The following is a 55,563-nucleotide window of genomic DNA, read 5'->3' on the forward strand; positions in this document are numbered from 1 at the left end:
GGCGCCGGTGGTGACGGCGGCACAGCACCTCGTAGCCGACCTCGCCCGGTGACTGGTTGACGTCGCCGACGACCACCTGGGCGCCCTCGACCACCATCTCGCCGCCTATCGTGCGGGCGTTGTGCGTGGCGCGGGCGCCGCACCAGCACAGCGCCTCCACCTGGAGCACCTCGATGCGGTCGGCCAGCTCCACCAGCCGCTGCGAGCCGGGGAAGAGCTTGGAGCGGAAGTCGGTGGTGATCCCGAAGGCGTACACGTCGAGCCCGAGGTCGTCCACGACGCGCGCGAGCTGGTCGATCTGCCCGGGCGCGAGGAACTGCGCCTCGTCGGCGATCACATAGTCCGCGCGGCCACCCTGGGAGAGGTGCTCGACGATGTAGGCGTAGAGGTCCTGGCCGTCCTCGACCTCCACCGCGTCGGTGACGAGGCCCAGCCGTGAGGACAGCTTGCCCTCACCCGCCCGGTCGTCCCGGGTGAAGATCATTCCGACGAGGCCCCGGGCGGACCGGTTGTGCTCGATCTGCAGAGCCAGCGTCGACTTCCCGCAGTCCATCGTTCCGGAGAAGAACACCAGCTCGGGCATGAGGAGTTGAGCACCTTTCGGTGAGTCGTCCGGCGAGTCGTCGCGCGGGAGGAGGGTCAGGAGCGTACTTCGAGCAGCGGGACCAGCTGCTCGGCGGGGGTCATCGAACCGTGGTTGCCGACCAGCGCCGACTCCTTGGGCTCCCGCTCGGAGGCGGTGATCAGGACGTCGTCGTGCGCGGCCGCGACCACATCCCCGAGCCGCGCGTACACCCGCTCCTCGATGCGCGGACCGAACCAGCCCGCCGCGATCGCCTCGTCCCGCGACGCCACCCAGAACTGCTCGCCGAGCACCTCGCGCCAGACGGTCAGTACGTCGTTCTCGGCGCCCGGCACCGCGTACACGTGCCGTGCCCGCCCCTCGCCTCCCAGCAGGGCGACGCCGGCGCGCAGCTCCCAGTCCGCGTCGAAGTCGATGCGGTGCTCCTCGTCGAACGGGATGTCGACCATGCCGTGGTCGGCGGTGACGTAGAGCGCGCTGCGCGGCGGCAGTTGCTCGGCGAGGCGCTGGGCGAGCCGGTCGACGTACATGAGCTGGCCGCGCCAGGTGTCTGAGGCGACGCCGTAGCGGTGCCCGGCGCCGTCCAGTTCGGCGTAGTACGTGTACACCAGCGAGCGGTCCCCGGCGGCCAGTTGCTCGGCCGCGAGGTCCATGCGCTCCTCGCCGGTCAGCCGGCCGTGGAAGGTGCCACCGCTGAGCGCGACCTTGGTGAGCGGGGTCTGCGCGAAGGCGGGCGAGGACACCTGGGCGGCATGCACCCCGGCCTCGTGGGCCAGCTGGAAGACGGTGGGATACGGCTGCCAGGGGCGCGGTGCGGTCCACGGCTGCCAGCGGAGCTGGTTCATCAGCTCGCCGGTGGCCGGATTACGGACGGCGTACCCGGGCAGGCCGTGGGCACCCGGCGGCAAACCGGTGCCGACGGAGGCCAGGGAGGTCGCGGTGGTCGCGGGGTAGCCGGCGGTGAGCGGGCGCCCGGTGCCGCCACGGGAGCTGCCGAGCAGCGAGGCCAGGAACGGCGCCTCGTCGGGGTGCGCCCGCAGCTGCTCCCAGCCGAGCCCGTCGACCAGGAAGACACAGACCCGGTCGGCCGCGGAGAGTTCCTCGATCGTGGCGGTCAGGCCCGGGACGCCCATCCCGGCGGCCAGGGTGGGCAGCAGGTCGGCGAGGGAGCCGGTGCCGTACTCGGGCAGCGGCGCGGTGTCCAGGGCGAGCGGTTCCGGGTGGTCCCAGGCGGAGAGCTGGGACATCAGCGCGTGGTGTCCGCGGTCGCCTCCGAAACGGCCTGCGCGAAGGCGAGCGCCTGGCGCACCGTCTCCGGGCCGTCCCCGGCCTCGCTGACGCGCAGGCTCAGGTCGTCCGCCGTGGAGCTGCCCGTGTAGCCGTGGTCCGCGTCACAGTTGGGGTCGCCACAGGCGGCGGGCTCCAGGTCGATGCGGCTGACCGCGCCCCAGCCGATGGTCAGCACGACCTCGCGGGGCAGCGTGCCCGGCGCGTACTGCTCCGGGTTCGCGACCACACGGCTGACCACGACCGAGGAGATCCGGCCGAGCTTCACGGACTCCGTGGACGTCGTGGCGTACGGCGTCGGCGAGGTGCTGTCGGCGGCCTGCTCGTCGGTGTGGCTCACGATGAAGCGGTTGCCGGTGAGGACCAGGACGGTGACGTGCCGGCGCACCTCGTTCTGGTCGAACGTGGTCTCCTGGTGGACCAGGTACGACCGGATGGGCTCGCCGCCCACAGCGGCCTCCACCGCCTCGGCCACGAGGGCCGGGTAGTAGCCGCTGCGCTCGATCGCCGCGCGCAGCCCCTGGGTCGTCGTACTGGTCTTGGCCATGGCGTCCATCCTAATCCGTGGGCAAGGGCGGTCCGGGCCAGTCGCGGTGACCCGGGGCGGCCTGCGTCCGCGCACGGTGCCTCCGTACGAGACCCGGGCGGATGTCCAGCCGCTCGGCGGCGATCAGACCGGAGACGGGATCACGGCCGCCGGCGTCCGCTTCGAACGCGACGACGAGGGGTGCTTCCTCACCCGGCGCCCGCACGAGGCGTGCCGTCTCCCGGGCCGGGGGCAGGCGGAAGACCGGGTCCTGGAAGCTCGGCGGGCAGGAGACGAAGACGGCTTCGTCGAAGACCAGCTCCAGACCGTGGTGGCAGGTGAGGTCGTACCCGGCTGCCAGGCGCAGCTGCCCCGCGTCCCGGGCGATGACCCCCAGTCCCACCAGCCGCCCTCGGGCAGCTCGCATCCGGCGATCTCCATGCGGCCCCCTCCCCCGCTCAGTAGGCCGGCAGCGTGCGCGGGCCGAGGTCGTCGCGTGCGGGCGGCGGCGCGAGGCGTACGGTGGCGCCGAGGACGCTCACGCCGTGCGGGGCGACGACGACCGGCTCCAGGGTGACGGCGACCACCTCGGGGTGATCGTCCACGAGCCGGGAGACGCGCAGCAGCAGTTCCTCCAGCGCGGGGGTGTCGACGGGCGTGGAGCCGCGCCAGCCGAACAGCAGCGGTGCCGTGCGGATCGACCGCACCAGCGAGGTCGCCTCCCGGTCGGTGACCGGGACCAGCCGGTGCGCCATGTCCCCGAGCAGTTGCGAGGCGGCCCCGGCGAGCCCGAAGGACAGCACGGCACCGGCCGCCGGGTCGATCACCGCGCGGACGACCGTGTCGACCCCACGCGGTGCCATGCCCTGCACCACCGGCCGCAGCTCCTCCGGCTTCCCGAACAGTTCGGTCAACTCGGCGTAGGCCCGGCGCAGTTGGTCCTCGTCGGCGAGGTCCAGCCGTACGCCGCCCAGGTCGGCCCGGTGCCTGAGGTGCGGGGCGGTCGCCTTGAGGGCCACCGGATATCCGAGGGCGCGGGCGGCCTCGGCGGCGGCGTCCGGGGTGGGCGCGGGGAACGCCCGGCGGACGTGGACGCCGTACTTCACGAGCAGCTCGCAGGTCTCCGCGGCGGGGATCGTGAGTCCCTCCCCGCGCGCGAGCAGCTCGCCGATCAGCCGGGCTGCGCCCTTCTCGTCGATGTCGTCGTACTCCGGCACCTTCCCCGGGTCCGTGGCCTCCCGCCGCCACTGCCCGTACCTGACGGCTTCGGCCAGGGCACGGACGGCGCGTTCGGCAGCGGGGTAGGCGGGGATCAGCCGGGTGCCTTCGGGGGGAGGGTCCTTCAGGCCGGCTTCCGCGGTGGGCAGTCGCTCCGCGGGGCCGGACGGGTGGGCACCGTCCGCAGCGCCGGGTGCCTTGCCGGCGGCCTGCGGTGCGGTGCTGGCCGCAGCCGACAACGCCTCCGCAAGCCCTCCGAGTTCCACATGCACCACCAGCACCGGCTTGCCCGGCACCGCGGCCGCGGCCGACCGCAACGCCTGTGCCAGCTGCGCATCCCCGGGCGAACCCTCACCGATGGCAGGGATGGCGGTGACCACGACGGAGTCGCACGTGTCGTCGGCCAGCGCCCGCGCCAACGCCCGGTGGAAGTCCTCCGCCGTCGCCCCGGTCGTCAGGTCCAGCGGGCGCGACGGCCGCAGCCCCTCGGCGAGGCAGCGGTCGTACGTCAGCACGCCCAGGGACTCGGAGTTGCCGAGGATCGCCACGCGCGGCCCGGCGGGCAGCGGCTGCCGGGCGAGCAGCAGGCCCGCGTCGACCAGTTCGGTGATCGTGTCGACCCGGATCACCCCGGCCTGCCGGAGCAGCGCGGAGACGGTCGCGTGCGGCAGCCGTGTGGCGCGCACCGCGTGGCCCTGCGGTGCGGCCCCCGTCCCCTGCACCACGACCAGCGGCTTGGCCGCCGCCGTCCGCCGGGCGAGCCGGGTGAACTTGCGGGGATTGCCGATGGACTCCAGGTACATGAGGACGACGTCGGTCTCGGGGTCGTCGTACCAGTACTGGAGGACGTCGTTGCCGGAGACGTCGGCGCGGTTGCCGGCGGAGACGAAGGTGGACACGCCTGTGACGCCGGTGACCCCTCCCCCGCGCCGGTGCAGCCGGGACAGCAGGGCGATGCCGATGGCGCCGGACTGGGCGAACAGCCCTATGCGGCCGGGGCGGGGCATCTCCGGGGCGAGGGACGCGTTCAGTCGGACGTCCGGGGCGGTGTTGATGATCCCGAAGGCGTTCGGACCGACGATCCGCATGCCGTACGCGCGCGCGTGCCGGACGAGGGCCCGCTGCCGTTCGCGCCCCTCGGCGCCGCTCTCGGCGTATCCGGCGGAGAGCACGACGAGCCCCTGGACTCCGTGCTCGCCGCACTCGGCGACCACCGCGGGCACGTGCTCGGCGGGTACGGCGACGACGGCGAGGTCCACAGGTCCCTGGATGTCCCGCACCGAGCGGTACGCCGGCACCCCGTCGACCTCCTTGAGGTCCTCGGGGAAGACCCTGTTCACGGCGTGCAGACTGCCGGCGTAGCCGGCGTCCCGGATGTTGCCGAGGATGCTGCGGCCCACCCCTCCGGGGGTGCGGCCGACGCCGACGACCGCCACGGAGCCGGGCACGAGGAGCCGTCGTACCGAGCGGGCCTCGGCGCGCTGCTCCCGCGCGCGTTGCACGGCGAGGGAGCGGTCGGTGGGTTCGAGGTCGAACTCCAGGCGTACGACACCGTCCTCGAAGCTGCGCTTCTGGGTGTAGCCCGCGTCCGTGAACACCTTGATCATCTTGTTGTTGGCGGGCAGCACCTCGGCGGCGAAGCGGCGGATGCCCCGCTCGCGGGCGACGGCCGCGATGTGCTCCAGCAGGGCGGAGGCGACTCCGCGGCCCTGGTGGGCGTCCTGCACGAGGAAGGCGACCTCGGCCTCGTCGGCCGGCGCGGAGGCGGGCATCCCGTCGGCGCCGATACGGTCATAGCGTACGGTGGCGATGAACTCGCCGCCGATGGTGGCCGCGAGTCCCACCCGGTCCACGAAGTCGTGGTGCGTGAAGCGGTGGACGTCCTTGGCGGACAGCCGGGGGTACGGCGCGAAGAAGCGGTAGTACTTCGACTCGTCCGAGACCTGCTCGTAGAAGCTGACCAAGCGGCCGGCGTCATCAACGGTGATGGGCCGTATGCGCGCGGTACCGCCGTCGCGCAGCACCACGTCAGCCTCCCAGTGGGCGGGGTACTGGTGCCGGTCCTGCCGGTCCGCCGAGGTCTGCATGGGCCCCAGAGTACGGCTCGCGTACGACAACGGCGCGAGGCAGTCTGTGGAGGACGGACGCCGGACCGAGGCCGCGGTCCGGCGGCACACCGGAGGGGACGAAGGTCCGCTCCGGGCACGCTTCGCGATATGGGAAACTGGTCTAGACAACCCTGAAGACTGAAGGGCAGCAACACATGGCTGAGCGCCGCGTCAACGTCGGCTGGGCCGAGGGCCTCCACGCCCGTCCCGCCTCCATCTTCGTCCGAGCCGCCACGGCCGCAGGCGTCCCGGTGACGATCGCCAAGGCCGGGGGCAACCCCGTCAACGCGGCCTCCATGCTGGCCGTCCTGGGCCTGGGCGCCCAGGGCGGCGAGGAGATCGTCCTGGCCTCAGACGCCGAGGGCGCGGACGCCGCCCTGGACCGTCTGGCCAAGCTGGTCGCCGAGGGCCTGGAAGAGCTGCCCGAGACCGTCTGAGCGCCTCGCGCGCTCACGCCCAAGCCGCGTCGGCCCTTCGGGGCGGCGCGGCTTCGGCATATGCGCCGCACGCTCCGCTTCCATTCGCCGCTGATTTACGGCGTCCGCGTGCGGCGGCACTCACGAATTACGGCACAGCAGAATGAAGGCAGCGGAAAATACCCCGCCCCCGAATAACCCTTCTTTGTATACGGCGCCCGTGTTAATGCCGCTGGCCCGAGATGTTTACGGCATGTTGCGAAGTCCTCACACGCTCCGCGGCACCGGAAAAGCGAAGGCGGTGCGCGGCCGCCGCGCGCTCGGTGTGCAGCGCCGTGACCGCCCGCGCGCGATCGCCGTCGCCGCGCGCCACCGCGTCCACGATCGCGCCGTGCTCCACCCAGGACTCCAGCGGGCTCGGTGGCGCCTCCACCGCGTACATCCAGGCGATCTTGTGGCGCAGCTGGGTGAGCATCGAGGTCAGCGAGGGGCTGCCGGAGGCCTGGGCGAGCGTCTCGTGGAACCAGGCGCCGAGCGAGCGCAGATCCTCGCTGTTACCCCTCCTGGCCCGCTCCTGGCCCAGCCGTACCAGGCCCCGCAGCACCTTGAGATGGGCCTCCGTGCGCCGCTGTGCGGCCCGCGCGGCCCCGAGCGGTTCCAGGAGCATGCGCATCTCCAGCAGGTCGGCGGCCTCCTGCTCGGTGGGCTCGGCCACGCACGCGCCCGCGTGCCGGCGGGTCACCACGAAGCCCTCCGCCTCCAGGGTGCGCAGGGCCTCGCGGACGGGGACGCGCGAGACGCCGTAGCGGCGGGCCAGGACTTCCTCGGTGAGGCGGCTGCCGCGCCCGTAGACACCCGCGACGATGTCGTCCCGGATGGCCGTGCACACCGAGTGCGCCGGAATACGCATGACCGACCTCCGCCTTAATCCCCGTGAAACGTCGACGATGGACGTGTGTTCCGTGACTCTATTGCAATGAGCGGGAATTTCCGACGGCGGGCCGGAATCCATGGATATTTTTTGGACAGCGGATCCGGCGGACACTGCGAAAAACGGCGAAAGCCCCGGCTCGGTGAGCCGGGGCTTCGCATGCCGTGCGCGGGGGCGTCAGACGTTCACGCCGTGCTCGCGGAGGTAGGCGACGGGATCGATGTCGGAGCCGTAGTCGGGAGTCGTACGGGCCTCGAAGTGGAGGTGCGGGCCGGTGACGTTGCCGGTGGCGCCGGACAGGCCGATCTGCTGGCCCGGGGTGACCTTCTGGCCCACGGTGACACCGATGGACGACAGGTGGCCGTACTGGGTGTACATGCCGTCGGCCATCCGGATCACGATCTGGTTGCCGTACGCGCCGCCCCAGCCGGTGGAGACCACGGTGCCGGAGCCGACCGCGTGGACGGACGTGCCGCTGGCCGCGTGGAAGTCGATGCCGGTGTGCGACCCGGAGGACCACAGGGAGCTGCTGGCCCGGTAGGCGGTGGAGACGAAGGAGTGCGCGATCGGGCCGACGAAGGCGTTCAGGCGCTTGCGTTCGGCCTCGCGGGCTGCGCGGGCCTGGGCCTCACGCTCCTGCTTGACCTTCTCCGCGGCCGCCTTGGCCGCGGCCTCCTCGGCCGCCTTCTGCTGGGCGGCCTGCTTCTGGGCGGCGGCCTGCGCGTCGATCTGCTCGGCCACGTCGTCGCTCACGGTGAGGACGGGCGTGAGACCGGTCTGCTCCGCGGGGTTCTCGGCGGCGAGCGCCGGAGAGGCGGCGAGGGTGCCGATGACACCGGTGGTGGTGAGGGCCGCGATACCGGCCGCCTGAGCGGTGGTCCGCTTGACCCGGCCGGGCTTGCGGTGCTTCCCGGTGGCGCACATGAACGCCATGAAGTGGCTGGTCCTTTCCTTCCCTCTCGCCTACCGGGTTAGCTGACGGGTTCGGAGCAGGAAGGTCTCCTACGGGCCCCCTCGCGCTCGCGCGGGCGCCCGATTCACCCCAGGGACGATGGGTCCCCGGCTCCCCTGGCTCGCGCCGTACGGGGACTCGGCGATGACTGTCCGGTGCCGCGGGTGCGGCGCACTGCCTGACGAACAGCCCGGATGACGCTACGAAAGCCTGCCTTCAATCCTCAAACGAATCCGGGATTTTGTAGCGCATCCCACAGGGCAGACAGGCAACCTCCGCCCCAAATCGGGCATCTGTGGGAGCGAGTGGAACAGCAGAGGGCCCTGACGACCCATAGGTCGTCAGGGCCCCACGCGCGCGTGCCGCTACTCCGCGGCGACGACGGTGACTTCGCCGATGCCCAGCGCCTCGACCGACGCCTTGATCTGGGCCGCGTCACCGACGAGGACGGTCACCAGCCGGTCCACCGGGAAGGCGTTGACGGCGGCCGCGGTGGCCTCCACCGTGCCCGTCGCGGCCAGCTGCTGGTACAGCGTCGCCTGGAAGTCGTCGGGCAGATGCTGCTCCACCTGGTCGGCAAGGGTGCTCGCGACGGCCGCCGCCGTCTCGTACTTCAGCGGCGCCACCCCGACCAGGTTCTGCACGGCGACGTCCCGCTCGGCGTCGGTCAGGCCCTCGGCCGCGAGGGTGCGCAGCACCTTCCACAGGTCGCCCAGCGCCGGGCCGGTGTTGGGGGTGTCCACGGAGCCGCTGATGGCGAGCATCGAGGCGCCGGTGCCGTCCGGGGCGGACCTCAGGACCTGCCCGAAGGCGCGCACGCCGTAGGTGTAGCCCTTCTCCTCGCGCAGGACGCGGTCCAGGCGGGAGGTGAGGGTGCCGCCGAGGCAATAGGTGCCGAGCACCTGGGCGGGCCACACGCGGTCGTGCCGGTCCGGGCCGACCCGGCCGATGAGCAGCTGCGTCTGGACGGCGCCGGGCCGGTCCACGATGACCACGCGCCCGGTGTCGTCGGCGGTCACCGGCGGCACGGGCCGGGGCTCGCCCGGGGTGCCGTTCCACGCGCCCAGGGTGTCGCCGAGCAGCGCGTCCAGGTCGACCCCGGTGAGGTCGCCGACCACGACCGCGGTGGCCGTGGCCGGGCGCACGTACCGGTCGTAGAAGGCGCGTACGGCCCCCGCGTCGATCTTCTCGACGGTCTCCTCGGTGCCCTGGCGCGGGCGGGACATACGGGAGGTCGCCGGGAACAGCTCCTTGGAGAGTTCCTTGGCCGCCCGGCGGGCGGGGCTGGCCAGCTCGTGCGGGATCTCGTCCAGGCGGTTGCGGACCAGTCGCTCGATCTCGCTCTCGGCGAAGGCCGGCGCGCGCAGGGCGTCGGCGAGCAGGCCGAGGCCCTTGGGCAGGCGGGAGGCGGGCACCTCGAGGCTCAGGCGCACACCGGGGTGGTCGGCGTGCGCGTCCAGCGTGGCCCCCGCGCGCTCCAGCTCGGCGGCGAACTCCTCGGCGGAGTGCTTGTCCGTGCCCTCGGAGAAGGCGCGCGCCATGATCGTGGCGACGCCGTCCCGGCCGGCCGGCTCGGCGTCCAGGGGCGCGTCCAGCAGCACCTCGACGGCGACGACCTGCTGGCCGGGGCGGTGGCAGCGCAGCACCGTCAGGCCGTTGTCGAGCGTGCCGCGCTCAGGGGCCGGGAACGCCCACGGCCTGGCCTCGCCCGGCTGCGGCTGGGGGTGGAAGTCCATTGCGGCGAGCTCGGTCACTTGGCCGTCTCCTCGTTCTCGTTACCGGCCTCTACGGTCGCTTCCTGCTCCGGATCCTCCGGGATCTCGGCGTCCTCGACGGCCTCCGGGGACTTCGGCTCGTAGACGAGGACAGCGCGGTTGTCGGGGCGCAGGCGGGCCTTGGCGACCTCCTGCACCTCCTCGGGGGTCACCTCCAGGACGCGCTGGACGGCGGTGAGGGCGAGCTGCGGGTCGCCGAACAGGACGGCGTAGCGGCACAATTCGTCGGCGCGGCCGGCGACCGTGCCGAGCCGGTCCAGCCACTCGCGCTCCAACTGGGCCTGGGCGCGCTCCATCTCCTCCGGCGTAGGGCCCTCCGCGGCGAACCGGGCCAGCTCCTCGTCGATGGCGGCCTCGATGACCGGCACCTCGACGTCACCGGAGGTCTTCACGTCCAGCCAGCCCATCGAGGGCGCGCCGGCCAGGCGCAGCAGACCGAAACCGGCCGCGACGGCCGTACGGTCGCGGCGCACCAGCCGGTTGTACAGGCGGGAGGACTCGCCGCCGCCGAGGACGGTCAGGGCGAGGTCGGCCGCGTCCGCCTCGCGCGTGCCGTCGTGCGGCAGCCGGTAGGCGGCCATCAGGGCGCGTGCGGGGACCTCCTCGACGACGACCTCGCGCAGCTGCTCGCCGATGATCTCCGGCAGGGAGCCGTCGCGGGGCTGGGGCTTGCCGTCGTGGGACGGGATCGACCCGAAGTACCTCTCGATCCAGGCGAGGGTCTGCGCGGGGTCGATGTCGCCGACCACGGAGAGCACCGCGTTGTTCGGCGCGTAGTAGGTGCGGAAGAACTGGCGCGCGTCCTCCAGGGTGGCCGCGTCCAGGTCCGCCATCGAGCCGATGGGCGTGTGATGGTAGGGGTGGCCCTCCGGGTACGAGAGGGCGGTCAGCTTCTCGAAGGCGGTGCCGTAGGGCACGTTGTCGTAGCGCTGGCGGCGTTCGTTCTTGACGACGTCCCGCTGGTTCTCCATGGACTCGTCGTCGAGGGCGGTGAGCAGCGAGCCCATGCGGTCGGCCTCCAGCCAGAGGGCGAGCTCCAGCTGGTGGGCGGGCATGGTCTCGAAGTAGTTGGTCCGCTCGAAGCTGGTGGTGCCGTTGAGCGAGCCACCGGCGCCCTGCACCAGCTCGAAGTGGCCGTTTCCCCTGACCTGCGCCGACCCCTGGAACATCAGGTGCTCGAAAAGGTGAGCCAGGCCGGTACGGCCCTTGACTTCGTGGCGGGAACCGACGTCGTACCAGAGGCAGACCGCCGCCACCGGGGTCAGGTGGTCCTCGGAGAGCACCACGCGCAGACCGTTGGCCAGGCGGTGCTCGGTCGCTGTCAGGCCCCCGGAGCCTGCCTCGGCTGTGGTCGTGTGACCCATGGGCATGTACGTCCCTTCGCGAGCGGAGGCGGTCGTCGAAACCGCGGTTTTCCTGCCGTTCCTGCCACTGTATGCAAAGCGTGCGGGGCCTCGGTGAAGTTCCCGCGGGACGTACGCCCAGAGCGGATCGCGTAGCCTGCGTCAGGCGTGCCGTGGGGCGGCTCTCCGGCACCGGGCGGACACCTCTCCGGCACCGGCCGGGCCGGCGGAGACCGGGTCGTGGCCCGGGCTGTCAGTGCCGCGGTCCACAATGGTCCGCGTCAGATCCGTCAATCGCTTCAGCAAGGAGCCGGCAGCGATGGCCCGCCGCAGCACGAAGACCCCGCCGCCCGACGACTCGTTCGAGGAGAGGATCCTCGACATCGACGTCGTGGACGAGATGCGTGGCTCCTACCTCGAGTACGCGTACTCGGTCATCTACTCGCGTGCCCTGCCGGACGCCCGTGACGGCCTCAAACCGGTGCACCGCCGGATCGTCTACCAGATGAACGAGATGGGCCTGCGCCCCGAGCGCGGCTATGTGAAGTGCGCGCGCGTCGTCGGCGAGGTCATGGGCAAGCTGCACCCGCACGGCGACGCGTCGATCTACGACGCCCTGGTGCGCATGGCGCAGCCCTTCTCCATGCGCGTGCCGCTGGTCGACGGCCACGGCAACTTCGGCTCGCTGGGCAACGACGACCCGCCGGCCGCCATGCGGTACACCGAGTGCCGGATGGCCGAGGCGACGAGCCTGATGACCGAGTCGATCGACGAGGACACGGTCGACTTCACGCCCAACTACGACGGCCAGGAGCGGGAGCCGGTCGCGCTGCCGGCCGCCTTCCCCAACCTGCTGGTCAACGGCTCCTCGGGCATCGCGGTCGGCATGGCGACGAACATGGCCCCGCACAACCTGCGCGAGGTCATCGCCGCCGCCCGGCACCTGATCAAGTACCCGAACGCCGACCTGGACGCGCTGATGAAGCACGTCCCGGGCCCGGACCTGCCCACCGGCGGCCGGATCGTCGGCCTGGACGGCATCCGGGACGCGTACGCGACCGGCCGCGGCACCTTCAAGATGCGCGCGACGGTGTCGGTGGAGACCGTGACCGCCCGCCGCAAGGGCCTGGTGGTCACCGAGCTGCCGTTCACGGTCGGCCCCGAGAAGGTCATCGCGAAGATCAAGGACCTGGTCAACGCGAAGAAGATCCAGGGCATCGCCGACGTCAAGGACCTCACCGACCGCGAGCACGGTCTGCGCCTGGTCATCGAGATCAAGAACGGCTTCGTGCCCGAGGCGGTTCTGGAGCAGCTGTACAAGCTGACGCCGATGGAGGAGTCCTTCGGCATCAACAACGTGGCCCTGGTCGACGGCCAGCCGCTCACCCTGGGCCTGAAGGAGCTGCTGGAGGTCTACCTCGACCACCGCTTCGACGTGGTCCGGCGCCGCAGCGAGTTCCGCCGCGGCAAGAAGCGGGACCGGCTGCACCTGGTCGAGGGTCTGCTGACCGCGCTGGTCGACATCGACGAGGTCATCCGGCTGATCCGGTCCAGCGAGAACTCCGCGCAGGCCAAGGAGCGCCTGATGGAGCGCTTCTCGCTGAGCGAGGTGCAGACGCAGTACATCCTCGACACGCCGCTGCGCCGGCTCACCAAGTACGACCGCATCGAGCTGGAGGCGGAGAAGGACAAGCTCACCGCGGAGATCGAGGAGCTGACCCGGATCCTGGACTCGGACGCGGAGCTGCGCAAGCTGGTCTCGGCCGAACTGGCCGCGGTGGCCAAGAAGTTCGGCACCGACCGGCGTACGGTCCTGCTGGAGTCCGCGGGCGCCCCGGTGGCCGCCGTGCCGCTGCAGGTGGCCGACGACCCGTGCCGGGTGCTGCTGTCCTCGACGGGCCTGCTGGCCCGTACGGCGACCGACGAGCCGTTCCCGGAGGCGGCCGGCGCGAAGCGCGTCAAGCACGACGTGATCGTCTCGGCGGTCCCGGCGACCGCGCGCGGCGAGATCGGCGCGGTGACCTCGGCGGGCCGCCTGCTGCGGATCAACGTGGTCGACCTGCCGCAGCTGCCCGAGTCGGCGGCCACGCCGAACCTCTCGGGAGGGGCGCCGCTGGCGGAGTTCGTCTCCCTGGAGGACGACGAGACCGTGGTCTGCCTGACCACGCTAGACGAGTCGTCCCCGGGCCTGGCGCTCGGCACGGAGCAGGGTGTCGTCAAGCGTGTGGTGCCCGACTATCCGTCCAACAAGGGCGAGTTGGAGGTCATCACACTCAGGGAGGGCGACCGGATCGTCGGCGCGGTGGAGCTGCGTACCGGCGAGGAGGACCTGGTGTTCATCGCGGACGACGCGCAGCTGCTGCGTTTCCAGGCCTCGATCGTCCGCCCGCAGGGCCGCCCGGCGGGCGGTATGGCGGGCATCAAGCTCACCGAGGGCGCGAAGGTCATCTCCTTCACGGCGGTCGACCCGGCCGCCGACGCGGTGGTGTTCACGGTGGCGGGCTCGCGCGGCACACTGGACGACTCCGTGCAGACGACGGCCAAGCTGACGCCGTTCGACCAGTACCCGCGCAAGGGCCGGGCCACCGGCGGGGTGCGCTGCCAGCGGTTCCTGAAGGGCGAGGACTGCCTGGCGCTGGCCTGGGCGGGCCCCGCTCCCGCGCGCGCGGCGCAGAAGAACGGCACCCCGGCGGAGCTGCCGGAGCCGGACCCGCGCCGGGACGGCTCGGGCACCTCGCTGCCCAAGACGGTGGCGGTGGTCGCGGGGCCGGTGTTCTAGGCGGTGTCCTGGCCGGTGATCCAGGCGGGCGGATCCTCGAGATCCGCCCCGTCCGGGTCGGCCGCCTTCCCGGGGTCCGTTTCCCGCGGTCCCTGTACGTAGCGCAGGACGCCCCACATGCCGTGCTCGTCGGCGTGCGGGGCGTCGTTCCCGCACGCCTTCAGTTCCTGGCCGAGGGCGTCGGCGTCGATGCCGGAGCCGATCAGCACGAGCTGGGTGCGGCGGGCGTCGGCGGACGTCCAGGACTCGGGGTAGAAACGGAGGAACCGGCCGACGGCGTGCACGGCGTACCGGCCGTTCGGGTCGTACGGCCCGAAGTCGACGTACCCCTTGATCCGGTACAGCCCCTCGGGCCGGCTGTCCAGGAACCGCATGAGCCGCCGGGGCTCCATCGGCACGTCGGAGGTGAAGGACACGCTTTCGTAGCCGGCGTGCAGGTGCTCCGTGTGGTCGTGGGCGCCGCGGTCATGCAGGTCGTCGAAGGACAGCTGTCCGATGCGCTCCTCGCCCGGCCTGCAGTCGAAGAGGAACTCGGGGTCGATGCGGCCGTACGTGGCGGGGACGACGGCGGCGCGGTCGGTGAGTGAGCGGACGAGCCCCAGGACCCGGTCGGCGTCGTCCGCGCGGTCGAGCTTGTTGACGACGACCAGGTCGGCGAGGGCGAGGTGCCGGTCGATCTCGGGGTGCTTCGCGCGCGTGCCGTCGAACTCGGCGGCGTCGACGACTTCGACGAGACCGCCGTAGACGATGCCGGGATGCTCGCTGGCGAGCACCATCCGCACCAGTTCCTGCGGCTCGGCCAGCCCGCTCGCCTCGATGACGATGACGTCGATGCCGGCGGCGGGGGCGGCGAGCCGGTCCAGGTAGGCGTCCAGTTCGCTCGCGTCGACGGCACAGCACAGGCAGCCGTTGCCGAGTGAGACGGTCGAGTCGCCGAGAGCGCCGGCCACGGCCATCGCGTCGATCTCGATGGCCCCGAAGTCGTTGACGATCGCCCCGATGCGGCTGCCCCCGCTGCGGTGCAGCAGATGGTTGAGGAGCGTGGTCTTCCCGGAGCCCAGGAAACCGGCGAGTACGACGACCGGGATCTGCTGCGGACTGCGGCTGCTGCCCAGGCTGTTCCCCAACGGGCGACCTCTCTCACGCGGAAGCGCACACCGGCTCACGGCCCGGCGCGCGGACGGGTTTCGACTGCGCGACCAGCATACGAGCGGGGAGAATCGCGGCGAAGTGAACGACTGTCAGCCCTCCGTGCAGGGCAGACGTGGGACAGGACAGGGAGGCCGCGACCCTCCCGCCTTCGCTCCGTGCGCCTCGGGCCGGCCGCCTCCCCGCCGATCAGAGCCGCTCGGCACTCCGGGGGCGGCGAGCGCCACCGTCCACTCGCCGGCCCCCTGCCGTCGCCCCGCGATCACGGCCGCTCTCGTGCGGTCGGCCGCCGGCTCCTCCGCGCCCCTCCCCGCGTATCGCCGCACCGCGGGACACTGCCGCACATCGACATGGGTGTTCCGGACGTCGGGAACGGCCGTCGGTCCGGTGCCACGGGGCACCGGACCGACGCCGTCCGCGCTCGGCTCAGGCCGGTGCGGGGACCGAGAGCTGCGGCTCCGGTCCGACGTAGCGGGCCACCGGCCGGATGATCTTCGGGTCGGCCGCCTGTTCCATGATGTTGGCGCTCCAGCCCACCACCCGCGCGGCCGCGAAGGTGGGAGTGAACATCTCGCGGGGCAGACCGCACAGTTCCATGACCACACCGGCGTAGAACTCGACGTTCGTGTGGAGTTCGCGGCCGGGCTTGAGCTCGGTGAGGATCGCCTCGACCCGGCGCTCGACCTCCACCGCGAATTCCACGCGCGGGCCGCCGAAGGACAGGGCTATCTCCCGCAGCATCCGGGAGCGGGGGTCCTCGGTGCGGTAGATGGCGTGCCCGAAGCCCATGATCCGGTCACCGGCGAGCACCCGCTCCCGGATCCAGGTGTCGATCCGGTCCGGCGTGCCGATCGCGTCCAGCGTGTCCAGGGCCCGGCTGGGCGCACCTCCGTGCAGCGGTCCGGACAGCGCACCGACCGCACCGGTCAAGCAGGCCGCGACGTCGGCGCCCGTGGACGCGATGACCCGCGCGGTGAAGGTGGACGCGTTGAATCCGTGGTCAATGGTTGAGATCAGGTACTGCTCGACCGCACGCGCCCGGCGGGGGTCGGGTTCCGAACCCGTCAGCATGTACAGGTAGTTGGCCGCGTACGGGAGGTCCTCGCGAGGCTCGACCGGATCGAGGCCCCGCCCGAGCCGGTACAGCGCGGTGAGCAGTGTGGGTACGACGGCGCAGACGGCCACGGTGTCGGCCCGGCGCCGCTCGGCGCCGATGTCGTACACCGGCCGGAGTCCTTGTGCCGCGCCCAGCAGCGACAGGGCCGTGCGCAGCCCGGCCAGCGGGCCGGAGAGACGGCTCGCCGCGGCGATCGCCGGCAGCGCCGCGCGCACGTCCCCGGGCAGCCGCCGCAGCGCCGCGGTCTCGGCGGCGAAGGCGGCGCGGCGCTCCGCGTCCGGGAGCTCCCCGTGGACCAGGAGGTGCCAGACGTCCTCGAAGCCGCGCGTCTGCGCGAGTTCGGTGGCCGAGTACTGGCGGTAGTGGTAGAAGCCCTCCCGCCCCCGGACGTCGCCGAGCCGGGTCTCGGTGACGACGACGCCCGCGAGACCGCGCGGAGCGTCGATGAGCGGGGTGGCGGTCCTGGCGATGGCCATGGTTTCTCCTCACTGGACTTGATTCGACTGTCCATGCTTGACTCTTTGCTTGTCAATGTTGATTCAATCAATGCGTCGCTATCAAGGTGTGCAGAGACGGCTACGGTGACCCCATGCGCGATCACGACCCCGCTCCCAGCCGCCCCGGGGGAAGGCTGACCACCAAGGAGACCGCCGAGGTGCTCGGCGTGAAGCCCGAGACGGTGTACGCGTACGTGAGTCGCGGCCTGCTCAGCAGCAGACGCGAACCCGGCGGCCGCGCCAGCACCTTCGAGGCGAAGGAGGTGGAAGCCCTCGCCCGCCGCAACCGGCGCGAGGCGGCCGGGAGTCCGGGCTCCGGGAGCGACCTGTCGGTCCGCACCCGCATCACGCTGATCGAGAAGGACCGCTACTTCTTCCGGGGCGTGGACGCCGTCGAGCTGGCCACCCGGCACTCCTACGAGGAGGTCGCGGAGTGGCTGTGGACGGGCCGGCTGACCCCGGGCATCACCTTCTCCGCGCCCGATACCACCGTCGAGGTCGCCGGCCGCGCGGTGGCCGCCCTGTCCGAGCACGCCTCCCCCGTCGACCGGCTGCGGGTGGCGGCGATCGCAGCGGCGGCAGAGGACCCGCTGCGCTTCGACCTCTCCGAAGAGGCCGTGCTGAACACCGCCCGCCACCTCATCCCCACGCTCGTCGCGGCGCTCCCGCCGGCCCTGCACGGTCACCGGGACGACGGCCCGCTGGCCCACCGCCTGTGGGGCCGGCTGACCGGCCGTCCCGCCGACGAGCCGTCCCTGCGCGTCCTGGACACCGCGCTGGCCCTGCTCGCCGACCACGACCTGGCCGCCTCCACCCTCGCGGTCCGGGTCGCCGCCTCGGCGCGCGCGCACGCCTACGCGGCCGTCTCGGCCGGGCTCGGTGTCCTGGAGGGCCCGCTGCACGGCGCCGCCAGCGGCCTGGCCCACCGCATGCTGCTCGACGTGCTCGACCAGGGCACGGCGGTCCCGGTGATCGCCGACGAACTGCGCGCGGGCCGCCGTATCCCCGGTCTCGGCCACCGGCTCTACCCTGGTGAGGACCCCCGCGCGCGCGTGCTCCTCGGCCTCCTGGAACAGGTCCCGCGCGCGGAGCCCGCGCTGCTGGCGGCCCGCGACATCGTCGCCACGACAGCCCGGCACACCCCCCTGCACGCCAACGTCGACCTGGCCCTGGCGGTGTTCACCGCCTCCTGCGGCATGCCGGCCACGGCCGGTGAGACGATCTTCGGCGTCGCCCGCACGGCGGGCTGGATCGCGCACGCCCTGGAGGAGTACGGCGAGCGCCCGCTGCGCATGCGACCCAGCGGTCATTACGTGGGTCCGCGGCCGCCGCGGCCCCTGCCGGAGTAGGACACGGGCCCGGCAGGAAGTCGCCCTGCGGCGAGCCAGGTTAGGCTCACCTCTGTGAGTAGGTGCGCGACCGTCTCCCGGAGCCTCGACGAGCCCGTTTCCGGCACGGCTGCCACGGCGACGACGTGGCTGCTGCTGGAACAGCCCGGCCCCTGGGGCGCCAAGGCGCTCACTTCGAGCCACCTGGACCCCGCGCTGGGCCGGGCGCTGGAGGCCGCCGCCGCGGAAACCGGCGTCCGCATCGCGCTCATCCGGCGCCCCGGTCGCCATGCCGACCCCGGGACACCCGCGATCCGGCACGTGTACGTCGCCCACACCGTTCCGGGGCGTGTGTGGCTGCACAGCGCCACCACCCGCGATCCGCGGCGGCTGCTCGAGCTCGACTTCGCCGCCCTCGGGGCGGGCGACCACCGTTCCTTCGGTGCGGCGCTCGGCGGCCGCCCGCACCGCGGTGGCCCGCTCGCGCTCGTGTGCACCAACGGCAAGCGCGACCGCTGCTGCGCCCTCCTCGGCCGTCCCCTCGCCGCCGAGCTGGCGGCCTCGGAGGTGCGCGGGGTCTGGGAGGTCACCCATCTGGGTGGACATCGCTTCTCACCGACGGTGCTCGTCCTGCCGTACGGCTACGCCTACGGCCGCGTCGAGGCGCACACCGTCCAGGAGGCCTTGCGCGGCGTCCAGGAGGGGCGCGTGGTGGTCGAGGGCTGCCGCGGGTGCTCCGCCTGGGAACGGCCCGGCCAGGCGGCCGAGCTGGCCGTCCGGTCGGCTGCGGGCGAGTACCGGGCGGGCGTGCTGAGTGTCCTGCGGACCGACGGCGCGGCCCCGCGCTGGGAGGTCACCGTCGGCCACGCCGACGGCCGCCGCTGGCGGGTCACCGTGGCGCAGGGGGCGTCGCTGCCGCCCCGCCCGGAGAGCTGCGGTGCGGCGGTCCTGGGGACGCCCGTGCGGATGGACGTGGTGGCGGTGCGCGAGCTGCGGCCGACGGCACTGGCGAGCTGAGCGGCGCCCCCTCGTCAAGCTCATCAAGGTGAGCCGCCAGTCCGCTCAAGGGTTGATCGGAAGATCAAGCACGGGTCAGGAGATCCACACCACACCCCTGGGGCGCTTCGGCCCGGGACACGTACGGTCGTGGGTATGAGCCCCACTCCCCCCGCACGCCGTCTGCGCCTCGGTCTGCCCCGGCGGGTGTTCTCGCAGGTGCTGCTGATGCAGGTGGCGATCGCCGCGGGAGTCGCGGTGCTCGCGACCGGGCTGTTCCTCGCGCCGCTGAGCAAGCAGCTGGACCAGGAGGCGATGCGGCGGGCACTGGCCATCGCCGAGACCACCGCCCAGGACCCGCAGATCGCCGAGGGTGTCCGCACCACCCCGCCGACCAGGAACGGCCCGGTGCAGCAGGAGGCGGAGCGGATCCGCCGGGCCACCCGCGCCGAGTACATCGTGGTGCTGGACCGGAACTGGGTGCGCTGGTCGCATCCCACGGCCTCGGAGGTCGGCCGGCGCGTCTCCACCGACCCCACCGACGCCCTGGCCGGCCGGGAGGTCATGGGGATCGACAAGGGCACCCTGGGGCGCTCGGCGCGCGGCAAGGTACCGCTCTACGACGCCGACCACCGCATCGTCGGGGCGGTCTCGGTCGGCATCGCCTACGACAGTGTGCGGGCACGGCTGATCAGCGCGATCCCGGGACTGTTCGCGTATGCCGGCGGCGCCCTCGCGGTGGGCGCGCTGGCCGCCTGGCTGATCTCCCGCAGGGTTCAGCGGCAGACCCGGGACCTGGCCTTCTCCGACATCTCCGCGCTGCTCGCGGAGCGCGAGGCGATGCTGCACGGCATCCGGGAGGGTGTGGTCGCCCTCGACCGCGGCGGCCGCATCCGCCTGCTCAACGACGAGGCGCGGCGGCTGCTCGGCATCGGTGACGAGGCGGTCGGGCAGACCCCCGACGAGGCGCTCGGCGAGGGCCGTACGACGGACGTGCTGGCCGGCCGGGTGCCCGGCACCGATCTGCTCACCGTGCGCGGCCAGCGCGTCCTGGTCGCCAACCGCATGCCCACCGACGACGGCGGCGCCGTGGCCACCCTGCGCGACCGCACCGAACTGGAGCAGCTGGGGCGGGAACTGGACTCCACACGCGGGCTGATCGACGCGCTGCGCGCCCAGGACCACGAGCACGCCAACCGCATGCACACGCTGCTCGGGCTGCTGGAACTGGAGATGTACGACGACGCGGTGGAGTTCGTCGGCGAGGTGGTCGGCGACCACCGGGTCACCGCCGAGCAGGTCACCGAGAGGATCCAGGACCCGCTGCTGGCCGCGCTGCTGGTCGGCAAGGCGACCGTGGCGGCCGAGCGCGGGGTCGCCCTGTGGGTGTCGGAGGACACCCGGCTCCCGCACCGGCTGATCGATCCGCGGGGTCTGGTCACGGTCGTCGGCAACCTCGTGGACAACGCCCTCGACGCGGTCGCGGGCACTCCGCACGCGCGCGTGGAGGTCGAGTTGCGCACGAAGGGCCGTGCGGTCGTCCTCAGGGTGCGTGACACAGGACCCGGTATCCCGGCGGACCAGCGGGAGTTGATCTTCACCGAGGGATGGTCCACCAAGAAGCCGCCCGCGCACGGCAAGCGGGGCATCGGGCTGTCCCTGGTGCGCCGGCTCGCCGAACGGCAGGGCGGTAGCGCGGCCGTGGGCGCGGCGGACGGCGGCGGTGCAGAGTTCACCGTGGTCCTGCCCGAGGCGCTGACCGAGCCGGAGCTGCGACCGGCCCTCACCGGGGCCGCGGATTCCGGTACGGCCCCTGCGAACGTCCCGGCCACCGCCGGGGAGGAGACGCGATGATCGAGGTCCTGGTAGTGGACGACGACACCCGGGTGGCCCGGGTCAACGCCGCCTACGTCGAGAAGGTGCCCGGGTTCCACGTGGCAGGCGAGGCGCACAACGCGGCGGAGGCGCTGCGTCAGGTGGAGGCCCTGCCGCAGCTCGATCTGGTGCTCTTGGACCACTATCTGCCCGACGACACGGGGCTCGCGGTCGTACGGGAGATGCGCCGGCGCGGCCACCAGACCGACGTGATCATGGTGACGGCGGCGCGGGACGTGTCCACCGTCCAGGCCGCCATGCGGCACGGAGCGCTGCAGTACCTGGTGAAACCGTTCGCCTTCGCAGGTCTGCGGACCAAGCTGGAGGCGTACGCCGAGCTGCGGCGCACCCTGGACGGCGGTGGCGAGGCCGAACAGGCGCAGGTGGACCGCATCTTCGGCGCCCTGTCCGCCGCCTCGGAGCCGGACCTGCCGAAGGGGCACTCCCCCACCACGGCCGAGCTGGTGCGGCAGGCGCTGATGAACGCCGTAGGCCCACTGTCCGCCCAGGAGATCGCCGAGCGGACGGGGGTGAGCCGGCAGACCGCCCAGCGCTATCTGAAGCTGCTGGAGCGCACCGGACGGGCCCGGCTGACCCTCAAGTACGGCGACGCGGGCCGCCCGGAGCACCGGTACGCGTGGGTGGCGCCGTAGTGAACCGTGTGGCCCGCTACACCGCCCCGGCGCCGGTCAGCGACCGTACCTCCGTCTCGGCGTACTTGGCCTCGTCCGCGACGTCGTCCGAGGTGACCGTGCCCAGCCAGCCGGCGAGGAAGCCGAGCGGGATGGAGACGATGCCCGGGTTCTGCAACGGGAAGTACTGGAAGTCGACCTCCGGGAACAGCGAGACCGGGCTGCCGGACACCACCGGGGACAGCAGCACGAGCACGAGCGCCGGGATCAGCCCGCCGTACACGGCCCACACCGCGCCGCGGGTGGTGAAACCGCGCCAGAACAGCGAGTAGAGCAGCACCGGGAGGTTCGCCGACGCGGCGACCGCGAAGGCGAGACCGACGAGGAAGGCGACGTTCAGGTCACGGGCCAGCAGACCGAGCGCGATCGCGACGACACCGATGCCGACCGCCGCGAACCGCGCCACCGCCACCTCGCTGCGCGCCTTGCCGTGCGATCGCCGTAGCGACGCGTACAGGTCATGGGCCACCGAGGCGGAGGAGGCGAGCGTGATGCCGGCGACGACCGCGAGGATCGTGGCGAAGGCGACGGCGGCGACGACAGCGAACAGAACCGTTCCCCCGGTGGAGCCCACGCCGCCGCCCAGATCGAGGGCGAGCAGAGGCACGGCCGTGTTCCCGGCCGCGTTCGAACCGCGCACGGCATCCGGCCCCACGACGGCCGCCGCCCCGAATCCCAGGACGATCGTCATCAGGTAGAAACCGCCGATCAGGCCGATGGACCACACCGTGGAGCGCCGGGCGGCCCGGGCTGTGGGCACGGTGTAGAAGCGGGACAGGATGTGCGGCAGTCCCGCCGTGCCCAGCACCAGCGCGAGTCCGAGGCTGATGAAGTCGAGGCGGGCGGTCCAGTTCCCGCCGTATTTGAGGCCCGGCGCCAGGAACGCCTTCCCGTGCCCGCTGCGCTCCGCGGCGGTGATCAGCAGCTGGTCGAAGTCCCCGTGGAAGCGGACCAGGACGAGCACGGTCAGCGCGACCGTCCCACCGAGCAGCAGAACCGCCTTCACGATCTGGATCCAGGTGGTGGCCCGCATCCCTCCCAACGACACATAGATCACCATGAGCGCGCCGACCCCGATGACCGTCCAGGCCTGGGCCGCGCCGCTCGTCCGCCCCAGCAGCAGCGCCACCAGGCTGCCCGCGCCGACCATTTGGGCCACCAGATACAGAACGGAGACGGTGACGGAGGAAGTTCCCGCGGCGATCCGCACCGGCCGCTCGCTCATCCGCGCCGCCACCACGTCGGCCAGGGTGAACCGCCCGCAGTTGCGGACCAGTTCGGCCACCAGGAACAACACGACCAGCCACGCCACGAGGAAGCCCACCACATACAGCAACCCGTCGTAGCCGTACAGCGCGATGAGCCCCCCGATCCCGAGGAAGGAGGCCGCCGACATGTAGTCGCCCGCGATGGCAAAACCATTTTCCATCGGGGAGAACAACCGTCCGCCGGCGTAGAACTCCTCCGCCGAACCGTGCCGCCTGCGGCTCACCCAGGTCGTGATCCCGAGGGTGACGGCCACGAACCCGCTGAACAGCAGCAGCGCCAGAGTCTGATGGCCGCCTGTCACGAGGTACCTCCCTGCACACCGCGGGTCAGTTCCTGGGTCTCCCAGCGCAGTTCCAGCGCTGCCCGGTCCCGGCGCAGCCGAGCGTGCCGGGAGTAGGCCCAGGTGAGCAGGAACGTGCTGAGGAACTGCCCGAGCCCCGCGAGCATGCCCACGTTCACCGCCCCCGCCACGGGCCGCGCCATGAGTCCGGGCATGGTCGTAGCCATGACCACGTATCCCACGTACCAGAGGAGGAAGCCGATGACCCCCGGCACCACGAAGCGCCGGTACCTGTCGCGCACCTCCTGGAAGGCCGCGCTGCGCTGCACCGCGACGTACACGTCGCGGGCGTGAACCGCTGTTCCGCTCCGCTCCCGGCGAGCGGGCGGCACGGTCGGCGCCCGCCTGCCCGTGCCGTCCAGTTCGCCCCAGCCGGAGGCCAGCGCGTCGTACCAAGGGTCTTCGTACGTCACGTCGCGGGCGGGCGGGTTGTGATCTTCCGGATGCTCGGACGCCCTCTCGGGACCATCCCCGGCTCCGCGGGAACGACCGTTGCTTGACTGCATGCCCAAGGATGGACAGATCGGGAAGATCCATGACTCTTCTTCCCTCGGCACTTCACCCCATCAGGTGATCCATCCCGCGGGCGGTCGCACCAGCCCGTTGCCGTAGGCGTAACGCACCGCCTGTGCCCGGTCCTTGAGGCCTGTCTTGGCGAAGAGGTTGTTGATGTGCGTCTTCACGGTCGCGGTGGAGACATGCAGCTTGCGAGCGATCTGCTGGTTGGTGAGGCCTTCGGCGATGAGCACCAGGACCTCGGTCTCGCGCGCGGTCAGCCCGTCGGGCGCCTCGGCGGCCGCCGGTTCGGGTTCGGGCTGCGAGAGCCGCTCCAGCAAGCGGCGCTGGATGCTCGGGGACAGCCCCGCGTCCCCCGACAGCACGCTTTCCACGGCGCGCACGATCTCGTCGCCGCCCGCGTCCTTGGTCAGGTAACCCCGGGCACCGGCCCGCAGCGCGGGGAACAGCGACTCGTCGTCCGCGTAGGTGGTGAGCACCACGACCTGCGTCCCGGGGTACTGCGCCCGAATACGCCGGGTGGCCTCCACACCGTCGCAGCGGGGCATCCTGAGATCCATCAGGACGACGTCCGGGGCTAGTTCTCCGACCAGCCGCACCGCCTCCTCGCCGTCTCCCGCGGCACCGACGACCTTGATCCCGGGCAGCAGACCCAGCAGCATCACGATGCCCTCCCGGACCACGGTCTGATCGTCCGCGACCACCACCCGGGCGGGTTTCTTCTCCTCGTCCGTCTCCGTCATACCGGCACCTTCAGCGTCACCATGAACCCCTCCTCGTCCGGTCCCGCGTCCAGCGAACCGCCCAGCAGTTCGGCGCGCTCCCGCATGCCCAGCAGACCGTACCCGTCTCCGGACCCCGTGAGTTCGCCCGGCCGACCGCCCGAATCCCTCACGTCCAGCGTCACTTCGTGCTCGCGGTAATCGAGTCGCAGGTACACCTTGGCGCCCTGGGCGTGCTTACGGACGTTCGTCAGCGCCTCCTGCGCGACCCGGCGCACGGCCTGAGACGCCTCGGCCGGCAGGGGTCTGCGCTCCCCCGTGACGGTGACCTCCGCGTTGTCGGCCCCGCTGACGAGCTCGGTCAGGAAGTCCTCCAGCGGGGTCAGCTCACCCCGCAGCGCGGACAGTGCCTGCCGGGTCTCCGCGAGGCCGTCGCGGGCCATGCCCCGGGCGGCCACCACCCGCTCCAGGATCCGTTCCCGGTCGGCGCCGTTCTCGATCAGCAGCCGGGCCGCCTCCAGGTGCACCAGCTGCGCGGAGAGACTGTGGGCCAGCACATCGTGGATCTCCCGTGCGATCCGTGCCCGCTCGCTCAATGCCGCGGACTCGGCCTCGGCGGCCCGAGCGGCCCGCTCCTGGGCGAGCAGCCGCTGTGCGTTGCCCCGGGCTTCCGCGTCCAGGCGCAGGACGTATCCGGCGAGTGCCATGCCCGCCACGGTGACGGCCGTGGTCAACCACACGTCGGTGTCGAATGCGGAGTACGAGGCCAGCGCCACCGCCGCCACCGGGCCGGCCGCCACGAGCGGCAGTCTCTCCAGCGCGCTGATCCCACAACCGCAGAAGATCACGAGAGCCGGCACTCCGAACCCCGTGGCCTGGCTGGCGACCGCGATGCCCAGGAGTACACCCATGAGCGCCAGGGAGGGCACCAGCCGGTGCTCGTAGGTCGTCCGGAAGAAGGCCCACGCGACGAGACCGGCGACGAGGACTCCCGCTGCCGCCGCGAGCGCTCCCCAGATCCCGACGTGTCTGTGGCTGAACGCGCCCCACAGGAGCATGGCGAGCACCAGCAGCCGGACAGCCCAAGCGAGCAGGCGCCGGGGCCGGGTGATTCCCTCAGGGCCGAGCGCTTCGCGCGACGGCCAGCGTGTCCAGGCGTTCTCGGTCACACGCGCTCCTTCCACGCCGGCCGGTTGTGGTCACCGTACGCCGGGGCGGGACGGCTGGTGGCGCCGAGGCACTGCGCCCGCCAGACCAGGATTCCGTCACGGACCAGCAGGGTGCCGGCGAGGCCGAGCAGCAGGGCGGCGCTGTCCTGGCGCACGCCGGGGGCGGAGCCGACGGCGAAGACACCGACCCGCAGGACTATGCCTCCGATCCACACGGCGGCGCTCGCCTTGGTGCTCTTGGTCCACACGACGCCGTCCGCAGCCGTCCAGACCCGGGTGGTCCAGGCCCATCCGGCACCGGTGGCCAGGCCGGTCAGCAGCTCCATCGCGAGCAGTACGGCGGGCCCTGCGCGGTGGTGGGTGTCGAGGATGCCGGGCTCGCGCAGCGCGACGACGGCGAGGATCACGGGCAGCAGCCACCAGCGCAGGTCCGTGTCGATCGCGCGGGCGCGGAACTGCCGCACGATCACGATGGCGACGACGGCCACGACCATGAGTGCGTTGTCGAGCCCGGACATCGGGGCCTCCGTGAGCGAGAGGGTGGTGCCGGGAGCCAGTGCTGCCGACGCCTTCGAAGCTACGGAAATTCGCAGGTCGGGAGGATCGGAGCCGGGGTGGATCACGGGTGGAAAGGCTGAGCGGCCCCACTCCACCCAGGGATGGAGTCACCGGAGAGCGAAGGGTGCCGGGGACTCTGGTCGGCGCGGCACCGAAAGGTGGGGGGCCGTCCCGGCTCGGCGGCTCGCCGAAAGGCGCGGGGACCCATTCGGCTGGGGACCGAAAGATGCGGGGGCCCGCTTGGCCGGGTATCGCACTGCGCGGGGCCCCGCTCGGCCGGGGATCGAAAGACGCGCGCACCCCGGTCGGCCGGCGCCGGGCAGCCGGGAGCAGCGCCGTGGGCTACGCAGTCGGCCGTAGTTCCCATGCCGTGGTCACGGCCATGCGACGACGGGGGCCGAAGCAGTCCACCGCCGTCGAAGCAGCACGGGCAACGTCGGACATGCCCGCCGTCGAAGCACCAACGGACATACCCCTCGGCGTCGGCCGTCGCGCCCGTCCGGCCGCCCTTCCCGACGGTCGCAGGACGGGCGGCGCCGGCGACTCGGTCAGCGCCCGTCCCGGCCCAGCCGTCCAGGGCGCCTCCGATCGGGCCGCCCTCCAGCGATCCGCGGTCGGCCGCGCCCCGCGCGGCGGCTACGCGTCGATGCGCGAGCGGTCCAGTGTCGCCGCCGAGCTGGAGATGAACTCCTTGCGGGGTGCCACGTCGTTACCCATGAGCAGGTCGAATACCTGTTCGGCGGCTTCCAGGTCGGAGAGGTTGATGCGGCGCAGCGTGCGATGACGCGGGTCCATCGTGGTCTCGGCCAGCTGGTCGGCGTCCATCTCGCCCAGACCCTTGTAGCGCTGGATGGAGTCCTTGTACCGGATGCCCTTGCTCTGGAACTCCATGAGCTTGTCGCGCAGCTCACGGTCGGAGTACGTGTAGACGTACTTGTCCTGGCCCTTCTTCGGCTGGACGATCTCGATGCGGTGCAGCGGCGGCACCGCGGCGAAGACGCGGCCGGCCTCGACCATGGGCCGCATGTAGCGCTGGAACAGCGTGAGCAGCAGGCAGCGGATGTGGGAGCCGTCCACATCGGCGTCGGTCATCATGATGATCTTGCCGTAGCGGGCCTGTTCGATGTCGAACGTGCGGCCCGAGCCCGCTCCTATGACCTGGATGATCGCGCCGCACTCGGCGTTCTTCAGCATGTCGGTCACCGACGACCGCTGCACGTTGAGGATCTTGCCCCGGATGGGCAGCAGCGCCTGGAACTCGGAGTTGCGTGCCAGCTTGGCCGTACCGAGCGCGGAGTCGCCCTCGACGATGAACAGCTCGCTGCGGTCGACGTCGTCGCTGCGGCAGTCGGCGAGCTTGGCCGGCAGGGACGAGGATTCCAGGGCGGTCTTCCGACGCTGGGCGTCCTTGTGCTGACGTGCCGCGACGCGGGTCCGGGCTGCGGCGACGACCTTCTCCATGACGACCCTGGCCTGGGCGGCGGCGTCACGCTTGGTGGTGGTCAGGAAGGCCTTCAGTTCCTTGGTGACCACGCTGTTCACGATGCGGCGGGCCGCCGAGGTGCCGAGGACCTCCTTGGTCTGCCCCTCGAACTGCGGTTCGGCCAGGCGCACGGTGACGACGGCGGTCAGACCCTCCAGGGCGTCATCCTTGACGATGTTGTCCTCGGCCACACGCAACAGCTTCTTGGCCCGCAGGACATCGTTCATCGTCTGGGTGAGAGCCTGCTCGAAGCCTGCGACGTGGGTGCCGCCCTTGGGAGTGGCGATGATGTTGACGAAGGACCTGACGGTGGTGTCGTAGCCCGTGCCCCACCGCAGCGCGATGTCGACGCCCAGCTCGCGGGTGACCTCCTGGGGCGTCATCTGCCCGTGCTCGTCCAGAACCGGGACGGTCTCCTTGAAGGTGCCCTGCCCGGACAAGCGGAGGACGTCACAGACCGGCTTGTCGTTAGCCAGGTACTCGCAGAACTCACTGATACCGCCGTCGAAGCGGAACGACTCCTCACCCTTGCTGCCACCCTCGCCGAGACCGAACTCGTCACGGACGACGATGGTCAGGCCCGGCACGAGGAACGCGGTCTGGCGGGCGCGCTGGTGCAGGGTCTCCAGCGAGAGCTTGGCGTCCCTGAGGAAGATCTGCCGGTCGGCCCAGTAGCGCACGCGCGTGCCGCTGCGGGTCTTGGGGATCTTCTTGGTCCTGCGCATGCCGCTCTTGGCCTCGAACTTGGCGTCCGGGCCGTTCGCCGCGAAGGCGCCCGGTGTTCCGCGCCGGAAGCTGATGGCGTGCACATGACCGCCTCGATCCACCTCGACGTCGAGGCGGGCGGAGAGCGCGTTGACCACGGAGGCGCCGACGCCGTGCAGACCGCCGGAGGCGGCGTAGGAGCCGCCGCCGAACTTGCCGCCCGCGTGGAGCTTTGTCATGACGACCTCGACGCCCGACAGACCGGTCTTGGGCTCGACGTCCACCGGGATGCCGCGGCCGTTGTCGCGCACCTCCACGGAGCCGTCGTCGTGGAGGATCACCTCGATGTGGTCGCAGTGGCCGCCGAGGGCCTCGTCCACCGCGTTGTCGATGATCTCCCACAGGCAGTGCATCAGACCGCGGCTGTCGGTCGAGCCGATGTACATGCCCGGGCGCTTGCGCACGGCCTCGAGGCCCTCGAGGACGAGCAGGTGCCGCGCGGTGTAGTTGGAACCGTCCCGGTCTGCTCCTGCCAGCAGCGCTGTGGACGGCACGGACGTATCGGCGGTCACGCGGTTCGCTCCTCGCTGAATTTCAGGTGGCCCCCCTTTGGGTAAGGGGGCGGCTTCGGTCGCCGCACAGAGGGTACCGAGGCCTGGTAGAGCCGGTGTAACGCCACCCTCGTCGGAAACCTAGCCTAGTCCAGGCTCGCATGCGTGTTCGAACCCTCGATGGAGTGAAGTACACATCACGTTCCCTTGGAGGCATGAACCATTTAGGCTCCGGGCACGTCCTCATGAACAACCGGCAACCCAGCCGGCGGACCGAGACCCACAAGACAGCGCGAAACCGTAGGCACCTAAGACACGCAATACGGCACATTCGCCGCCAACCGGCAGCAGACAACCGCCCCGGAAGATTTTTTCGAGGAAAAGCCACGAGCGGGAACGTTTTCGGACTGGTTGGATGTTGACCCTGGTACGACAGCTCGTCGAGCTAGAGAAGAGGCGACGTGACTACTGTTCTGACCCCCGCGAGCCCACTGACGGCCGCCGATCGCTGCGACCGCTGCGGCGCCCAGGCATATCTGCGCGTCGTCCTGCTCAGCGGCGGAGAGCTGCTCTTCTGCGCCCACCACGGTCGCAAGTTCGAGCCGGAACTCAAGAAGATCGCCGCTGAGATACAGGACGAGACGGAGCGGCTGACGTCCGTTCCGGACATCGCTTCCGAAGAAGAGCGCTGAATCTCGCACCCACGACGAGCCAGCTCCGGCACAGGCCGGCGAACGGGCGGCCGCTCCCTTTCGGAGCGGCCGCCCGTGCTCATGCCCGCGTGGGGGGCCTCAGGAGCGCCTATACGGCCTCACCGGGACCTCGTGCCCGCCCCCGCACCCGCTTTCAGAGCCCGTAGGACCTCGGAGACGCGTGTGTAGACGCCGGGCCTTCCCGGCCGCCCGCAGCCGCTTCCCCACGATACGAGCCCGATGAGCCGCCCACCGGCCACCAGCGGCCCGCCGCTGTCGCCCTGGCAGGCGTCCGGGCCCCCGGCGACCTCTCCGGCGCAGAGCATGGTGTCGGCCCGGTAGGTACCGTCCGGTCCGCCCGGATAGGCGCGGGCGCACAGATCGTCGGTCAGCACGCGCACGCGTGCCGCGTGGAGCCGACGTGCGTAGGCGCCCCCGCCCGTTGTGTCGCCCCACCCTGAGACCAGGGCCTTCGTACCCGGCGTGTAGGCCTGGTGGCCCGCGCCCGCCATGGCGACGACCGCGCGCTGCGGAAGCGCCTCGGCGAGGGTGAGGACGGCGAAGTCGCCGGAGTTGGTCGTGCTGTGGTACCCGGGATTGACCCGGACATCCCGTACGGCGACCTCGTCGCCCTCGTGCGACAACAGGTCCGTACGGCCCGCGATGACCCTCAGGTCGCGCACGCGGTTCGGCGGGGCGCCCAGGACCTCCTCGGCCACACAGTGGGCCGCGGTGACCACCAGGGTCCGCGCGATCGCCGCACCGCCGCAGAACTGGCCCGCCCGCGTACCTCCGAACCGGTCACGACTGGACAGCGCCACCGTCCACGGAGCCTGGGAAACCTCGATCGGAAACCCTCCGACCACCACGCTGTCGGCGGCCGTCGGGGCCGCGCTCGCCACGGGTATGGCGGTCATCGTGGCCGCCAGTGCCAGCGGCCGGATCAGTGCCCGCGCAACGGAACGGCGCATGCCGGCTCCTCACTCTGGGGTCTTCCTGGGATACCCAGAGTCATCCAGGGCGCCGCCGTTCGCAGCACGAAGGCCCGGCCCCCGCGAGGGGAACCGGGCCGTCGCCGTCGTACGACCGCGACCTAGTCGAGGTAGTCGCGCAGCACCTGCGAACGCGACGGGTGGCGCAGCTTCGACATGGTCTTGGACTCGATCTGGCGGATGCGCTCACGCGTCACGCCGTACACCTTGCCGATCTCGTCGAGGGTCTTCGGCTGACCGTCGGTGAGACCGAACCGCATGGAGACGACGCCGGCCTCGCGCTCGGACAGGGTGTCCAGAACGGAGTGCAGCTGCTCCTGCAGGAGCGTGAAGCTGACGGCGTCGGCGGGGACGACGGCCTCGGAGTCCTCGATGAGGTCACCGAACTCGCTGTCGCCGTCCTCACCCAGCGGGGTGTGCAGCGAGATGGGCTCCCGGCCGTACTTCTGGACCTCGATGACCTTCTCCGGGGTCATGTCGAGCTCCTTGGCCAGCTCCTCCGGGGTGGGCTCGCGGCCCAGGTCCTGGAGCATCTGGCGCTGCACGCGCGCGAGCTTGTTGATGACCTCGACCATGTGCACCGGGATACGGATGGTGCGGGCCTGGTCGGCCATGGCGCGGGTGATCGCCTGCCGGATCCACCAGGTGGCGTACGTGGAGAACTTGTAGCCCTTGGTGTAGTCGAACTTCTCCACCGCGCGGATCAGGCCGAGGTTGCCCTCCTGGATGAGGTCCAGGAAGAGCATGCCGCGGCCGGTGTAGCGCTTGGCCAGGGAGACCACCAGACGGAGGTTGGCCTCCAGCAGGTGGTTCTTGGCGCGGCGGCCGTCCTCGGCGATGATCTCCAGCTCGCGCTTGAGCTTCGGGGCGAGCTTGTCGGCGTTGGCCAGCTTGTCCTCGGCGAACAGACCCGCCTCGATGCGCTTGGCCAGCTCCACTTCCTGCTCGGCGTTGAGCAGGGGGACCTTGCCGATCTGCTTCAGGTAGTCCTTGACCGGGTCGGCGGTGGCGCCGGCCGCGGCGACCTGCTGCGCGGGGGCGTCGTCCTCGTCCTCGTCGGACAGGACGAAGCCGGCGCTCTCGGTGCCCTCGGGCTCCTCGGCGACCTTGGTGTCCTCGAGGACCTCGTCTTCGAGAAGCTCGACGTCGTCCTTCTTGGCCGTGGTCTTCTTGGCGACCGCCTTCTTCGCGACGGTCTTCTTGGCGGCCGCCTTCTTGGCGGTCGTCTTCTTGGCTGCGGCCTTCTTGGCGGCTTCGGCTTCCTCGGAGGAATCGGCCGGGGCGGCGGGCACGGCCGGGGCGGCCGAGGTGGCGGTGGCCTTCCTGGTGGTCACCGTCTTGGCCGCGACCGTCTTGGTGGCGGTGCGCTTCGCCGGACTCTTCGCTGCGACGCTCTTGCGGGTGCGCTTGGGCTCTGCGGCACTGACCATCAGCGTCACACCCTCTTCCTCAAGAATCTGGTTGAGGCTGCGCAGTACGTTCTTCCACTGAGTGGCCGGAATCTGGTCAGCTTCGAAGGCCCGACGCACATCGTCGCCGGCGATCTGCCCCTCAGCCTTTCCCCGCTCAATGAGCGCCATGACAGAGACGGACTCGGCGATCTCCGGCGGGAGCGTACGGGATGTGCTGGCCGACACGAACAACCTCTCGGAACGTTGGAAAACGGCTTCCGGCACCGTCCACTGCGGACAGGAGCCGACCACCGGCCTGATGGGCCGACGGCGCGGGCGGGGCCGGGAAGATGCACAGCGCCTGTCATGGCGTCCGTATTCCCTCCGCGGCTGTCACCTCTTAGGTCATCGCGCTGTTCCCACGAGCGTTACGCCCAATCTGCGTGGCCCGAGTCACACCCCGTAAGCGTTCAGAAGCGTTCAAATGGGGGCAGATGAGATCATCTCGTCGTCACGCCCGGCCGTGATCAGCACCACGGCGGCCCGTCGCACCGCCGGACCCGCCGGAGTCCAGAGGATCCGGCGGGTCCGGCGGGGCCCGGAACCCGGGCCCGAGCGGCCATGGGAACCACGAGGACGCCGCACACCGGCGACCGCACTGCCTCGTCGCGGGTCAGTGTTCGCGCGGGGCGGGGACCACGCGCTCCACCTCGGGGTGGACCGTGAGCAGTTGACGCATGGCCGTCTCCGCCGCCGCGCCGTCGCCGGTGCCGAGGGCGTCCACGATCCGCGCGTGCTGCGCGAGGGACGCCTCGTTCGGCCGGTCACACGCGGTGACCGGGCCGCCCGACACCTGGAGGGCCGCCGAGACGATCCCGAAGAGATGCTCCAGCATGCGGTTGCCGGCGATCTGGATGAGCATGGCGTGGAACTCGTTGTCCGCACGCGAGTAGGTCAGGGCGTCCCCCTGCGCCATGGCGTGGCTCATGATCTCGACCATGTCACAGAGGCGCTGCTGCACCTCCTCGCGCCCGTGTCCGGCGGCGAGGCGGGCGGCGAGCGGCTCGATCGTCCAGCGCAGCTCGCTGAGCTCACGGCGCTGGTCGTCGCGCTGGGGCCCGAAGGCCCGCCACTCGATGATGTCCGGGTCGAGGAGATTCCAGTCACTGACGGGACGCACGCGCGTGCCGACGTTAGGGCGGGCGCTGACCAGGCCCTTGGCCTCGAGGACACGGAGGGACTCGCGGACGACGGTGCGGGAGACCTCGAAGCGCTGGCCGATCTCCTCGGGCACCAGCGGGCGGTCCGCCCCCAGGTCGCCCGAGACGATCATCTGCCCCAGCTGCTGAACGAGCTGGCCGTGCAGACCGCGTCCGCGGCTGCCCGCGGTACGCCGGCCGACGCGGCCCAGCTCCGGGTCCGCGCCGTCCCAGGAGGGCGCTCCGACGCGGTCGGCCACGGGGGCCTCGGCGTAGGAATAGCGGTCGAGATCGCCCGGGCCGGTCAGACCTGAGTCTGCGGAGCGGGCGGCGGTCATCATGGTGTGCGCAAGGGTACTCACGCATCCTTTGTCGGCGCCGTCTCCAACTCCCTTGAGGGCTTTGGTGAAAAGCACACGAAAGGGTGATCGCTCACGCCGTCGCAATTGACGCCTTATCGGAAAGAAATGTGCTTTCCGTGGGGAGTTGTGTGCACAGCGGGACCGGAAGCGCTCGGACAGCCGTCATCGGACCCGGGCACGCAGCGTCGTGAGCAGATACGCGCAAAGCAGTCCCGTCAGGGACAACACCAGTGCTCCGCCCACGGGTTGAGCGAGAACCCGCACCACGGCGAGCAGATAGCGCTCCCCTCCGAAGGGCCACTGCAGCAGGAGCACCTCCCGCATCCGCATCGGGAAGCCGGCCGCCATCCGCGTACCGGAGCCCTGCAGCGCCTTGTGCACCAGCGGTACGACGACGACGGGTACCCCGAGGACGGCGGCAAGGCCGGCCGTGGTGGACCGGAACACTCCGGCCGCCAGCACACCGGCCCAGGCACAGCCGCTGACCAGACCGAACCAACTCGCGCTCAGCGAAAGCCAGTCCGGGGGAACTCGCGTCAGCTCCGGTCCGTAGACGATGTAGAGCACTTCGGCGTCGCACCCCACGGTGAGAAAGGCCAGCAGCAGCGCGGTGGCTCCGGAGACGAGCAGTTTCGCGGTCAGCAGTCCCAGCCGGCGGGGCACGGTGCCGCGGTCCGCAGCCAGGGCGGGGTGGCGGAACTCGTCCCCGAAGGCCAGCGCGCCGAGCAGCCCCGCCGCGAGCGCCGCGGGTGGCAGCGGCAGCTCGCGCGGCCACGCCGCGAACAGGCGCGCCTGCGGGGTATGGCCGATCCGGGCCAGCACTACGGCCGTGAGCGCGGACAGCACCAGCGCGGCACCGCAGGTCAGGAAGCCGGTGCCGACTCCGGTGGCGCGCCGGATCTCGTAACGCAGGGGGCGGAGGGGGGTGGGAGCGGGGCGGACGAGGATGGGAGGGGGGAGGGGGGAGAGGGCATCGACCGGGCGCACACCGTCGGGACGTACGGCGCGGCCGGGCTGCGGCTTGCTCGTGCCGGGATTCCTGGCGCCGGGGAGGCGGGTGCGGGTGGCAGGGATGCCCGCGGCGCTGCTCGTGCTGCCGGCCTGCGATTCCGAGGACGCGGAGACCCCGGCCTGGCCGGCGTGCGGCGCAGCCGTCGCCTTGGCGGACCGGTTGCCCTCGGCGCCCGCGGCCACCTTGGCCGGAGCTGCCCCACCACCGGCCCCGGCGGCATCGTGATCCTTCTTCCCGCCGGTTCCGCAAACCGCTGCGGCCGACGACGCGCCCTGGGCCGGCGCGGCGCGGATGCTCTGTGAGCGCTCGGGCGCGGACGCGCGGCGAGGGTCTTTCCCGAGCGATGACCGCTCGCCGGGGCCGGTCTGGGTACGCTCCCACGCGGAGGGGTCGGATACGGTCCGCCCGTCGTCGGCCGAGGCGCCCAACGGTTCGTGGCCCGCGAAGAGGCCGGACCCACCGCACTCCGGCGCCGAGAGGCCCCCTGCGGTGTGCTCACGCTCCTTCGAGGGGACGCCTGACCTCGCAATGCCCTGCTTCTCCGACGTGCCGCCCAGCGCCGGCGTCTCCCGCTCCGGCCGGGACACGTCCGGCGCCGAGGTGCCTGACTCCGTCACCGAGCCACACTCCGCATTGCCTGGCTCCGCCGCCAACGAGCCACACTCCGCACCCCCCGGCGCCGTCGCCGGCAGGGCGGGTCCCGCGCTCCGCCGGTCCGCCGTCGGCGAGGCGGGCTCCATGCTCTCCCGGTCCACCGGCGGTACGTCCCCAGCGGCTCCGCTCTGCTCCACGGACGGGAATCCCAGCACGGCACGAGCGGGTTGCGGCGCCGAAGAGCGGGACGCGGCTCGTCCGTGGTCCGCCGCCGGCCCGTCCGCCGCGGGCGGTTCCCACTCCCCCGACGGGAAGGCGGGCCCCGCGGTGTCCCGCTTTTCCGGACAGGCGTCCGAGGCGGTTCGCTCCTGGGCCGCCGTGGATGAGTCCGGTACGACCGTCTCGCGCTGAGCCGGCCGTGTGCCGGCGGCCTCCTTCTCGCCTCCGGTTCCGGTACCGGCACCGGGCCCCATGTCTCCGACCTCGTCGGCCAGTTGGTGGATGAGGATGCCGTGGCGAAACGCCGTCTCGCCGACGTCGGCGGTCGTGCTCCCGTACACCGAGAGGCGGTTGCCGTCCTCCCGTACGACCTCAACGGACCGGCGGGCGGTACGGGCCTCTTTGGTGAGCAGGGCCGCGAGGCGCGCAGCGTGGGGGCTGCGGACGGCCACGCGAGGGCGCAGCCGGGTGCGGGCGAACTCCTTGGCCTCCTGGTCGGCGACGAGTCTGCCGCCGTCGAGGGTGATGACCCGGTCGGTCGTGCGCGCGGCCTCCTTGGGGTCGGCCGTGGTGAAGAGCACGGTGCCACCGTGATGGGCATGCGTGCGCAGCATGCTGTGCAGCCACTGCGCCTCACGGGCGGAGAGACCGTCGGTGGGTTCGTCCAGGACGAGCGTGTGCGGGTCGGGCAGGAGGGCACAGGCAAGGCCGAGTCTGCGGTCCATGCCGCGCGACAGCGTGCCGAGGCGCTCCTCGCGGAGGCTGACGAGGCCGACCACTTCGAGGACCTCGTCCGCGCGCCGTGCGGGAACTCCCGACGACGCGCACAGCATCCGCAGATGGCCGCGGACCGAGCGGGCCGGATGCCCCGGCACGTCGCCGAGGAGTACGCCGACTTCCCGCGCGGGGTGGGCGATCCGGTGCAGGGGGCGCCCTCGGAAGTAGGTGATGCCACGGCCCGGTTGAAGCTCGAGCATCAGTCTGAGCGCCGTCGTCTTGCCCGCGCCGGCGCCGCCGAGAAGCGCGGTGACATGCCCGGGGCGCGCCTCGAAGGAGACGTCGTCGACGGCGGGCGGGTGCGCCTTGCGGGGGTCGCTGGTCAGTCCGAAGGCCTGGATCACCTGCAGCAAGATAGCGCGCTATGTCCGCTTTTTTGGTGTATAGCGCGATCTATCGCCGAGTGCCGCGCGGACTGCCCTCTCCGTGTCCTCCATTCGACGGAACCCGGGCTCGGTCACACCGCCGGCTCACCTGTCGTCCCGGCGGCCGTCCGCGCTGCGCCCTAGACCTCGGGGCGCAGCATCGGGGGGTTGAGCAGAGTGGCGCCGCCGGCTCGGAAGAGCTGGGCCGGCCGGCCGCCCTGGCGGGTGGTCGTCCCTCCGGTGGGAACGAGGAATCCAGGGGTCCCGGTGACCTTGCGGTGGAAGTTGCGCGGGTCGAGAGCCACACCCCACACCGCCTCGTACACCCGGCGCAGCTCTCCGACCGTGAACTCGGGCGGGCAGAACGCGGTGGCCAGCGACGAGTACTCGATCTTGGACCGAGCCCGCTCCACTCCGTCGGCGAGGATCTGGGCGTGGTCGAACGCCAGAGGCGCCACGGGCTCGTCGTCGCGTCCGTAACCGTCCTGCTGGAGCAGTTCCTCCACCGGTGCCCAGCGCGCGTTGCTGGCGTCGCCTCCCGCACGCGGTGCGGGCAGGTCGGGCGCGAGCGCGAGGTGCGCGACGCTGACCACGCGCATGCGCGGATCCCGCTTGGGGTCGCCATAGGTGGCGAGCTGCTCGAGGTGGGCACCGTTGTCCTGGGCCGGGGCCGAGGGATCATGTGCGCGCAGCCCGGTCTCCTCGGCCAGCTCACGCGCCGCCGCCTGGGACAGGTCCTCGTCGGCCCGTACGAACCCACCGGGCAGCGCCCAGCGCCCCTGGAAGGGAGGCTCGCCCCGCCGTACCGCCAGCGCGCACAGGGCATGGCGGCGCACGGTCAGCACGACCAGGTCCACGGTCACGGCGAAGGGCGGAAAGGCTGACGGGTCGTAGGGCATGCGGCGATCATAGTCGTCTGCCTGACGATAAACACTCCCCTCATCGGCCGCGTAGGTCGTGGTTCCGCGCCGGTCGGGTGTGGGCCGCAAGGCCGGCTCATGTTCGTGGTGGCGGTCGCGTCGTGCGAGGTCGCGCTCCCGTTGCCGGGGGTCACACGCCCGATCGCAGGTCCTCCGCGTCCTCCTCGACCCTGGCGGGTCCCGTCGGCTGATCCGTACGGCGAGGGGAGGCGCCCGCGACGCGCAGCCCTGTCGGGCCGAGTTCGCCGAGCGCCCGCTGCGGGCCGTGGGGCATGCCGCGACCAGCCCACCCCACCTGCCTGCGCGGACGAGGGAACCCCGAAGTGAGCCGTGACCCGAACGAGTCCCCCTCCGTTCACCTGGGTGGCGGAACACCTGGACGGGCCAGCGCACCGCAGGTCTTCCCGGCGCGGACCGGTACTTGCCCGTCCGGGTGGTGGCCCACGCTCGCGCGCCCGGTGCTCATCCGTCCTTCTCTTGGTCGCGGCGAGCGCTCCCCGTCGGGGCGCCACTGGTCGTGCCGTCGGGCCCGCTCGTCGCCCGGGCGCGTGTGCCGCCTGTGCCCCGGGTGCCGGGCCGCGAGGGTTCGGTGGCCGACGGTCGGGGATGGGAGTCGGTGGGCCGCCGCCGACCGCCGGCCGGCCGAAGTGCGCGAAGGCCGTCACCGCCGTCCGCGGACCGCGCCCGGCGCCGTCGGCGCGGACCCGTTCCCGAGCCTGGTCCGGCACCCTGATCGTCCGCCGCCGGCGCACCCGTTCCGGGTGCCACGGTTGTGGCCTCGGCAGGCTCGGTCCGAGCCGGCTCCGTCGCCGGTCCCGCGCCCTCCACGGTCTCCGCCGGCCTACGCCCCGAGCCTTCGGCGCGCAGGCAGCGGCGGATGGCCTCCGGGTCGAGGCCCTCGTTGCAGGCCTGGTGCAGCAGGCGGGCGAAGAGGTAGTCGGGGTCCGCGCCCAGCGCCATGGCCAGTGCCTCGCGGGCTTCCAGTTCGTCGCCCGTCGACCAGGCGACCCAGCCCGCCAGGGTCAGCGGGGCGGCGGCGTGCTCGCCGTAGGGGCCGACGCAGCGGCGGGCCAGGGCGCGCCAGAGCCGTAGGGCCGGGCTCGCCGCCTCGCCCTCCATCCACGCGGCTGCGCGGTCGCGGGTCGTGCGGTCCTGGAGTCCGAGAATGAGCGTCGCCGCCTCGTCGTGGCCGAGCAGGTCGTCGTCACGCAGGTCTGCGGGATGCGTGCCGGACACCGGCGCCGCGGCGGCGAAGCGGCGGATGATCCGCTCGGCGAGGGCGAGGGTCTCCTCCGCGACGTCCGCCCGGGTCACTTCGTCCAGGATGCGCGGAACCAGGGTCATGCCGGCCGCGTCGAGGGCGATCTCCTGCTCCAGGGTCGCGGTGGTCTCCCAGGGTTGCAACCTGGCGCGCAACTCCCTGAGCGTGCCGCGGACCTGGATCCCGGCGTAGGTGGCCGCAGCGGCCAGCACGGAGGTGCCGGGAAGGCCCATCGTCGAGCCGTCCTCGGGGCAGCAGCCCTCGATCGGGCAGCAGTAACTCCAGAAACGGCCGTCCGAGATGCACAGTGCCTCGATGACCGGCACGTCGCGGTTGCCGCACTCGACGCGCAGCACGTGGGCCAGCCGCTCGAGTCGGCGCTTGACGTCCCGGCCCGACTCGCCCGGGGCCGGTTCCTGGCAGACGTAGGCCACCATTTGCTCCGGCCGGGCGCCACGCCGCTCGCTGCCGGTCACCAGTCCATGAACCAGCTGTCGTGCGGCCGCCTCCCAGTCCTCCTCGCTCGCGGGGATGCCGAGCCTGGCCCGGCCGCCGAACCTGCCCTGGCCCTCGCGGCCGTGGAGGGCGACCAGCACCATGCTGTCCTCCGGGCGGTAGCCGAGCAGGTAGGGGAGGGCGTCGGCCAGCTCGGCGGGGGTGCGCAGCGTGACCTGGGTGTCGTGTGCGGACGGCCCGGTCGACGGCTCCCGTTCCGAGCTGTCGCTGTTTTCGAAGGGTCCGGTCGTTTCGCTGTGATGGGTCATGCGCAGACGATCTCGCGGATCTTGGGACTCCGCTTGAGCCTGTGGATAAGTCGAATCAGGGACACGACAAGGCCGTCGTGGTCGTCCACAGCCATGGCCCGGGGCCGCCCGCTTGTCGGTCCCGTGCTGTTGTATGGACCGCATGGAGCACACGAGCAACGCGGACCTCCGGGTACAGGCCGACGCCGTCCTCGCCCGGCTCGTCGGGGATGCCACGGGCGCGGCACGGCTGCGCGAGGACCAGTGGCGGGCGATCGAGGCGCTGGTCGCCGACCGACGCCGGGCCCTGGTCGTGCAGCGCACCGGATGGGGGAAGTCCGCGGTGTACTTCGTGGCCACCTCGCTGCTGCGGGCCACAGGAAGCGGGCCCACGGTGATCGTCTCGCCGCTGCTCGCGCTCATGCGCAACCAGGTCGACGCCGCGGCCCGGGCCGGCATCCACGCCCGTACCATCAACTCCGCCAACACCGAGGAGTGGGAAGCCGTCCAGCACGAGATCGCGGCCGGCGAGGTGGACGTCCTGCTCGTCAGCCCTGAGCGGCTGAACAACCCCGACTTCCGCGACCAGGTCCTGCCCAAGCTGTCCGCGGCGACCGGCCTGCTGGTGGTGGACGAGGCCCACTGCATCTCCGACTGGGGCCACGATTTCCGTCCCGACTACCGCCGGCTGCGCACCATGCTCGGCGACCTCCCGCCCGGCGTCCCCGTGCTGGCCACCACCGCCACGGCCAACGCGCGGGTCACCGCGGATGTCGCCGAACAGCTGGGCACCGGCGGCACGTCGGACGCCCTGGTGCTGCGCGGGCCGCTGGACCGGGAGAGCCTGAGCCTCGGCGTGCTGCGTCTGCCGGACGCCGCGCACCGGATGGCCTGGCTCGCCGACCATCTCGACGACCTGCCGGGATCCGGCATCGTCTACACGCTCACCGTCGCCGCCGCCGAGGAGGTCACCGCCTTCCTGCGGCAGCGTGGGCACGTCGTCGCCTCGTACACGGGTAAGACGGAGAACGCCGAACGCCAGCAGGCCGAGGAAGATCTGCTCGCCAACCGGGTGAAGGCGCTGGTCGCCACCTCCGCGCTCGGCATGGGTTTCGACAAGCCGGATCTGGGTTTCGTGGTCCACCTCGGTTCGCCCTCCTCCCCCATCGCCTACTACCAGCAGGTGGGCCGGGCCGGCCGTGGCGTCGAACACGCCGAGGTACTGCTGCTGCCGGGCAAGGAGGACGAGGCGATCTGGGAGTACTTCGCCTCGCTGGCCTTCCCCTCCGAGGACCTGGTCCGGCGCACTCTGGATGTCCTCGCCCGGGCGGACGGGCCCCTGTCGCTGCCCGCACTGGAGCCCCTCGTCGAGCTGCGCCGCTCACGGCTGGAAACCATGCTCAAGGTCCTTGACGTGGACGGCGCGGTGCAGCGGGTCAAGGGCGGCTGGACCGCGACCGGGCAGCCGTGGTCGTACGACGCCGAGCGCTATGACTGGGTCGCCCGGCAAAGGGCGGCCGAACAGCAGGCGATGCGTGCGTACGCGTCCACCACGGAGTGCCGGATGGAGTTCCTGCAGCGCCAGCTGGACGACGAGGGCGCCAAACCGTGTGGCCGTTGCGACAACTGCGCGGGACCGCGTTTCACCGCCGACATGTCCACGGCGGCCCTGGACGCCGCACGGAGCGACCTGGGCCGCGCGGGAGTCGAGGTGGAGCCCCGTCGTATGTGGCCGACCGGACTGCCGGCCGTCGGCATCGACCTCAAGGGCCGCATCCCAGCCGGTGAACAGGCGTCGCAGGGCCGGGCTCTGGGACGGCTGTCGGACATCGGCTGGGGCAATCGGCTGCGGCCCCTCTTCGCGCCCCGGACACCGGACGCTCCTGTGCCGGACGACGTGGCGCGGGCCGTGGTCGGCGTGCTGGCCGACTGGGCCAGGGGCCCCGGCGGCTGGGCCTCCGGAGCGGCCGATGCCCAGGCCCGGCCGGTGGGTGTGGTCACCATCGCCTCGCGCACCCGGCCCGGGCTGATCCAGTCCCTGGGCGCCCGCATCGCCGAGGTAGGCCGGCTGCCCCTGCTCGGCTCCGTGGACTACGCCGAGGACGTGCCCCGGGTGCCGCGCAGCAACAGCGCGCAGCGGCTGAAGGCCCTCGACGGCGCGTTGACGGTGCCGCCCGCCCTCGCGGCGGCGCTCGCCGAGGCCCAGGGACCGGTCCTGCTGGTCGACGACTTCACGGAGACGGGCTGGACCCTCGCGATCGCGGCACGCCTGCTCAGAAGGTCCGGCGCGCGCGGGGTGTTGCCCCTGGTCCTCGCCGTCCAGGGATGACCCCGCGGCCCCCCGGGCGGCAACCGGCGTGATGTGACCCGAGGCCCCAGGCGTCATCAGCCGGCCCGGTGGGTAGGGATATAAACCCCGCACCACCAGATAACCGGCGGTGGCGCCAATTGCTCGTTGCCGCATCCTAGTTCGGCAGGAAGAATCGAGATCCGCTCCCCGCACGGCTCGCCCCTGATCGGTAGGGCTTCGCTGCGGTGCGCGCTCCCCCGAATCCGACCTCGCCCGCAGTGTGGGCGCGTAGCCGAAGGGAGGAACGTGACCTTCGGATTCGCCTCGTCCTCGGCGGCCTCGTTGTCGACGTCCGCGTCCGCCGCCTCCGCCAGTCGCCTGCTCGAGCCGGCGGAGTGGGCTGCCGCCGGAATCCCCCTGCTGCGCAACCCCCGTGAGGTCGTCAGCGGGCTGCACGCCCGCCATCACCCGGAGCCGTCCACGGCGGTCGTGGCCGTCCTCGATCCGGACGAACGCTTGCGCGCCAGCGCCTCGTTCACACGCCGTCCCGCCCCGGCCGACGGCTGGATGTTCCGCAACGCGCTCCTGGACCAGTTGCGCCGGATCATTCCGCACGACCTGCGACGCCGCACCCCCGTGCGCACGGCCGTACTGCTCTACTGCCGTGAGGGTGATGGGCGTTGGACGGAGGAGGACGGTGCCTGGATGTGGGGACTGCGCGACGCCTGCACGCTGCATGGGCTGCGGTGCGGGGCGTACATCACGCTGACTCACGAGGGCTGGCAGGTGCTCGGCGAGGGACGCGGCGGACGTCGGCCCCACGCTCGCTCCGCGCCGGAGCCCTTCGCCATGTCGCAGGCTCCGCCACTCACCCCCCGCACCGGCGGCCCCGTCTCCGAGGTCCTGCGCCGCGCGGCAGCACGCTGAAGAGGGCAGCGCCGGGGCAGGACATCCGCTCGGCTGTCCGCACCGCCAACCGGCCCGTGCGCAAGGGAAGTCGACCCCTGGCTGCCGGACCGGAGGACGTGCGGGATCAGGCGCCACAGAGCACAGGCCGGTCCGGGACCGTGCCCCGTGGCCGTACGGGGTCCACTCTCGGAGTGCCCGGCGTACGGCTACGCGGGTACGGACTCGGATCTCGGCCTCGGCGGGCGCTGCTGCGACGACCATGGCCGGTCCGCTTGCCACCACCGCTCCGGCCGGGCTGCCGGAGAGCTGCCCCGGGTGAGGCAGCCGCCGGCTGTCCGAGCAGGCCGAAAGCCGCACCGTGCGGAAACCGCCGGCGCGGCTCCTACGTCACCCCGGTGCCCCGAGATGTCGTACGCGGCTCAGACACCGGCGCCCAGCACGGAGTTGATCTGCTGGGGGTCGCCGCAGACGATCAGCAGCGCACCGGCCCGGGAGTGGGCCAGCGGCAGGGCGGCGGCTGCGGCGGAGGCGGGGCCTCCGTTGACGGCCACGACGACCACGGGGCGGGACGCGGCACGCGAGGCGACGGTGGCGTCCGCGTAGAAGACGTCGTCGCCGGCGTCGTGCTGCGCCCAGTAGGAGGCTTCACCGAAGGACAACTCGTGCTGGGCCCACGGGTGCTGGGCACCGGTGGTGAGCACGAGGACGTCGCCGGGGGCACGACCCGAGTCCAGGAGCAGGTCCACCGCTTCCTCTGCGGCGTCGAGCGCGCCCTCGGGCGAGGCCGGAACCAGCTGGATCTGGGGACTCGCCGCGGGTGCGGCGGGAGCGGCCGGGCCCGACGGGCTCGGCTTGGCCGGAGCCACGTCACGCGGCGTGCGCTGCACCGGCGGCGTGGGCCGCAGGGGGCCGGGACGACCGGGGCGGGACGGAGCCGCGGGGCGGGGGCCGGGTACGGGGCGGGGGGTCGGCGCGATGCGGCCGCTGGCCGGAGTGGCGCGGGGACCCTGGGCACTCTCGTGAATCTGAGGCTCCTCGGGAATGAGAGGCATGAGCTGATATTTATCAAACGTTGGTGCGGCGCGGATAACCGGGTGACACATCAGTGCGAGCGGAACCGTCAGAAATCGAAGCCGAGCTGACCCTCGATTTCCGGAACACTTCCGTCCGCCCAGCTGCGGACCTTCTTGAGGTGCCGCCACTGGGGCAACGCATCAAGATACGCCCATGACAACCGGTGATGCGGGGTGGGCCCCCGCTCCTCCAGTGCGGCCTTGTGCACGGGTGATGGATACCCGGCGTTGTCCGCAAAGCGGAAGTCTGCATGGTCGATGCCCAGTTCGGCCATCATTTTGTCGCGCTGAACCTTGGCTATCACCGACGCCGCCGCGACGGCCACGCACGAGCGGTCACCCTTGATCACTGTGCGCACCCGCCAGGGGGCACCGAGATAGTCGTGCTTCCCGTCGAGAATGACGGCGTCGGGGCGGACCGGCAGAGCGTCCAGGGCGCGGACTGCGGCGAGCCGCAGCGCGGCCGTCATCCCCACGCCATCGATCTCCTCGGGGGAAGCATGCCCCAGCGCATAGGCCGTCACCCATGTCTGCAGGATCTCGGCCAGTTCCGTACGGCGCCTGATCGTCAGCAGTTTGGAGTCGGTGAGACCCTCGGGCGGCCGGCGCAGACCGGTGATCGCCGCGCAGACGGTGACGGGCCCGGCCCAGGCGCCGCGCCCCACCTCGTCGACACCGGCAATGACCTTCGCTCCGGTCGTGGCGCGCAGGGAGCGCTCGACGGTGTGAGTAGGAGGTTCGTACGGCATGGCGCCCTCAGGGTACGCCGCCGGGATCGTCACGCGACACCCCGGTCGCCCGACCACTACCAAGATCGCCGGCCCGGGCGGTCAGCCCGCGTGGGGACGCAGCAGCGGGAGCATCAGCTGGTCGACCATCTCCTCTAGCTCCCGGTTGCTCCATTCGCTGGCGCACACCTTCGATCGGTACATCATCATGGCCGGGATGGCATCGAAGACATAGCCGTTCGCCGCGTCCGAACGAACTTCTCCTCGCTCTATCCCCCGGATGATGACCTCGCGCAGCAGTCTGACGGTCGGCTCCACGACCCCTCCGACGATCACCCCCTGGAAGCGTTCCGCCTGCACGTGATCGCACTCGTGAATCACTGCGCGCAGTGCGATACCAGCAGCCGAGTACAGGATCTGCCGCACCTGGCGGCAGAGGGTGAGGAGATCCTCACGTACGCTCCCGTGATCCGGGGCCGTCTCGGCCCGGGGCAGTCCGGCCTCCAGCGCGTCCGCGACGAGATCCTCCTTGGAGGGCCAACGGCGGTAGACCGCGGCCTTCCCGGTCTGGGCGCCGGCCGCGACGCCTTCCATGGTCAGACCTTTCCAGCCGACCTCGCCGAGCTGTTCCAGAGCCGCGTTCAGGATCGCGCGCTCCAGCACCGCACCGCGCCGGCGAGGGGGGGCCGTTCCGACGGGGGCCGTCCAGCGCGAGGTAGCCATCTGTGTTTCTCCAGCATGCATGGGAAGCGGGGATTCCGGGGCAACGGGGCGCCGCGCAGCAGCAACAGGGGGACGCGATACGGGGCGCGCGGATTAAGTGAACGCTTGCGTTCACTGTTGGGGACTCACTACCGTGGACGCGACAGTGAACGCAAGCGTTCACTAATGCTTTCATGGGGGACCCATAGTGACGACCTCTCAGCTGCTCCAGGACCGGAAACCGGGCGCGGCCCGCCGGGAGGGGCATCCCGGTATCGCACTCACCGTCATCGCGGCTTGCCAACTCATGGTGGTACTCGACGCGACGATTGTGAACATCGCGCTCCCGCACATTCAGGACGCGCTCAAGTTCAGCACCACTGACCTCACTTGGGTGGTCAGCGCCTACACGCTCACCTTCGGCGGCCTGCTGCTGCTCGGTGCGCGAGCCGGTGACATCCTCGGCCGTCGCCGGGTTTTCATGACCGGCATCCTGCTGTTCACTTTCGCCTCGCTGCTGGGCGGCCTCGCCCAGGAACCCTGGCAGCTGCTGGCCGCCCGTGCGCTGCAGGGCGTGGGGGGCGCGATCGCGTCCCCCACCTCGCTCGCACTGATCACCACGACCTTCCCCGAAGGCCCCGAACGGAACCGGGCCTTCGGCGTGTTCGCCGCCGTCTCCGCGGGCGGCGGGGCCATCGGCCTGCTCGCGGGCGGCATGCTCACCGACTGGCTCGACTGGCGTTGGGTGCTGTTCGTCAACGTGCCCATCGGTGTCCTGATCGCGGTGCTCACACCGATGTACATCACCGAGTCCCAGCGGCATCCCGGACGCTTCGACATCACGGGTGCGGTGACCTCGACGGCAGGTATGGCCCTGTTGGTCTACGGATTCATCCGCGCCGCGGAGAACGGCTGGCGGGACGGCCTCACCCTCGGCTCGTTCGGCGCGGCCGTGGTGCTGCTGCTGGCCTTCGTCTTCACCGAGAAGCGGGCGAAAGAGCCGATCACCCCGCTCAGGATGTTCACCGACCGCAATCGCTGGGGCACATACGTGATCATGCTGTGCCTGGCCGCGGCGATGTTCGGCATGTTCTTCTACATCGTGCTGTTCGTGCAGAACGTGCTCGGCTACAGCGCCGTCAAGGCGGGTATGGCCTTCCTCCCCGTGACGGTCGCGATCGCGGTCGGCGCGGGCGTGTCCCAGCGCTTCCTGCCGAAGTTCGGCCCCAAGCCATTCATGGTGGTCGGCTCGGCGCTCGTGGTGATCGGGCTGGTGTGGCAGACCTTCATCCGGCCCGACAGCTCCTATCTCGGAGGCGTCCTGGGACCGATGCTGACGTTCGGCCTCGGCATGGGCCTGAACTTCGTGACGGCCACCGTCACCGCCGTCACCGGTGTCGCCCAGCACGAGGCGGGCGCGGCCTCCGGCTTGCTCAACGCCACACAGCAGGTGGGCGGTTCGCTGGGGTTGTCCATCCTGACGACCGTCTTCGGGTCGGCCGGGAAGGAGGAGGCGAAGAAGCAGCTGCCCAAGTTCCTCGCCGAGGGTTCGCCTGAGCAGAAGGCGCAGTTCGCCAAGACGCACCAGTTGCCCGCACCCTGGGGGCACGAGGTACTCGCGCACGGAATCTCCGTCGCCTTCATCCCGGCCGCCGCGATGGCCGCTCTGGCGTTCCTCACCGCCTGGCTGGTGATCAGGGTCCGCAAGAGCGATCTCGACTCCCTCGCCGGCGTGGCCGGCCCGGGCATCGGCTGACCCGCCTCGAGCCGTGCGGAGCGGCGGCCGGCCGGACCACTGCCCGGGGACAGAGGGCACATGCGGCGATCCGGCCGGCCGCACCTCGACGGCCCGCAACGACAACAGAACCAGCGCTGGAACCAGCACCAGAACCAACCACGCGGACGCCATCACTCACCCCCTCGGACGTGCCCACCTCTGTGTCCGGCGCTGACGCCGGAACGCGAGTGGCGGATACGCGAAGAACGGGCGGCGATCACAGAGAGTTCCCATTGAGCACGCTGAGTTTACGCGCCGTTAGCGCCGGCTGACACCTGCACAGGCCGAGGGCCGGAAGGAGCGGGCTGGGCACACCTGACCATCCCGGCCTCCCGGACCGTCTCACTGTCCCGGATCATCCCGGTGTCCCGGACCGTCCCGGTGTCCCGGACGCGTCAGAGCCCCGCGGGCACCCAGTCCGGCAGTGCCTCGGTCCGCTCGACCCATTCGGCGGGTGGTGTCCCCGCCTTGCCGGAGGCGATCACTCCGCCCACGATGGCGCAGGTCGTGTCGACGTCCCCACCGACCTGGGCGGTCGTCCAGAACGCCGCCGCGAAGTCGCCGAGGCTCCGCGCGGCGGACCACAGGGCGAAGGGAACGGTGTCATGGGCCGTCGTCCGCCGCCCGCACCCGAGGACGGCCGCGACGGTGGCCGCATCCCCGTAGTCGAGCATGTCCCGTGCCCGGCGCAGGCCCTGGCCGACCGCGCTCTTCGGCACCAGGGCGATGACTCCGTCCAGCAGTGCCTCGGGGCTGGGCGGCCCACCCGGCGAGCCGGCCAGTGCGGCGGCCGCGGCCACGGCCATGGCCCCGACCACGGCCTCCCGGTGCTGGTGCGTGGGATAGGCCGAGATCTCGGCCTGATGGGTGGCCTGCTCCGGGTCGTCCGCGTACCAGGCACCCAGGGGGGCGATCCGCATCGCCGCTCCGTTGCCCCAGGACCCCTGCCCGTTGAAGAGCCCGGCGGCCAGCTCACGCCAGTCCTCACCCTCCCGGACACGACGCAGCAGCCGGTTGACGGCGGGGCCGTAGCCCCGGTCGAAGTCGTGGTGCTCGGCGAAGGAGCGGGCCAGCGCATCCTGGTCGACACGCTGGTGGGCGGCGAGAACGGCGACAACGGAGCAGGCCATCTCGGTGTCGTCCGTCCACTGCCAGGGGCCTGCGGGCAGCTCGCGCCGCTTCAGCAGGGGGTAGTTCGCCGGCACGAAATACTGAGAGCCCAGGGCGTCCCCCACGGCCAGGCCGCGCAGGCTCGCCAGAGCGCGCTCCAGGCGCCCGAGGGAAGAGGAGTCAGCGGTCATCGCTCTGCCACTCTATCTGGTGACCCAGTGCGGCACCGGCTCGCGCCAGCGCTTGAAGGGCCGGTCGAGTGCGTACTTGCCGTCCTCCCCCAGAACGAGCATCCGCATCTCGGCGTTGCCGGGATTCGACAGCGACTCGAATTCCGCTACCGTCCAGTGGAACCAGCGCATGCAGAACAGTCGCATCGCGAGGCCATGCGTCACCAGGAGCACGTTCGGCGGGTGGTCCGGCGCCTCGAAGCTGCGGAAGAGGCTCTCCAGGAAGCCGCCGACCCGGTCGTACACGTCGGCTCCGGACTCCCCCTGCGGGAACCGGAAGAAGAAGTGGCCGTAGGCGTCGCGGTAGGCCTTCTGCAGGCGCACGTCGTCCCGGTCCTGCCAGTTGCCCCAGTCCTGCTCGCGCAGCCTGGGCTCCTCGCGGACGCGTATGAGGTCAGGGTCGAGATGGAAGGCGCGGAGCGTCTCGTGCGTACGCCGGTACGGGGACACGTACACGCTGACGCGCTCCTGGCCGAAGAGTTCCCGGAGCCTCTCACCGGTCTCCTCCGCCTGCCGCCGGCCGCGCTCGGTCAGCGCGAGAGCGTGGTCGGGCTCGCGTTCGTACACGGAGTCGTCAATGTTCCCGGTTGACTCGCCGTGCCGGACAAGGACGATGCGCCGTGGTTGTGCCATGCCAAAACCCTAGATCGAACGGGGGAAAGTCGAGCACTCGTACGGGCCCTGTACGGCGCAGGTCACACGAATCCATCGTCTCGCATCCCCGGTGGAGGCGCGTGCGGCGCATTCAGACGGAGAGTTTGATTTTCAAACGATGCGTGCCGGGCTCAGACCGTCCAGGAGGGCTCCAGTTCCACGATGTCACCCGAGAGCGCCGCGACGTCCGCCTCCGTCTGGGCGCGCAGCGCAAGGCGCTCCACCCGCTCGGTGCGGTACTTGCCGTGCTCGGCGGCCGACCGCCACATCGACAGGATCAGGAACTCCTGCTCGGGCGCCTCGGCGAACATGCCGCGGATCATGCCCGGCGAACCGGCCATCGCGGGGTTCCAGACCTTCTCCTGCATCAGCGTGTAGTGCTCCACGCGTTCCTCGTGCACCTGGCACAGGGCCACCCGGATCAGATCGGCGTCGGTGAACCGCGGCTCGAAGCCCGTCTTCACATCGAAGCGGTACTCGAAGAGTTTGACCTGGGCGTCCTTGAACGTGCCGGACTGGGCGGCCGCCAGGCGGTCGTGGGAGCGGGCCATGAAGGAGTCGTACAAGGCGCGGCTCTCCCAGAACGCGAAGATGTGCGCCACCCCCTGCCGCTGCCGGCTCCAGCCTCCGCCCTGTCCCCGAAAACCCGGCTCTCCCAGAAGCCCCGCCCACTTCCGCTGCCCCCGCTCGAAACCGCGGCGGTCCACCACGGTGCAGCGAATCCACTTGACCAGCACCGCGCCATCGTAAGGCCAGCGGGCGTGGCGGCGGTCACGCTCTGGCGGAGATCGCCGCGCGAGCGCCCCCGCTCGCGTGGCACGATGGACAAACAGGCCTGACCCCGCGGGAGTTGGGGGTGAGGGATCTTCAGCGGGAAGGGAAAGCCTGGTGACCGGCTTCAGCAAGGGAATCCGCAAGGTCGAGGTCGCGCTCAAGTGGGATCCCAGTCCGGCGGGTCAGCCGCCCACCGATCTCGACATCGTCGCAGCGACCTTCTCGTCCGCAGACCCGTACGGCGCTCCGGCCTACCTGGTGCACTTCGACAGCCGCTCGCCGGATGGCACGATCTTCCTGGACCGGGACAGCACGGATGGCAAGGGCTTCGGCTGGGACGAGGTCATGACGCTCGAGCTGGACCGCCTCGATGACCGCTACGCGCGCGTGGTGGCGGGTGTCGTCATCCAACAGCGGCCCGGGCACAAGACGTTCGCCCACGTCCTCAATCCGGCCATGCGCATCCGGGAGGGCTACACCGTGCTCGCCGAGGACGACTTCGGTTCGGTCCTCGGGGCGACGGCCGCCACGTTCGCCGAGTTCGTACGCGACGGATCCGGCGAGTGGACCTTCCGCCCGGGTCTGCACGGATACGACGAGGACCCGGCTTCATTCACCCGGATCATGGGCCGGGAGCACCGGTCCTGAACACCCTGGTTCTCACAGGTAGGGGGCGCCGGCCATGGCCGGCGCCCCCTACCTCAGAAACCGCGTGTCATCAGCTGCAGCCGCTGGTCGAGCCGCAGCCCTCGCAGATGTAGCAGGAACCGGCCCGCTGCATCTTCGTACCGCAGGAGAAGCACAGCGGGGCGTCGGCCTGGATGCCCATCTGCATCTCCACCAGCTCGGCGCTGGTGTGCGCCTGCTTCGGCGCGGGCGCGGCCACCTCGGACTCGGTCTTCGGCGTGGCGACCGCCTTCAGCTCCTGGGCGCGCGGCGCCGACTGGGCCAGGCCCTCGACGTCGACCTCGTCGTCGGCCGGCTCGTAGGAACCGGTCTCCAGGTGGCGCTGACGCTCCTCGGCGGAGTGGATGCCGAGCGCGGAGCGCGTCTCGAAGGGCAGGAAGTCCAGCGCCAGGCGGCGGAAGATGTAGTCGACGATCGACTGCGCCATCCGCACGTCCGGGTCGTCCGTCATACCGGCCGGCTCGAAGCGCATGTTGGTGAACTTCGAGACGTAGGTCTCCAGCGGCACGCCGTACTGGAGGCCGACGGAGACGGCGATGGAGAAGGCGTCCATCATGCCCGCGAGAGTCGAGCCCTGCTTGGACATCTTCAGGAAGACCTCGCCGAGACCGTCGTCCGGGTAGGAGTTGGCGGTCATGTAACCCTCGGCGCCGCCGACCGTGAAGGACGTGGTGATACCCGGGCGGCCCTTGGGCAGGCGCTTGCGGACCGGGCGGTACTCGACCACCTTCTCGACCGCGGTACGGATCGTCTCCTCGGCCTTCTCGGTGATCTCCGCCTTCTGGTCGTCCTTCTTCTTGGCGGAGAGAGGCTGGCCGACCTTGCAGTTGTCGCGGTAGATCGCGAGCGCCTTGACGCCGAGCTTCCAGGCCTCGTAGTAGATCTCCTCGACCTCCTCGACGGTCGCCGTCTCCGGCATGTTGACCGTCTTGGAGATGGCGCCCGAGATCCAGGGCTGGATCGCGGCCATCATGCGGACGTGGCCCATCGGGGAGATGGCGCGCTCGCCCATGGCGCAGTCGAACACCTCGTAGTGCTGCTGCTTGAGACCGGGGGCGTCGATCACATTGCCGTGCTCGGCGATGTGGGCGACGATCGCCTCGATCTGCTCCTCCTGGTAGCCCAGGCGGCGCAGGGCCTGCGGGACGGTGCCGTTGACGATCTGCATCGAGCCGCCGCCGACGAGCTTCTTGAACTTCACCAGGGCGAGGTCGGGCTCGACGCCGGTGGTGTCGCAGGACATCGCCAGACCGATGGTGCCGGTCGGGGCGAGCACGGACGCCTGGGAGTTACGGAAACCGTTCTTCTCACCGAGACGCAGCACGTCCTGCCAGGCCTCCGTGGCGGCGGCCCACACCGGGGTGTCCAGGTCGTCCATGCGGACGGCCGTGCCGTTGGCGTCGGCGTGCTGCTTCATGACGCGGTTGTGGGCGTCGGCGTTGCGGGCGTAACCGTCGTAGGTGCCGACGACAGCGGCCAGCTCGGCGGAGCGGCGGTAGGCCGTGCCCGTCATCAGGGAGGTGATGGCGCCGGCCAGGGCGCGGCCGCCGTCGGAGTCGTAGGCGTGGCCGGTGGCCATCAGCAGGGCGCCGAGGTTGGCGTAGCCGATGCCGAGCTGGCGGAACGCGCGCGTGTTCTCGCCGATCTTCTGGGTCGGGAAGTCCGCGAAGCAGATCGAGATGTCCATCGCGGTGATGACCAGCTCGACGACCTTCTGGAAGCGCTCGGTCTCGAAGGACTGGCTGCCCTTGGAGTCGTCCTTCAGGAACTTCATCAGGTTCAGCGAGGCCAGGTTGCAGGACGTGTTGTCCAGGTGCATGTACTCGCTGCACGGGTTCGACGCGGTGATCCGGCCGGACTCGGGGCAGGTGTGCCAGTTGTTGATGGTGTCGTCGTACTGGATGCCCGGGTCGGCGCAGGCCCAGGCGGCCTCGGCGATCTTGCGGAAGAGCGCCTTGGCGTCGACTTCCTCGATGACCTCACCGGTCATACGGGCGCGCAGGCCGAACTTGCCGCCCGCCTCGACCGCCGTCATGAACTCGTCGTTCACACGGACCGAGTTGTTGGCGTTCTGGTACTGGACGGACGTGATGTCGTCGCCACCCAGGTCCATGTCGAAGCCCGCGTCGCGCAGGACGCGGATCTTCTCCTCTTCCTTGACCTTGGTCTCGATGAAGTCCTCGATGTCGGGGTGGTCGACGTCGAGCACGACCATCTTGGCGGCGCGGCGGGTGGCGCCACCGGACTTGATGGTGCCGGCGGAGGCGTCGGCGCCACGCATGAAGGAGACGGGGCCGGAGGCGTTGCCACCGGAGGAGAGCAGCTCCTTGGAGGAGCGGATGCGGGAGAGGTTCAGGCCGGCGCCGGAGCCGCCCTTGAAGATCATGCCCTCTTCCTTGTACCAGTCGAGGATCGACTCCATGGAGTCGTCGACGGACAGGATGAAGCAGGCGGAGACCTGCTGGGGCTGCGCGGTGCCGACGTTGAACCAGACGGGGCTGTTGAAGCTGAAGATCTGGTGCAGGAGGGCGTAGGCCAGCTCGTGCTCGAAGATCTCGGCGTCGGCGGGCGAGGCGAAGTACTTGTGGTCCTCGCCGGCCTTCCGGTACGTCTTCACGATGCGGTCGATCAGCTGCCTGAGGCTGACCTCGCGCTGCGGGGTGCCGACGGCACCCCGGAAGTACTTGCTGGTGACGATGTTGACCGCGTTCACCGACCAGAAGTCGGGGAACTCGACGCCACGCTGCTCGAAGTTGACCGAGCCGTCGCGCCAGTTGGTCATGACGACGTCACGGCGCTCCCAGGCCACCTCGTCGTAGGGGTGCACGCCGGGGGTGGTGTGGATGCGCTCGATACGCAGCCCCTTGCCGGCCTTGGCGCCCTTGGCGCGGGAACCTCGTGCCGGACCGCTCGCCGTCTCTGTCATGCCGCCTCCCTGTACGGGCGAAAACGCCCTGAAGTGCCCCGATTGTTCCCGTGGCACGTGTTCTGTCATGTATTGCGGGCACCCTCAGCTGCCACCCGCAAAAGGTCTTGGTCGCCGCGTCCTGGCCGGAACCCGGTTCTCCTCCCGGTCTCCGGCCCGCCGGTCAGTCGGCGGCGTGGGCGGGCACGGGGACCTGATCGGTCCCGCCGGGCCCGCGTTGGTCTTCCCGGCTCCCCGCTCCCGCGTCTTCGTCGTCCGCGGCGAGGCGTCGCGTCGCCTCCCGCAGTTCCGCGATGGCGGCCTCGAAGTCCTCGAGCGAGTCGAACGCCCGGTAGACGGAGGCGAATCGCAGATACGCGACAAGGTCGAGCTCCTGCAACGGGCCGAGTATCGCCAGCCCCACGTCATGGGTGGTCAGCTCGGCGCTCCCGGTGGCCCGCACCGCCTCCTCGACCCGCTGGCCGAGCTGGGCGAGCGCGTCCTCGGTGACAGGCCGCCCCTGACATGCCTTGCGCACGCCGTTGATGACCTTGGTACGGCTGAAAGGCTCGGTGACTCCGGACCGCTTGACCACCATGAGCGAGCACGTCTCCACGGTCGTGAAACGACGGGAGCAGTCAGGGCACTGGCGGCGCCTGCGGATCGCCGTGCCGTCGTCGGTCGTACGACTGTCGACCACACGGCTGTCGGGGTGCCTGCAGAAGGGGCAGTGCATGATCTCCAACCCTCCTCACAGCAGACTCAATGGCCTCGCCGAACCCCATGGGCCCCGCGAAGCAGCCCTAAGCATAGGGGATCGCGGAGCCATCCCAGACCCGGGGGACCACAACTTGTGGGCTGCTGTAGCCATCCAACCACTAGATGTGGGGATTGGCTCATACACAAAGGCGGACTTGCGTGTCGCTACGAGACGACCGCCCCCGGGAACCCACCCGAACACGCGGACGCAGGGTCGTACCGGTGTGACACGTACGGGGATACCGTGGGCGCCGCACGGAGGACGCGTGGGGCTCCGGCACGGAGGACGCCCCGGGTCCCGGCAGAGCGGGTTCCGGATGGCAGACTGGGGACGCGGCCCACGAGGCCGACGGCCCCGGCGGTGAAGAGTACAACAATGGGCACTTTGTCTGTCAGGTGCCGCCTTACCCATACACCCAGACACGTGATCACGTCAGCTGAATCGCACTTTTTCACTCGAACGTGTGTTTGGCGCAACCTTTCGAAAGCAACTACCGTTGTCCAGCAGGGAGACCATCGAGAGGGGCCGACGTGACCACCACCGCAGACAGTGCCACCATCACTGCCCAGGACCGCTCCCAGGGCCGAGTCGAGCCGGTACACGCGATGAACGAAGCCACGAATCCCGAGGGACACAAGCGCTCCCTGCCGGGCCGACCTCCAGGCATCCGGGCGGACAGTTCCGGACTCACCGACCGGCAGCGCCGGGTGATCGAGGTCATCAGGGATTCCGTACAGCGACGGGGTTACCCGCCGTCGATGCGCGAGATCGGGCAGGCCGTCGGCCTGTCCAGCACGTCCTCGGTCGCGCACCAGCTGATGGCACTGGAGCGCAAGGGCTTCCTGCGCCGCGACCCGCACCGCCCGCGCGCGTACGAAGTGCGCGGCTCCGACCAGGCCGTGACCGTGCAGCCCACGGACACCGCCGGCAAGCCCGCCGCGTCGTACGTCCCGCTCGTCGGCCGTATCGCCGCCGGTGGACCGATCCTCGCGGAGGAGTCCGTCGAGGACGTCTTCCCCCTCCCCCGCCAGCTCGTCGGTGACGGCGAACTGTTCGTCCTCAAGGTCGTCGGCGACTCCATGATCGAGGCCGCGATCTGCGACGGTGACTGGGTCACCGTCCGCCGCCAGCCGGTCGCCGAGAACGGCGACATCGTCGCCGCCATGCTCGATGGCGAAGCCACCGTCAAGCGTTTCAAGCGCGAGGACGGCCATGTCTGGCTCCTCCCGCACAACTCGGCCTACGAGCCGATCCCCGGCGACGACGCGACCATCCTCGGCAAGGTCGTCGCCGTGCTGCGGCGCGTGTGACGGCTGCGGCGGGCGGGTCGGCGGACCCGCTCCCTGACCGGGCCCCGGGACCCCTGCGCCGGTTCCGGGGCCCTGCGTATGTCCTCCGGGCCTACGCACCACGCGGACGTCATGGGCCCGGACGGTCGCGCATCGCGGGGGGGGGGGGGGGGGGGGGCGGCGCCCGCCCCCCCCCCCCCCCCCCGGCCCCCCACGACCGCCGCCCGCGCGCCGCGCGCGGCGGCGGGCGGCGGCCGCCCGCC

Annotated in this window: 44 protein-coding genes and 1 riboswitch (1 of these 45 only partly in view); of the genes, 12 read left to right on the forward strand and 32 right to left on the reverse strand. The window is 71.3% G+C overall.

Translation table 11 applies throughout. The features are described from left to right. The 5 genes in view from ABZ079_RS10140 to ABZ079_RS10160 are tightly spaced (at most 56 nt apart) and all read right to left on the reverse strand, a layout consistent with a single transcriptional unit that may run on beyond the window. Positions 1-583 carry the 5' portion of a thymidine kinase gene (locus tag ABZ079_RS10140; protein WP_356938945.1) on the reverse strand. The gene continues 68 nt to the left of window position 1, outside the view, so the window shows 583 of its 651 coding nt (coding positions 1-583); its start codon is at positions 581-583; the stop codon falls past the left edge of the window. A 56-nt stretch (positions 584-639) separates the two neighbouring features. Continuing rightward, positions 640-1,830, reverse strand: coding sequence for a nucleotide pyrophosphatase/phosphodiesterase family protein (locus ABZ079_RS10145; RefSeq protein WP_356938946.1), 1,191 nt, complete (start codon positions 1,828-1,830; stop codon positions 640-642). Continuing rightward, on the reverse strand, positions 1,830-2,426 hold the full coding sequence (locus tag ABZ079_RS10150; protein WP_356938947.1) for a DUF5998 family protein: 597 nt from the start codon (positions 2,424-2,426) through the stop codon (positions 1,830-1,832). The genes ABZ079_RS10145 and ABZ079_RS10150 overlap by 1 nt, the downstream gene beginning before the upstream one ends. Before the next feature lies 1 nt (position 2,427). Continuing rightward, positions 2,428-2,823 carry a hypothetical protein gene (locus ABZ079_RS10155; RefSeq protein WP_356938948.1) on the reverse strand — a complete coding sequence of 132 codons (396 nt, stop codon included), beginning with the start codon at positions 2,821-2,823 and terminating at the stop codon, positions 2,428-2,430. Between the two features lie 31 nt (positions 2,824-2,854). Next, positions 2,855-5,701 carry a GNAT family N-acetyltransferase gene (locus ABZ079_RS10160; protein ID WP_356938949.1) on the reverse strand — a complete coding sequence of 949 codons (2,847 nt, stop codon included), beginning with the start codon at positions 5,699-5,701 and terminating at the stop codon, positions 2,855-2,857. Between the two features lie 176 nt (positions 5,702-5,877). On the opposite strand from ABZ079_RS10160, the gene ABZ079_RS10165 reads away from it, so the two are divergent. Then, positions 5,878-6,159 carry an HPr family phosphocarrier protein gene (locus ABZ079_RS10165; protein WP_030563197.1) on the forward strand — a complete coding sequence of 94 codons (282 nt, stop codon included), beginning with the start codon at positions 5,878-5,880 and terminating at the stop codon, positions 6,157-6,159. 202 nt (positions 6,160-6,361) lie between these two features. Here ABZ079_RS10165 and ABZ079_RS10170 read toward each other — a convergent pair whose 3' ends face one another. The 4 genes from ABZ079_RS10170 to ABZ079_RS10185 all read right to left on the reverse strand — a co-directional run bounded on the left by ABZ079_RS10170 (position 6,362) and on the right by ABZ079_RS10185 (position 11,166). After that, positions 6,362-7,048, reverse strand: a complete 687-nt coding sequence (locus ABZ079_RS10170; RefSeq protein WP_356938950.1) for a GntR family transcriptional regulator — start codon at positions 7,046-7,048, stop codon at positions 6,362-6,364. 198 nt (positions 7,049-7,246) lie between these two features. Beyond that, the gene (locus tag ABZ079_RS10175; RefSeq protein WP_356938951.1) at positions 7,247-8,002 is read right to left on the reverse strand and encodes a M23 family metallopeptidase; all 756 of its coding nucleotides are present in this window, start codon (positions 8,000-8,002) and stop codon (positions 7,247-7,249) included. Positions 8,003-8,014: 12 nt separating this feature from the next. After that, positions 8,015-8,175, reverse strand: a riboswitch (cyclic di-AMP (ydaO/yuaA leader). Positions 8,176-8,386: 211 nt separating this feature from the next. After that, complete coding sequence (locus ABZ079_RS10180) at positions 8,387-9,775, reverse strand: pitrilysin family protein (protein ID WP_356938952.1); 1,389 nt, start codon at positions 9,773-9,775, stop codon at positions 8,387-8,389. Next, positions 9,772-11,166 carry a pitrilysin family protein gene (locus tag ABZ079_RS10185; RefSeq protein WP_356938953.1) on the reverse strand — a complete coding sequence of 465 codons (1,395 nt, stop codon included), beginning with the start codon at positions 11,164-11,166 and terminating at the stop codon, positions 9,772-9,774. Before ABZ079_RS10185 ends, ABZ079_RS10180 begins: the two co-directional genes overlap by 4 nt. A gap of 292 nt (positions 11,167-11,458) precedes the next feature. Here ABZ079_RS10185 and ABZ079_RS10190 point away from each other — a divergent pair, with 292 nt between their 5' ends. Beyond that, positions 11,459-13,918 (forward strand): DNA topoisomerase IV subunit A, encoded by a 2,460-nt coding sequence (locus ABZ079_RS10190; RefSeq protein WP_356938954.1) that lies wholly within the window; start codon positions 11,459-11,461, stop codon positions 13,916-13,918. Here the strand turns inward: ABZ079_RS10190 and ABZ079_RS10195 are convergent. Both ABZ079_RS10195 and ABZ079_RS10200 read right to left on the reverse strand, forming a co-directional pair. Next, positions 13,915-15,045 carry a GTP-binding protein gene (locus ABZ079_RS10195; RefSeq protein ID WP_356938955.1) on the reverse strand — a complete coding sequence of 377 codons (1,131 nt, stop codon included), beginning with the start codon at positions 15,043-15,045 and terminating at the stop codon, positions 13,915-13,917. The two genes, ABZ079_RS10190 and ABZ079_RS10195, sit on opposite strands and share 4 nt — an antisense overlap. 448 nt (positions 15,046-15,493) lie before the next feature. Continuing rightward, complete coding sequence (locus tag ABZ079_RS10200) at positions 15,494-16,660, reverse strand: citrate synthase/methylcitrate synthase (RefSeq protein ID WP_356938956.1); 1,167 nt, start codon at positions 16,658-16,660, stop codon at positions 15,494-15,496. Between the two features lie 113 nt (positions 16,661-16,773). Here ABZ079_RS10200 and ABZ079_RS10205 point away from each other — a divergent pair, with 113 nt between their 5' ends. From ABZ079_RS10205 to ABZ079_RS10220, 4 genes are all read left to right on the forward strand, one after another. Next, complete coding sequence (locus ABZ079_RS10205) at positions 16,774-18,030, forward strand: citrate synthase (RefSeq protein WP_356938957.1); 1,257 nt, start codon at positions 16,774-16,776, stop codon at positions 18,028-18,030. Positions 18,031-18,084: 54 nt separating this feature from the next. After that, the gene (locus ABZ079_RS10210) at positions 18,085-19,026 is read left to right on the forward strand and encodes a sucrase ferredoxin (protein ID WP_356938958.1); all 942 of its coding nucleotides are present in this window, start codon (positions 18,085-18,087) and stop codon (positions 19,024-19,026) included. Positions 19,027-19,161: 135 nt separating this feature from the next. Then, a complete protein-coding gene (locus tag ABZ079_RS10215; RefSeq protein ID WP_356938959.1) occupies positions 19,162-20,859 on the forward strand; it encodes a sensor histidine kinase in 1,698 nt (565 codons plus the stop codon). Beyond that, a complete protein-coding gene (locus tag ABZ079_RS10220) occupies positions 20,856-21,533 on the forward strand; it encodes a response regulator (RefSeq protein WP_356938960.1) in 678 nt (225 codons plus the stop codon). Before ABZ079_RS10215 ends, ABZ079_RS10220 begins: the two co-directional genes overlap by 4 nt. A 16-nt stretch (positions 21,534-21,549) precedes the next feature. Here ABZ079_RS10220 and ABZ079_RS10225 read toward each other — a convergent pair whose 3' ends face one another. The 6 genes from ABZ079_RS10225 to ABZ079_RS10250 all read right to left on the reverse strand — a co-directional run bounded on the left by ABZ079_RS10225 (position 21,550) and on the right by ABZ079_RS10250 (position 28,906). Continuing rightward, a complete protein-coding gene (locus ABZ079_RS10225) occupies positions 21,550-23,142 on the reverse strand; it encodes a cation acetate symporter (RefSeq protein ID WP_356938961.1) in 1,593 nt (530 codons plus the stop codon). Beyond that, positions 23,139-23,687, reverse strand: a complete 549-nt coding sequence (locus ABZ079_RS10230; protein ID WP_356938962.1) for a DUF485 domain-containing protein — start codon at positions 23,685-23,687, stop codon at positions 23,139-23,141. The genes ABZ079_RS10225 and ABZ079_RS10230 overlap by 4 nt, the downstream gene beginning before the upstream one ends. 60 nt (positions 23,688-23,747) lie before the next feature. Beyond that, positions 23,748-24,440 carry a response regulator transcription factor gene (locus ABZ079_RS10235; protein ID WP_356938963.1) on the reverse strand — a complete coding sequence of 231 codons (693 nt, stop codon included), beginning with the start codon at positions 24,438-24,440 and terminating at the stop codon, positions 23,748-23,750. Further along, positions 24,437-25,588 carry a histidine kinase gene (locus tag ABZ079_RS10240; RefSeq protein ID WP_356938964.1) on the reverse strand — a complete coding sequence of 384 codons (1,152 nt, stop codon included), beginning with the start codon at positions 25,586-25,588 and terminating at the stop codon, positions 24,437-24,439. Before ABZ079_RS10240 ends, ABZ079_RS10235 begins: the two co-directional genes overlap by 4 nt. Next, the gene (locus ABZ079_RS10245; RefSeq protein WP_356938965.1) at positions 25,585-26,106 is read right to left on the reverse strand and encodes a DUF1453 domain-containing protein; all 522 of its coding nucleotides are present in this window, start codon (positions 26,104-26,106) and stop codon (positions 25,585-25,587) included. The genes ABZ079_RS10240 and ABZ079_RS10245 overlap by 4 nt, the downstream gene beginning before the upstream one ends. A gap of 676 nt (positions 26,107-26,782) precedes the next feature. Beyond that, entirely contained in the window at positions 26,783-28,906 is a 2,124-nt protein-coding gene (locus tag ABZ079_RS10250) for a DNA topoisomerase IV subunit B (protein WP_356938966.1), read from the reverse strand. Positions 28,907-29,346: 440 nt separating this feature from the next. Here ABZ079_RS10250 and ABZ079_RS10255 point away from each other — a divergent pair, with 440 nt between their 5' ends. Then, on the forward strand, positions 29,347-29,577 hold the full coding sequence (locus ABZ079_RS10255) for a hypothetical protein (protein ID WP_356938967.1): 231 nt from the start codon (positions 29,347-29,349) through the stop codon (positions 29,575-29,577). A 119-nt stretch (positions 29,578-29,696) separates the two neighbouring features. On the opposite strand, the gene ABZ079_RS10260 is transcribed toward ABZ079_RS10255, so the two are convergent. The 7 genes from ABZ079_RS10260 to ABZ079_RS10290 all read right to left on the reverse strand — a co-directional run bounded on the left by ABZ079_RS10260 (position 29,697) and on the right by ABZ079_RS10290 (position 39,433). Next, the gene (locus ABZ079_RS10260) at positions 29,697-30,548 is read right to left on the reverse strand and encodes a serine protease (RefSeq protein ID WP_356938968.1); all 852 of its coding nucleotides are present in this window, start codon (positions 30,546-30,548) and stop codon (positions 29,697-29,699) included. A gap of 122 nt (positions 30,549-30,670) precedes the next feature. Then, a complete protein-coding gene (locus ABZ079_RS10265) occupies positions 30,671-32,206 on the reverse strand; it encodes an RNA polymerase sigma factor (RefSeq protein ID WP_356938969.1) in 1,536 nt (511 codons plus the stop codon). Between the two features lie 427 nt (positions 32,207-32,633). After that, on the reverse strand, positions 32,634-33,521 hold the full coding sequence (locus ABZ079_RS10270; protein ID WP_356938970.1) for a FadR/GntR family transcriptional regulator: 888 nt from the start codon (positions 33,519-33,521) through the stop codon (positions 32,634-32,636). Positions 33,522-33,683: 162 nt separating this feature from the next. Then, complete coding sequence (locus ABZ079_RS10275; RefSeq protein ID WP_356938971.1) at positions 33,684-36,476, reverse strand: ATP-binding cassette domain-containing protein; 2,793 nt, start codon at positions 36,474-36,476, stop codon at positions 33,684-33,686. Between the two features lie 152 nt (positions 36,477-36,628). Further along, positions 36,629-37,387: an NUDIX hydrolase gene (locus ABZ079_RS10280; protein ID WP_356938972.1), complete on the reverse strand. Its 759-nt coding sequence runs from the start codon at positions 37,385-37,387 to the stop codon at positions 36,629-36,631. Positions 37,388-37,538: 151 nt separating this feature from the next. Next, the gene (locus tag ABZ079_RS10285; RefSeq protein ID WP_356938973.1) at positions 37,539-37,682 is read right to left on the reverse strand and encodes a hypothetical protein; all 144 of its coding nucleotides are present in this window, start codon (positions 37,680-37,682) and stop codon (positions 37,539-37,541) included. Between the two features lie 188 nt (positions 37,683-37,870). Then, entirely contained in the window at positions 37,871-39,433 is a 1,563-nt protein-coding gene (locus ABZ079_RS10290; protein ID WP_356938974.1) for a DUF4192 family protein, read from the reverse strand. A 142-nt stretch (positions 39,434-39,575) separates the two neighbouring features. Here ABZ079_RS10290 and ABZ079_RS10295 point away from each other — a divergent pair, with 142 nt between their 5' ends. After that, positions 39,576-41,741 (forward strand): RecQ family ATP-dependent DNA helicase, encoded by a 2,166-nt coding sequence (locus ABZ079_RS10295; protein WP_356938975.1) that lies wholly within the window; start codon positions 39,576-39,578, stop codon positions 41,739-41,741. A gap of 267 nt (positions 41,742-42,008) precedes the next feature. Beyond that, the gene (locus ABZ079_RS10300; protein ID WP_356938976.1) at positions 42,009-42,629 is read left to right on the forward strand and encodes a hypothetical protein; all 621 of its coding nucleotides are present in this window, start codon (positions 42,009-42,011) and stop codon (positions 42,627-42,629) included. Positions 42,630-43,030: 401 nt separating this feature from the next. Here ABZ079_RS10300 and ABZ079_RS10305 read toward each other — a convergent pair whose 3' ends face one another. The 3 genes from ABZ079_RS10305 to ABZ079_RS10315 all read right to left on the reverse strand — a co-directional run bounded on the left by ABZ079_RS10305 (position 43,031) and on the right by ABZ079_RS10315 (position 45,135). Beyond that, positions 43,031-43,663, reverse strand: coding sequence for a hypothetical protein (locus ABZ079_RS10305; RefSeq protein ID WP_356938977.1), 633 nt, complete (start codon positions 43,661-43,663; stop codon positions 43,031-43,033). A 68-nt stretch (positions 43,664-43,731) separates the two neighbouring features. Then, positions 43,732-44,433 (reverse strand): ribonuclease HII, encoded by a 702-nt coding sequence (locus tag ABZ079_RS10310; protein WP_356938978.1) that lies wholly within the window; start codon positions 44,431-44,433, stop codon positions 43,732-43,734. An 81-nt stretch (positions 44,434-44,514) separates the two neighbouring features. Next, complete coding sequence (locus ABZ079_RS10315; RefSeq protein WP_356938979.1) at positions 44,515-45,135, reverse strand: TetR/AcrR family transcriptional regulator; 621 nt, start codon at positions 45,133-45,135, stop codon at positions 44,515-44,517. A gap of 187 nt (positions 45,136-45,322) precedes the next feature. Between ABZ079_RS10315 and ABZ079_RS10320 the strand changes: the two genes are divergently transcribed. After that, positions 45,323-46,870 (forward strand): MFS transporter, encoded by a 1,548-nt coding sequence (locus tag ABZ079_RS10320; protein ID WP_356938980.1) that lies wholly within the window; start codon positions 45,323-45,325, stop codon positions 46,868-46,870. Between the two features lie 416 nt (positions 46,871-47,286). Here the strand turns inward: ABZ079_RS10320 and ABZ079_RS10325 are convergent, their stop codons facing one another. The 3 genes from ABZ079_RS10325 to ABZ079_RS10335 form a co-directional block, all read right to left on the reverse strand. Next, complete coding sequence (locus tag ABZ079_RS10325) at positions 47,287-48,192, reverse strand: ADP-ribosylglycohydrolase family protein (protein WP_356938981.1); 906 nt, start codon at positions 48,190-48,192, stop codon at positions 47,287-47,289. Positions 48,193-48,204: 12 nt separating this feature from the next. Then, the gene (locus tag ABZ079_RS10330) at positions 48,205-48,864 is read right to left on the reverse strand and encodes a histidine phosphatase family protein (RefSeq protein WP_356938982.1); all 660 of its coding nucleotides are present in this window, start codon (positions 48,862-48,864) and stop codon (positions 48,205-48,207) included. A gap of 152 nt (positions 48,865-49,016) precedes the next feature. After that, complete coding sequence (locus tag ABZ079_RS10335; protein WP_356938983.1) at positions 49,017-49,622, reverse strand: YdbC family protein; 606 nt, start codon at positions 49,620-49,622, stop codon at positions 49,017-49,019. A gap of 151 nt (positions 49,623-49,773) precedes the next feature. Between ABZ079_RS10335 and ABZ079_RS10340 the strand changes: the two genes are divergently transcribed. Then, the gene (locus ABZ079_RS10340) at positions 49,774-50,307 is read left to right on the forward strand and encodes a TerD family protein (RefSeq protein ID WP_356938984.1); all 534 of its coding nucleotides are present in this window, start codon (positions 49,774-49,776) and stop codon (positions 50,305-50,307) included. Between the two features lie 70 nt (positions 50,308-50,377). Here the strand turns inward: ABZ079_RS10340 and ABZ079_RS10345 are convergent, their stop codons facing one another. Both ABZ079_RS10345 and nrdR read right to left on the reverse strand, forming a co-directional pair. Further along, positions 50,378-53,272 carry a vitamin B12-dependent ribonucleotide reductase gene (locus tag ABZ079_RS10345; RefSeq protein WP_356938985.1) on the reverse strand — a complete coding sequence of 965 codons (2,895 nt, stop codon included), beginning with the start codon at positions 53,270-53,272 and terminating at the stop codon, positions 50,378-50,380. A gap of 163 nt (positions 53,273-53,435) precedes the next feature. Further along, positions 53,436-53,987 (reverse strand): transcriptional regulator NrdR, encoded by a 552-nt coding sequence (gene nrdR / locus ABZ079_RS10350; RefSeq protein WP_356938986.1) that lies wholly within the window; start codon positions 53,985-53,987, stop codon positions 53,436-53,438. A gap of 554 nt (positions 53,988-54,541) precedes the next feature. Between nrdR and lexA the strand changes: the two genes are divergently transcribed. Then, positions 54,542-55,321 (forward strand): transcriptional repressor LexA, encoded by a 780-nt coding sequence (gene lexA / locus ABZ079_RS10355; RefSeq protein WP_333772146.1) that lies wholly within the window; start codon positions 54,542-54,544, stop codon positions 55,319-55,321. Positions 55,322-55,563 lie beyond the last annotated feature (242 nt).

It is taken from the genome of Streptomyces sp. NPDC006314, assembly GCF_040613075.1.
Lineage (GTDB): Bacteria > Actinomycetota > Actinomycetes > Streptomycetales > Streptomycetaceae > Streptomyces.

Excerpts from the sequence above, each read along its gene's own strand:
- ABZ079_RS10145 (WP_356938946.1), bottom strand. The coding sequence starts at position 1,830 with ATGTCCCAGCTCTCCGCCTGGGACCACCCGGAACCGCTCGCCCTGGAC.
- ABZ079_RS10150 (WP_356938947.1), bottom strand. The coding sequence starts at position 2,426 with ATGGACGCCATGGCCAAGACCAGTACGACGACCCAGGGGCTGCGCGCG.
- ABZ079_RS10155 (WP_356938948.1), bottom strand. The coding sequence starts at position 2,823 with ATGCGAGCTGCCCGAGGGCGGCTGGTGGGACTGGGGGTCATCGCCCGG.
- ABZ079_RS10160 (WP_356938949.1), bottom strand. The coding sequence starts at position 5,701 with ATGCAGACCTCGGCGGACCGGCAGGACCGGCACCAGTACCCCGCCCAC.
- ABZ079_RS10165 (WP_030563197.1), top strand. The coding sequence starts at position 5,878 with ATGGCTGAGCGCCGCGTCAACGTCGGCTGGGCCGAGGGCCTCCACGCC.
- ABZ079_RS10170 (WP_356938950.1), bottom strand. The coding sequence starts at position 7,048 with ATGCGTATTCCGGCGCACTCGGTGTGCACGGCCATCCGGGACGACATC.
- ABZ079_RS10175 (WP_356938951.1), bottom strand. The coding sequence starts at position 8,002 with ATGGCGTTCATGTGCGCCACCGGGAAGCACCGCAAGCCCGGCCGGGTC.
- ABZ079_RS10185 (WP_356938953.1), bottom strand. The coding sequence starts at position 11,166 with ATGCCCATGGGTCACACGACCACAGCCGAGGCAGGCTCCGGGGGCCTG.
- ABZ079_RS10190 (WP_356938954.1), top strand. The coding sequence starts at position 11,459 with ATGGCCCGCCGCAGCACGAAGACCCCGCCGCCCGACGACTCGTTCGAG.
- ABZ079_RS10200 (WP_356938956.1), bottom strand. The coding sequence starts at position 16,660 with ATGGCCATCGCCAGGACCGCCACCCCGCTCATCGACGCTCCGCGCGGT.
- ABZ079_RS10205 (WP_356938957.1), top strand. The coding sequence starts at position 16,774 with ATGCGCGATCACGACCCCGCTCCCAGCCGCCCCGGGGGAAGGCTGACC.
- ABZ079_RS10215 (WP_356938959.1), top strand. The coding sequence starts at position 19,162 with ATGAGCCCCACTCCCCCCGCACGCCGTCTGCGCCTCGGTCTGCCCCGG.
- ABZ079_RS10220 (WP_356938960.1), top strand. The coding sequence starts at position 20,856 with ATGATCGAGGTCCTGGTAGTGGACGACGACACCCGGGTGGCCCGGGTC.
- ABZ079_RS10230 (WP_356938962.1), bottom strand. The coding sequence starts at position 23,687 with ATGCAGTCAAGCAACGGTCGTTCCCGCGGAGCCGGGGATGGTCCCGAG.
- ABZ079_RS10235 (WP_356938963.1), bottom strand. The coding sequence starts at position 24,440 with ATGACGGAGACGGACGAGGAGAAGAAACCCGCCCGGGTGGTGGTCGCG.
- ABZ079_RS10245 (WP_356938965.1), bottom strand. The coding sequence starts at position 26,106 with ATGTCCGGGCTCGACAACGCACTCATGGTCGTGGCCGTCGTCGCCATC.
- ABZ079_RS10260 (WP_356938968.1), bottom strand. The coding sequence starts at position 30,548 with ATGCGCCGTTCCGTTGCGCGGGCACTGATCCGGCCGCTGGCACTGGCG.
- ABZ079_RS10280 (WP_356938972.1), bottom strand. The coding sequence starts at position 37,387 with ATGCCCTACGACCCGTCAGCCTTTCCGCCCTTCGCCGTGACCGTGGAC.
- ABZ079_RS10285 (WP_356938973.1), bottom strand. The coding sequence starts at position 37,682 with ATGCCCCACGGCCCGCAGCGGGCGCTCGGCGAACTCGGCCCGACAGGG.
- ABZ079_RS10290 (WP_356938974.1), bottom strand. The coding sequence starts at position 39,433 with ATGACCCATCACAGCGAAACGACCGGACCCTTCGAAAACAGCGACAGC.
- ABZ079_RS10295 (WP_356938975.1), top strand. The coding sequence starts at position 39,576 with ATGGAGCACACGAGCAACGCGGACCTCCGGGTACAGGCCGACGCCGTC.
- ABZ079_RS10305 (WP_356938977.1), bottom strand. The coding sequence starts at position 43,663 with ATGCCTCTCATTCCCGAGGAGCCTCAGATTCACGAGAGTGCCCAGGGT.
- ABZ079_RS10310 (WP_356938978.1), bottom strand. The coding sequence starts at position 44,433 with ATGCCGTACGAACCTCCTACTCACACCGTCGAGCGCTCCCTGCGCGCC.
- ABZ079_RS10315 (WP_356938979.1), bottom strand. The coding sequence starts at position 45,135 with ATGGCTACCTCGCGCTGGACGGCCCCCGTCGGAACGGCCCCCCCTCGC.
- ABZ079_RS10325 (WP_356938981.1), bottom strand. The coding sequence starts at position 48,192 with ATGACCGCTGACTCCTCTTCCCTCGGGCGCCTGGAGCGCGCTCTGGCG.
- ABZ079_RS10330 (WP_356938982.1), bottom strand. The coding sequence starts at position 48,864 with ATGGCACAACCACGGCGCATCGTCCTTGTCCGGCACGGCGAGTCAACC.
- ABZ079_RS10345 (WP_356938985.1), bottom strand. The coding sequence starts at position 53,272 with ATGACAGAGACGGCGAGCGGTCCGGCACGAGGTTCCCGCGCCAAGGGC.
- nrdR (WP_356938986.1), bottom strand. The coding sequence starts at position 53,987 with ATGCACTGCCCCTTCTGCAGGCACCCCGACAGCCGTGTGGTCGACAGT.